The organism is Caballeronia sp. LjRoot29 (assembly GCF_964252755.1).
Classification (GTDB): domain Bacteria; phylum Pseudomonadota; class Gammaproteobacteria; order Burkholderiales; family Burkholderiaceae; genus Caballeronia.
On sequence record NZ_CAXUPU020000017.1, the window covers coordinates 1 to 57,671 of the forward strand.

The 57,671-nt window shown below is 58.2% G+C and carries 43 protein-coding genes and 4 pseudogenes (1 of these 47 running past the window's edge); 28 read left to right on the top strand and 19 right to left on the bottom strand.

The annotated features are described in order from the left end of the window. Positions 1 to 273: 273 nt before the first annotated feature. A complete protein-coding gene (locus ACSQ83_RS19000; RefSeq protein WP_436229195.1) occupies positions 274 to 1,833 on the bottom strand; it encodes an FAD-dependent monooxygenase in 1,560 nt (519 codons plus the stop codon). A gap of 704 nt (positions 1,834 to 2,537) precedes the next feature. On the opposite strand from ACSQ83_RS19000, the gene ACSQ83_RS19005 reads away from it, so the two are divergent. Continuing rightward, the gene (locus tag ACSQ83_RS19005; RefSeq protein WP_436229196.1) at positions 2,538 to 2,939 is read left to right on the top strand and encodes a hypothetical protein; all 402 of its coding nucleotides are present in this window, start codon (positions 2,538 to 2,540) and stop codon (positions 2,937 to 2,939) included. Positions 2,940 to 3,393: 454 nt separating this feature from the next. On the opposite strand, the gene ACSQ83_RS19010 is transcribed toward ACSQ83_RS19005, so the two are convergent. Continuing rightward, positions 3,394 to 4,065: a hypothetical protein gene (locus tag ACSQ83_RS19010; protein WP_436229197.1), complete on the bottom strand. Its 672-nt coding sequence runs from the start codon at positions 4,063 to 4,065 to the stop codon at positions 3,394 to 3,396. A gap of 124 nt (positions 4,066 to 4,189) precedes the next feature. Here ACSQ83_RS19010 and ACSQ83_RS19015 point away from each other — a divergent pair. Next, positions 4,190 to 5,625, top strand: a pseudogene (locus ACSQ83_RS19015) (IS1182 family transposase). 394 nt (positions 5,626 to 6,019) lie between these two features. On the opposite strand, the gene ACSQ83_RS19020 reads toward ACSQ83_RS19015, so the two are convergent. After that, entirely contained in the window at positions 6,020 to 6,415 is a 396-nt protein-coding gene (locus ACSQ83_RS19020) for an MOSC domain-containing protein (RefSeq protein ID WP_436229294.1), read from the bottom strand. Positions 6,416 to 6,550: 135 nt separating this feature from the next. Continuing rightward, positions 6,551 to 8,251 carry a phage integrase family protein gene (locus ACSQ83_RS19025; protein WP_436229198.1) on the bottom strand — a complete coding sequence of 567 codons (1,701 nt, stop codon included), beginning with the start codon at positions 8,249 to 8,251 and terminating at the stop codon, positions 6,551 to 6,553. 620 nt (positions 8,252 to 8,871) lie between these two features. On the opposite strand from ACSQ83_RS19025, the gene ACSQ83_RS19030 reads away from it, so the two are divergent. The 16 genes and pseudogenes from ACSQ83_RS19030 (at position 8,872) to ACSQ83_RS19105 (ending at position 26,632) form a co-directional block, all read left to right on the top strand. After that, entirely contained in the window at positions 8,872 to 10,023 is a 1,152-nt protein-coding gene (locus tag ACSQ83_RS19030; protein WP_436229199.1) for a branched-chain amino acid ABC transporter substrate-binding protein, read from the top strand. Between the two features lie 173 nt (positions 10,024 to 10,196). Then, a pseudogene (locus ACSQ83_RS19035) lies at positions 10,197 to 10,376 on the top strand (IS630 family transposase); the annotation flags it as partial. Between the two features lie 886 nt (positions 10,377 to 11,262). Then, positions 11,263 to 11,568 (top strand): non-heme iron oxygenase ferredoxin subunit, encoded by a 306-nt coding sequence (locus ACSQ83_RS19040; protein WP_436229200.1) that lies wholly within the window; start codon positions 11,263 to 11,265, stop codon positions 11,566 to 11,568. Positions 11,569 to 11,604: 36 nt separating this feature from the next. Next, positions 11,605 to 12,831: an NAD(P)/FAD-dependent oxidoreductase gene (locus ACSQ83_RS19045; protein ID WP_436229201.1), complete on the top strand. Its 1,227-nt coding sequence runs from the start codon at positions 11,605 to 11,607 to the stop codon at positions 12,829 to 12,831. Positions 12,832 to 12,849: 18 nt separating this feature from the next. Further along, complete coding sequence (locus tag ACSQ83_RS19050) at positions 12,850 to 14,142, top strand: aromatic ring-hydroxylating dioxygenase subunit alpha (RefSeq protein ID WP_436229202.1); 1,293 nt, start codon at positions 12,850 to 12,852, stop codon at positions 14,140 to 14,142. Next, complete coding sequence (locus ACSQ83_RS19055; protein ID WP_436229203.1) at positions 14,143 to 14,652, top strand: aromatic-ring-hydroxylating dioxygenase subunit beta; 510 nt, start codon at positions 14,143 to 14,145, stop codon at positions 14,650 to 14,652. It abuts the gene before it with no gap. A 52-nt stretch (positions 14,653 to 14,704) separates the two neighbouring features. Then, complete coding sequence (locus ACSQ83_RS19060) at positions 14,705 to 17,119, top strand: xanthine dehydrogenase family protein molybdopterin-binding subunit (RefSeq protein WP_436229204.1); 2,415 nt, start codon at positions 14,705 to 14,707, stop codon at positions 17,117 to 17,119. Beyond that, the gene (locus ACSQ83_RS19065) at positions 17,116 to 17,955 is read left to right on the top strand and encodes an FAD binding domain-containing protein (RefSeq protein WP_436229205.1); all 840 of its coding nucleotides are present in this window, start codon (positions 17,116 to 17,118) and stop codon (positions 17,953 to 17,955) included. The genes ACSQ83_RS19060 and ACSQ83_RS19065 overlap by 4 nt, the downstream gene beginning before the upstream one ends. A gap of 21 nt (positions 17,956 to 17,976) precedes the next feature. After that, positions 17,977 to 19,191 carry a xanthine dehydrogenase family Fe-S subunit gene (locus ACSQ83_RS19070; RefSeq protein ID WP_436229206.1) on the top strand — a complete coding sequence of 405 codons (1,215 nt, stop codon included), beginning with the start codon at positions 17,977 to 17,979 and terminating at the stop codon, positions 19,189 to 19,191. 99 nt (positions 19,192 to 19,290) lie between these two features. Further along, positions 19,291 to 20,256 carry an amidohydrolase family protein gene (locus tag ACSQ83_RS19075; protein ID WP_436229207.1) on the top strand — a complete coding sequence of 322 codons (966 nt, stop codon included), beginning with the start codon at positions 19,291 to 19,293 and terminating at the stop codon, positions 20,254 to 20,256. 58 nt (positions 20,257 to 20,314) lie between these two features. Next, on the top strand, positions 20,315 to 21,067 hold the full coding sequence (locus tag ACSQ83_RS19080) for a maleate cis-trans isomerase family protein (protein ID WP_436229208.1): 753 nt from the start codon (positions 20,315 to 20,317) through the stop codon (positions 21,065 to 21,067). A 31-nt stretch (positions 21,068 to 21,098) separates the two neighbouring features. Next, positions 21,099 to 21,953 (top strand): alpha/beta fold hydrolase, encoded by an 855-nt coding sequence (locus tag ACSQ83_RS19085; protein WP_436229209.1) that lies wholly within the window; start codon positions 21,099 to 21,101, stop codon positions 21,951 to 21,953. A gap of 56 nt (positions 21,954 to 22,009) precedes the next feature. Further along, positions 22,010 to 23,044, top strand: coding sequence for a 2,5-dihydroxypyridine 5,6-dioxygenase (locus tag ACSQ83_RS19090; protein WP_436229210.1), 1,035 nt, complete (start codon positions 22,010 to 22,012; stop codon positions 23,042 to 23,044). Between the two features lie 9 nt (positions 23,045 to 23,053). Beyond that, positions 23,054 to 23,677, top strand: coding sequence for an N-carbamoylsarcosine amidohydrolase (locus ACSQ83_RS19095; protein ID WP_436229211.1), 624 nt, complete (start codon positions 23,054 to 23,056; stop codon positions 23,675 to 23,677). A 181-nt stretch (positions 23,678 to 23,858) separates the two neighbouring features. Further along, positions 23,859 to 25,454 carry an MFS transporter gene (locus tag ACSQ83_RS19100; RefSeq protein WP_436229212.1) on the top strand — a complete coding sequence of 532 codons (1,596 nt, stop codon included), beginning with the start codon at positions 23,859 to 23,861 and terminating at the stop codon, positions 25,452 to 25,454. Between the two features lie 86 nt (positions 25,455 to 25,540). Further along, positions 25,541 to 26,632 (top strand): porin, encoded by a 1,092-nt coding sequence (locus tag ACSQ83_RS19105; RefSeq protein ID WP_436229213.1) that lies wholly within the window; start codon positions 25,541 to 25,543, stop codon positions 26,630 to 26,632. A gap of 33 nt (positions 26,633 to 26,665) precedes the next feature. On the opposite strand, the gene ACSQ83_RS19110 is transcribed toward ACSQ83_RS19105, so the two are convergent. Further along, positions 26,666 to 27,445 (bottom strand): MarR family winged helix-turn-helix transcriptional regulator, encoded by a 780-nt coding sequence (locus ACSQ83_RS19110; RefSeq protein ID WP_436229214.1) that lies wholly within the window; start codon positions 27,443 to 27,445, stop codon positions 26,666 to 26,668. 169 nt (positions 27,446 to 27,614) lie between these two features. Here ACSQ83_RS19110 and ACSQ83_RS19115 point away from each other — a divergent pair, with 169 nt between their 5' ends. The 4 genes and pseudogenes from ACSQ83_RS19115 to ACSQ83_RS19130 all read left to right on the top strand — a co-directional run bounded on the left by ACSQ83_RS19115 (position 27,615) and on the right by ACSQ83_RS19130 (position 32,688). Further along, positions 27,615 to 28,889, top strand: a complete 1,275-nt coding sequence (locus ACSQ83_RS19115; RefSeq protein WP_436229215.1) for an MFS transporter — start codon at positions 27,615 to 27,617, stop codon at positions 28,887 to 28,889. A gap of 95 nt (positions 28,890 to 28,984) precedes the next feature. Then, positions 28,985 to 29,203: pseudogene (locus ACSQ83_RS19120) on the top strand (XdhC family protein); the annotation flags it as partial. A 187-nt stretch (positions 29,204 to 29,390) separates the two neighbouring features. Then, a complete protein-coding gene (locus ACSQ83_RS19125; RefSeq protein WP_436229216.1) occupies positions 29,391 to 30,851 on the top strand; it encodes an ISKra4 family transposase in 1,461 nt (486 codons plus the stop codon). 1,213 nt (positions 30,852 to 32,064) lie between these two features. Further along, positions 32,065 to 32,688 (top strand): type IV toxin-antitoxin system AbiEi family antitoxin domain-containing protein, encoded by a 624-nt coding sequence (locus tag ACSQ83_RS19130; protein WP_436229295.1) that lies wholly within the window; start codon positions 32,065 to 32,067, stop codon positions 32,686 to 32,688. A gap of 493 nt (positions 32,689 to 33,181) precedes the next feature. On the opposite strand, the gene ampC is transcribed toward ACSQ83_RS19130, so the two are convergent. Then, positions 33,182 to 34,366 (bottom strand): class C beta-lactamase, encoded by a 1,185-nt coding sequence (gene ampC / locus ACSQ83_RS19135; protein WP_436229217.1) that lies wholly within the window; start codon positions 34,364 to 34,366, stop codon positions 33,182 to 33,184. 102 nt (positions 34,367 to 34,468) lie between these two features. After that, positions 34,469 to 34,873 carry a cupin domain-containing protein gene (locus ACSQ83_RS19140; RefSeq protein WP_436229218.1) on the bottom strand — a complete coding sequence of 135 codons (405 nt, stop codon included), beginning with the start codon at positions 34,871 to 34,873 and terminating at the stop codon, positions 34,469 to 34,471. A gap of 184 nt (positions 34,874 to 35,057) precedes the next feature. On the opposite strand from ACSQ83_RS19140, the gene ACSQ83_RS19145 reads away from it, so the two are divergent. Next, positions 35,058 to 35,978, top strand: a complete 921-nt coding sequence (locus ACSQ83_RS19145; protein WP_436229219.1) for a LysR substrate-binding domain-containing protein — start codon at positions 35,058 to 35,060, stop codon at positions 35,976 to 35,978. A 40-nt stretch (positions 35,979 to 36,018) separates the two neighbouring features. Further along, positions 36,019 to 37,345 (top strand): annotated as a pseudogene (gene deoA / locus ACSQ83_RS19150) (thymidine phosphorylase). Here deoA and ACSQ83_RS19155 read toward each other — a convergent pair. Beyond that, on the bottom strand, positions 37,342 to 37,998 hold the full coding sequence (locus ACSQ83_RS19155; RefSeq protein WP_414954427.1) for a TetR/AcrR family transcriptional regulator: 657 nt from the start codon (positions 37,996 to 37,998) through the stop codon (positions 37,342 to 37,344). The pseudogene deoA and the gene ACSQ83_RS19155 overlap by 4 nt on opposite strands. A gap of 252 nt (positions 37,999 to 38,250) precedes the next feature. Here ACSQ83_RS19155 and ACSQ83_RS19160 point away from each other — a divergent pair, with 252 nt between their 5' ends. Continuing rightward, positions 38,251 to 38,649 carry a DUF3331 domain-containing protein gene (locus ACSQ83_RS19160; RefSeq protein WP_436229220.1) on the top strand — a complete coding sequence of 133 codons (399 nt, stop codon included), beginning with the start codon at positions 38,251 to 38,253 and terminating at the stop codon, positions 38,647 to 38,649. A gap of 13 nt (positions 38,650 to 38,662) precedes the next feature. Here ACSQ83_RS19160 and ACSQ83_RS19165 read toward each other — a convergent pair whose 3' ends face one another. Beyond that, positions 38,663 to 40,306 carry a tannase/feruloyl esterase family alpha/beta hydrolase gene (locus tag ACSQ83_RS19165; protein ID WP_436229221.1) on the bottom strand — a complete coding sequence of 548 codons (1,644 nt, stop codon included), beginning with the start codon at positions 40,304 to 40,306 and terminating at the stop codon, positions 38,663 to 38,665. Between the two features lie 288 nt (positions 40,307 to 40,594). Then, entirely contained in the window at positions 40,595 to 41,455 is an 861-nt protein-coding gene (locus tag ACSQ83_RS19170; RefSeq protein ID WP_436229296.1) for a LysR family transcriptional regulator, read from the bottom strand. 128 nt (positions 41,456 to 41,583) lie between these two features. Between ACSQ83_RS19170 and ACSQ83_RS19175 the strand changes: the two genes are divergently transcribed. Beyond that, the gene (locus tag ACSQ83_RS19175; RefSeq protein WP_436229222.1) at positions 41,584 to 42,969 is read left to right on the top strand and encodes a DHA2 family efflux MFS transporter permease subunit; all 1,386 of its coding nucleotides are present in this window, start codon (positions 41,584 to 41,586) and stop codon (positions 42,967 to 42,969) included. A gap of 69 nt (positions 42,970 to 43,038) precedes the next feature. Continuing rightward, a complete protein-coding gene (locus tag ACSQ83_RS19180; protein ID WP_436229223.1) occupies positions 43,039 to 44,043 on the top strand; it encodes an aldo/keto reductase in 1,005 nt (334 codons plus the stop codon). 11 nt (positions 44,044 to 44,054) lie between these two features. Here ACSQ83_RS19180 and ACSQ83_RS19185 read toward each other — a convergent pair whose 3' ends face one another. The 3 genes from ACSQ83_RS19185 to ACSQ83_RS19195 form a co-directional block, all read right to left on the bottom strand. Then, positions 44,055 to 44,714, bottom strand: a complete 660-nt coding sequence (locus tag ACSQ83_RS19185; protein ID WP_436229224.1) for an NAD-dependent epimerase/dehydratase family protein — start codon at positions 44,712 to 44,714, stop codon at positions 44,055 to 44,057. After that, a complete protein-coding gene (locus ACSQ83_RS19190; RefSeq protein WP_436229225.1) occupies positions 44,711 to 45,640 on the bottom strand; it encodes an SDR family oxidoreductase in 930 nt (309 codons plus the stop codon). Before ACSQ83_RS19190 ends, ACSQ83_RS19185 begins: the two co-directional genes overlap by 4 nt. 95 nt (positions 45,641 to 45,735) lie before the next feature. Beyond that, positions 45,736 to 46,320: a TetR/AcrR family transcriptional regulator gene (locus tag ACSQ83_RS19195; RefSeq protein ID WP_436229226.1), complete on the bottom strand. Its 585-nt coding sequence runs from the start codon at positions 46,318 to 46,320 to the stop codon at positions 45,736 to 45,738. Between the two features lie 233 nt (positions 46,321 to 46,553). Here ACSQ83_RS19195 and ACSQ83_RS19200 point away from each other — a divergent pair, with 233 nt between their 5' ends. Next, positions 46,554 to 47,621 carry an AI-2E family transporter gene (locus ACSQ83_RS19200; RefSeq protein ID WP_436229297.1) on the top strand — a complete coding sequence of 356 codons (1,068 nt, stop codon included), beginning with the start codon at positions 46,554 to 46,556 and terminating at the stop codon, positions 47,619 to 47,621. An 80-nt stretch (positions 47,622 to 47,701) separates the two neighbouring features. Here ACSQ83_RS19200 and ACSQ83_RS19205 read toward each other — a convergent pair whose 3' ends face one another. The 6 genes from ACSQ83_RS19205 to ACSQ83_RS19230 all read right to left on the bottom strand — a co-directional run. Beyond that, on the bottom strand, positions 47,702 to 49,222 hold the full coding sequence (locus ACSQ83_RS19205) for a SpoVR family protein (protein ID WP_436229227.1): 1,521 nt from the start codon (positions 49,220 to 49,222) through the stop codon (positions 47,702 to 47,704). Positions 49,223 to 49,350: 128 nt separating this feature from the next. After that, a complete protein-coding gene (locus tag ACSQ83_RS19210; RefSeq protein WP_299704364.1) occupies positions 49,351 to 50,616 on the bottom strand; it encodes a YeaH/YhbH family protein in 1,266 nt (421 codons plus the stop codon). A 268-nt stretch (positions 50,617 to 50,884) separates the two neighbouring features. Beyond that, complete coding sequence (locus tag ACSQ83_RS19215; RefSeq protein WP_299704361.1) at positions 50,885 to 52,807, bottom strand: PrkA family serine protein kinase; 1,923 nt, start codon at positions 52,805 to 52,807, stop codon at positions 50,885 to 50,887. A gap of 773 nt (positions 52,808 to 53,580) precedes the next feature. Next, positions 53,581 to 54,342 carry a 2-keto-4-pentenoate hydratase gene (locus ACSQ83_RS19220; protein WP_436229228.1) on the bottom strand — a complete coding sequence of 254 codons (762 nt, stop codon included), beginning with the start codon at positions 54,340 to 54,342 and terminating at the stop codon, positions 53,581 to 53,583. Between the two features lie 399 nt (positions 54,343 to 54,741). After that, positions 54,742 to 56,523 carry a methyl-accepting chemotaxis protein gene (locus ACSQ83_RS19225; protein WP_436229229.1) on the bottom strand — a complete coding sequence of 594 codons (1,782 nt, stop codon included), beginning with the start codon at positions 56,521 to 56,523 and terminating at the stop codon, positions 54,742 to 54,744. Positions 56,524 to 56,982: 459 nt separating this feature from the next. After that, positions 56,983 to 57,671: the 3' portion of a LacI family DNA-binding transcriptional regulator gene (locus ACSQ83_RS19230; protein ID WP_436229230.1), read on the bottom strand. Its footprint extends 409 nt past the window's final position; the window shows 689 of its 1,098 coding nt (coding positions 410–1,098); the start codon falls outside the window, past its right edge — the gene reads right to left on this strand; the stop codon is at positions 56,983 to 56,985.

Sequence of the window (57,671 nt, forward strand, 5' to 3'; positions counted from 1 at the left end):
CGTGAAACCGATCTGCTGGCATCGGGCCATAAATTTACTCACCTCGCGTGGGTAGGCGCGGGGGGTGTTCGTAATCCATGTCTTCGCGCCTCTCGGCCGGTCATCGGCCTTTGCGGTTGTTGGCGAGCTCGTCGCAGTCTCCGCGATGCAGGCTTCAGGGGCCTTAATTGAACTGGCGCTATCGGCCATGAAGGGACATCTGCTCGGACGATCGAAACGACATTCGAACGGCTGATGTATCAGGTAAAGCGGCCATGCCGATGACGCTATCGATTAAGCGGATCCGACCGCATCTCTGGATCCGCCGAACCATCTCGTCAAGGCTACGGCAAATTCTTTGACGCAAGGAGTTGCTTCACTCACCCAAGCGACAAATCCGTCAGGACGCAGCAGTACAGCGCTCAACCCCAGCCGTTCCTTGGCATCGCTCGCGACATAGGTAACCTGCTCTCGCCAACCGCTTGCAAGCGCCTGAAGCGACGCGCTCGAGTCGAACTGCAGGAGCAGGCCCTTGCCATCGCGCAACTGGCTACCGATCTTAGTTCCGTCAATTAGCTCGAAATCAGGCGCGCTGCGGCCGGCCAGTGGATGGTCGCAGCCAAGGTCATAGCGCAGCGATACGCCCCACACACGCTCAGCGAAATAGGTTGCGCCATCGCGGGTCTCGATCAAATCACGGATGACTGCTGAAAGCGCGCGCGTGCTCTGCGTGGGGCGCATAAGTGCAACCTGCGCGCGCGACCAGTCGAGAACGTCTGCTCCCACCGGATGCCGCTCCCGCTCATAGCTGTCGAGGAGATCGCTCGGCGCGTCGCCGCGGATAGTCGATGCCAGCTTCCAGCCCAGGTTCATCGCGTCTCCCAGACCCAGATTGAGCCCTTGACCGCCCAATGGAGAATGGATGTGCGCAGCATCGCCCGCTAGCAGCACGCGCCCTTTGCGGTAGGTCGTCGTCTGGAAAGCGCGATCCGTCCAAGTGGTAGCGAGCTGAAGTTTCGTCAGGGTGATATCCGTGCCGGACAACCGGCGCAACACCGCTTGCACGTGCTCTAGCGTGATTGGGTGGATCCGGTGAAAGATGCCGCCATCGAATTCCACCATCGCGATGGTGCCGGGCTGCGCATAGGTGAACATACCGGTCGGCGTGTGGTGCCGACCGGGTCGAAGTGCCTCGGGGTCAGCCAATTCGACTTCGACGGAATACCCGGTGAATTCGGGATCGGTGCCAACGAATTCGAACGCTGCCGCCTTGCGTATTGCGCTGCGGCCACCATCGCAACCGACAAGCCACTGTCCGACAAAAGTTTGGCCGCCCGCATGGACGCTCACCTCGTCGTCTGAAGCATGAATTGCGTCGACGCTTAAGCCGCGCCGGATCTTAACGCCCATCGCAATAGCGCGGTTGGCCAAGACGGTTTCGAGTGTTTCTACTGCGATCGCCATGCTGGTGCCGGCCGGGCTTGGCAGGCGATACGGCCACTTTGAGGTGTCGATATTGTCGCGATAGAACTGGATGCCAGCGAAGTGGCCGGCCGCTCGGCGCTGCTGTCCCATCCAATGCGGGGTGCTCGCTGTCTTGCCTGCGGCATCGCTTTCACGCTGCATCGCGACTACCTCGTCCAGCAGTCCTCGGCGATGTAGCGCGTCAAGGGTAAGCGCCGAGAGTCCGCGCATGCCGAATGGAAGGCGCTTTAAAGTGGAATGCGGGCTTTCGGCTTGCTCCAGCACCAGGACCGAGATATCAGACAGGCGCAACTCGGAAGCGAGAAACAGGCCGACGGGACCGGCCCCGGCAATTACAACGTCGTAGATATCTGAATGATGTGTGCGCATAAACTGCTCCTATGTCGAAGTCCGACCGGAGCGTTTCTCGGTTGAGATCCACACGGACGAACGTTCAGACGCCAATGCAGCGTCAAATGTTCGTCGTGGGAATCTTGTGCGCGAGGCCAAAGACCAGAGCTTTCGTTACCGAAAGGACTTGGGCTTACCAAACCAAGTCTGCCTTTTCCGACACAGCTTTATAGCATCGTGACAATAAGACGGCAACAGGGGCGGCAGGCAATTCTGGTTGATCGGGCTTATCAAAAGTTTGCGGATCATACGGCGGACTGAGAATGCCAAGGTCTGGGTTGCCGCGATCAACGGCATTGATCCGCCGCAACCACTGGCTGGACGCCGGACGGATCCGAGAACCGAATGGCCTTTGTATATCGCAAGCGAACATCGGATGCGTTCGATGACGATCGACCCGCAAGGGTCAAGTTCGGAACCTAACTTCGCGTGGAGCGCTCGTTCGAGCCGTCATCGATGGCGTCGCATCGAACGCGGCGGCCCGAATTTCGGTCACGGTTGAAACGGCGGTCGTCCATTCACGGTGTAGTATTTCACCATGTCCAGGTTACTACCGCGCGTTGACAGTGTGCGGATCTAACGCATCCATGACAAGGGCGGCAAACTGGTTAAAAGACTGGAAGCTGCTCCGGCGATATCTATAGTGCTCCTGCCGTTAAAACGGCATTAATCGGAAATACGTCATGTCAGCTGAGTGGAAGCTCCGCTTCCGGCTGTTTATCCAGCGTTTCTGGCAGCCGACCAGTGCATGCATGACCTGCATGCCGGGGAGTTGGGGCAATATTATGAGCCTTGGCCACTGGACGATTGCATTCCACACAGGTCTGCTCACCGGACTCCTGGCTGTCTTTTTGACTTTCACGCCCGCGGCGAAGCTCTACACGAATCGATACGGCAATTCGCTGGTCGTCGGCATCCTGACAACGGTAGGCGACGCCTTTTCCCATGCGAGTCACTACCGCATTCCCTACGTCGAGCACATCGTAACGGGTGTTATTGCAGGTCTCTTTGCGCTGGCTGCCTCGTATCTCTTCGAAGACCACGCGCGACGTCTTCGGACGGCATGGGTTCGGGTTTTCGGATAAGTTTTCCGTTGACTCTCTGCGCCTCTCGTCAAGGCGAAAGGGGCTCTCCGGTTTGGCCGCGCATCATTGCCGGGAAACCTTTCAATGTCCGATATCGATCGCCACGACCGTTACATGTGGGTCGAGGTTGTGTCAAATTCAAAAACACTAGGTTTCAGGCGGTCGATTCACCCTACCCGGAGGGTTACGACCCCTATTGAGCGTTCTTACAAGCCGACTTTATAGCTAGGTCGTAGCGCCACGCGTTTTGACAAAGTGCCGGTCGACTCTACGTAACGCAGATCCGTTGACCCGATCTCTTTTCGCCGATTCGACGTCGGACCGGGTCCGGCCAATTTCAGCCATTCGACAAGGCTATCTAAATTGCCGACAATGTAGCGCCTGTCGATTGCATCTTGCGCCCGTTTGCGCGAAGCTATCGTGTCGCAGTCAATATGATGACGTCCGGCCTGAGTCAGTCTTCGATTGGCAGTCCAGCGATCAACGCGATTCCGTTCGCCGCCTGCTCACCTACCGCATTAGACACCTCTTCGATCGAACGCCAGTTCGTAATTGGCCAATATAGCCACGTGTCCTCTTGGATCGTGAAACTCGCATCGCCGACTTCGACGACGCCGTCAAGGTTATCGGCACCATCGACAAAATTTAAAAGTATGCGAGCGGTGTCCGATCTACTTCTGACGCTTGTAATGTGAATAGTTACTGGCACACCGGTCGGATTGATCTTAATCCCGAGGTGGGCGGCTCGCATATAAAATGCCGACATCATCGAATTCCGGACCCACGGGGTCACCAGGTTCCCGTTCGCATCGATTTTCGGCGGTTGAATTCCGTCTGAAATCGCTTGTTTCGTCTGGACGCCTCCAGAATGCTGCGCGTCAATCTTTGGGATCGTTGTTAAGCATCCCGCGAGCAATGTGCACGTTAGTCCGAGAACGCAGGCCAGTCTTTTGTTCTTCATTGGTATGCCGTAGGTTGAACTGTCCATCGTGAACTTCGATTGCTCGACGATTGTATTAACGGCCGCCAATGCACTTTCTTGAGGTTCTTTTCCCGTTGACTTGGCAGGCAGGACAACGCTTGAACGCTGAATTTGGAAGATTGAGGCGCGAACCGTGTCGCGCACCCTCTCACTTGTCGAAGTTACCAAAGACCGCTGTCTGGAAAGTTGACCGTCTCTTGTGGGTCGAGGCTGTGTGAAAACGCATTTATCACCTAAACTGAATCAACGCGTGTAGGTTAGGTGACTCATGAAGCGATTCGTCGAAAGCACCGCACGTCATCAATTCGCACTGCTACCTGAATCCCTCGACGACTATGTCGATGCGGACAATCCAGTACGTGTGATTGACGTATTCGTCGATGAACTCAACCTGGTGAGCTTGGGCTTTGCGCGTGCGGCGCCGGCGACCACCGGTCGACCCCGTATCACCCGGCGACCCTTCTCAAGATTTATATCTATGGGTACTTGAACCGGCTCCAATCGAGCCGCCGTCTTGAGCGCGAAACGCAGCGCAACCTCGAACTGATTTGGCTAACGGGCCGGCTAGCGCCCGACTTAAAAACCATCGCGGACTTTCGCAAAGACAATGGCGATGCGATCCGCAAAGTCTGCCGAGAGTTCGTAGTTCTTTGCCGACAGTTGAGGTTCTTCTCTGATGCGAGCGTTGCCATTGATGGCAGCAAGTTCAAAGCGGTCAACAACCGCGACAAGAACTTCACGGACCGCAAGCTCCAGGCGCGCATGGAGCAACTCGAGCAAAGTATCGCTCGATATATGGATGAATTAGACCGAGCTGATCGCGAGCCAACGAGCCTGCCTGAGGGACGAGTCCCGCACTTGCAAGAGAAGATTTTGAAAGTCAAAGCACAGATGCAGAAACTCGCCGAGATCGAGAAGCAGATGCGCGCAGCTCCAGCCGGTCAGATATCGCTCACTGACCCCGATGCTAGCTCAATGGCAACAAGCGGTCGAGGCACAGGAATGGTGGGATACAACGTCCAGACCGCGGTGGACCTTAAGCACCACATGATAGTTTCCCACGAGGTCGTCAACGTCGGACACGACCACGCGCAGCTAGCCCCAATGGCTAAGCTTGCGCGAACTGCAACTGAGGAAGAGCAATTGACCGTATTCGCTGATCGCGGCTACTACACAAGCGAACAAATATTGCAGTGTGAGCAGGACGGCATCAAGCCCCTTGTTCCCAAACCACTGACTTCAAATAGCAAGGCTGACGGCCGCTTTGACAAACGCGACTTCGCCTACGTTGAATCGGACGATGAGTATCGTTGTCCAGCTGGCGAGCGAGCCATCCATCGCTTCACAACGGTCGAGCATGGTCTGACGCTTCATGCTTACTGGCCATCCGCCTGTCCAAAATGCGTGTTGAAATCGCGGTGCACGCCGAGTCCATACCGAAGGGGTAAGCGGTGGGAGCATGAAAAGGTGTTGGAAGACATGCAACGTCGACTCGACCAGACACCGCATGCAGCCCGGCTGCGTCGACAAACCGTCGAGCATCTATTCGGAATGCTAAAAGCATGGATGGGCTCAACACACTTCCTGACCGAGACGTTGCCACGCGTCCGAACTGAAAGGAGCCTACACGTATTAGCGTATAACTTGAAAAGAGCGGTAAATATCTTGGGCACGACGGCGCTAATCCAAGCGATGAAGGCATAAGTTAGCTTGTCATGCGAAGCCGATATTGAACATGGCGGACGTCGTCGATTCCACCTTCGCCTTCCTCGTGTCCACTCGCCAGGGCTGGACGTTTTCACACAGCCTCGGTCGATCACGGCCAGTCGAGGGGAGCTTTTACTCGCGGCGCACCTGAAAAATTAACTAACGGTCTGCCGAACTTGCTTCATGACCCCAAGACTTAGCATATGTCAGGAGCTCTTAATCTGTCATCAGAGATGACGGCAAAGCTATCAGCGCTTGAAGAAGAATATGCTCGAGCAGGGCATTCACCTCTTTGGCCGCTGAGAAATTCAACATCGCCCAGATCAGTTCGACGTTGCTAGCCTAGATGGGTGAGCACGCATACGATTCTCCTTATTTTTCGGCTGCGGGATCACTCATCAATGCGCACCATTGCGTCGCCTACGCTAATGCGGCCCCGCGCGATTACCCGAGCGGTTATACCGCCAAAACCACGCGTCGCGTTATAGCCGCCTACGCCAAGGGTTTCCTCGAGGCGGGAGCAGGGATGACATTCGCCGGTCATCTCGAGCACCGCATCGCCGATGCGGAACTTCCGATCTTTCAACGCCAATAGGTTGATGCCGCGCGTAACCAGATTGCGACGCAGGAGCACCGGTGCGAGCGTTTCCACTCCAAGGTGACTTGCGATAGCCGCGAGACTTTCGGCCTGAATGAGCGTGACTTGCCGTATTCCTGCATCGCGACTGTAATGATCACCTTCCATGCCGACATGCGGATCCAGGATGGCTTCGTCGACGGGGCACATGGCCAAGCGGCGCTCAGGCCGCACGCCGATCCATATAAGCACTCCGGATCTGACGGGCGCATTGAAAAGCCGAATGAGCGAGGATTGTGGGTTGAGCGGCATGAAAAGTTTAGGAGTTGAATCGAGCGAAGTGTACTAAGCCGCCATAAATGCATTCCGGAACCGTCGAGCCCTTTCAACTTCATCACTGTGCAAATAGGTGGATGTCGTCGATATAGACGCATGACGCAGATTATCCCGAACCGAGGTCAGTTGCGCACCGCGCATGAGCGCGTGGGTCGCGTGCGTGTGTCGCATCCAGTGCGGGCCAGCCAGCCGCAGCTTCACCGCGAATGCCGGTTTCTCCGTCTCGATGAGGGTCGCCGTTGTCTCGAAGAACCGCTTCAGAACCGTCCAAAGCCGCACCGTGCTTAAGCCTTTAGCGTCGACATCGTTGAGGTCGGAAATGAGTGCTGTCGCGGGTGCCCAGCGTTCTGGTGAGACGGGCAGACCACGCTCAACCAGGTAGCGTTCTAACGCAGCGCGAGCCAGCGGAGGCAGCGCCACTTTCCCCGCTTTTTGGCCTTTGCCGACGAGTTCAACCCAATGATCTCCCTGCGCATCGGTGCGGATATCTTTCAGCGTGACGTTCACGAGCTCGCTTGCGCGCAACCCCGTGGCATATCCAAAATCCAGCACAAAGCGCAGCCGTTGTGCGGCCGGTGCTTTCCAGCCATACGACCATTCGAGCCCATCTGCAATTGTCCTGAGCAACGTCCACTCGCTTTCGGTGAATGCGTGCGATGCATCGAGCGCGGCGCGCTCCGTACCTTTGCCCTTCACACCAGAAAACGGATTCGCCAGCACATAACGCTGTTCGATCAACCAGCGATAGAGCGCGCCCAGAACCATCAAAGAATAGGCCACCGAGCGTGGTGCGAGATTGCCCGTGAACGGTCGCCATTGCGAGGAGGTTCGCACGCGCGTCGGTCCCACCCAGCGGTCGCGGGGCGTAGGCCGGCGAAGGAATGCACGGTAGGCAATCGCGTCTTCCGTGGTCAGAGAGGAAAGTGCGCGCCCGCGTTCAACAATCGCCCACAAAATCAGTCGCTCTGCCTCCTTGCGATAGCTACGCCGCGTCGACGGCGATTCATGCAGCGACAACCACGTCTGGACCGCATCGTAATCGTTGTTGGCATCGAGCGCACAGCTTTCCCGCGGTGCTCTGAACAGGCCGCAGGATCCGTCGATCTCATGGGGCAGGCGCACGTTTTCCCAAGGGACAACGATAGGGGACCCCGTTGACTTGATCAACGCGCGAGCGCGTTCGGTGAGTGCCGGGTGAGCAGCAAAAAACGCCTCGATCTGCTGCGCGCTGGTTTGCCCGAGCTTGGGGATGACGGTCCACCATTGCTTGCGACGCGGAATGCGCAGTGTCAGTTCGGCGAGCGTCTTGATGCCGTGAGCGTGAAGTGCGTGCACAGCGCGTGGTGGCAGCCAGCGCTCGATTTCGTCGGCGATCGACGGCGTCGCCACTGTTGCGACGCGCAGCGCCTCAATGGCCTTGGCCACATGCCGGGCGTGTTTGACTCGTTCGCCGGTCCGCAGAGCAAAGAGTTTAGCGAGGTCGTCGCGATGACGGGTGAGGGCACAGCGGATGAGCTGGCGTCGAATTCCGCTGATCACGCTACGAGCGGAAGCACCGGGTGTGTGCAAATGGGGAAGATATCGAACGACCGCATCACGTGTGGGGACGCCTTGATACCACGACCTCAAGGCAGCGAGGGCGTCTTCGTCGGGCAAATCACTCGATTGCCTGATTAATTGGGGTCCGAGCAAAGTCTCATGCGTTTCCATGAGTGTGAGTTTAGCGCAAAAAAAAGGGCTATTAGGATAAGGGTAGTTATCTTAATAGCGGCGTATTTAGCGGAATTATTCGAGTGCAAACGCCGCTCATACAACTAAATCTGTGTCTATGTTTCAACTAATTTTGTGTTCATCTGGCGCGTTCGAAGCTGCGGTGCCCGAGCGCAGGCGCCCACACAAAGACAGAGTAGGACAACAGCGACGAATATATCGAAACTTCGGCACAGAACCGGTGACCGCGCCCAGCTACCCGACAAAACCGGACGAACACGTTCTATTTGTTCCGGAGTCCGGATGCAAAAAAGGGCGTTGAGACCTTTCAATTTGTGAGTTACGAATGATAGGGAACATCCTTGTTGCAAAGCAAATTCTTTCCGGATACAACGTCATATGTCAGTGTGCTGAGCATTTCAGTTCACGCTTCGCTTGCGAAAAGCGGACCGTGTTTCTGTACTTTCTGGGCCAATCGTTCGTATGGGGAGTTTACCCATATGATCAGTGTACTGATTGAGAATTTGCAACGAAACCAAACATCCGTGATTGGCGGATTCCGATCGGTTGATCAATTGTTATATGTAGCATTACTTCATAATGTTATTTAGGGGATTGCTATGAATTCGCGCATTTTCGCCTGGCGGTCATCGGTTGCGCTGAGCGCCCTCTCGCTGCTAGGAGCCACGGTTTGCAACGCTCAGGAGACCGTCGTGAAAGTTGGTGTTGCAGCGCCAATGACAGGCGGTAACGCTGTGTACGGCAAGGACATCGAAGCCGGGGTGAAAATGGCCGTTGCGGAGGCAAATTCACACAAACCGGTCATAGGCGGTGTGCCAATTCGCTTCGAGGTTGAGTCGCAGGATGATCAGGCGGATCCCCGTCTGGGTGTCCAGGCCGCCCAGCAACTCGTCGATGACGGCGTGGCATTTGTGGTTGGTCATTTCAATTCAGGTACAACGTTGCCGGCGTCGCAGATCTACGCCAAGGCTGGAATCCCTATGTTGACTCCATCGGCCACGAATCCCATGATCACGGAGGCGGGGCTGAGCACGGTTTTCCGCGTCATCGCGACGGATGCTCAAAACGCCGGCGCAGCAGGCGCCTACGCGGTGAAAGTCTCGAACGCCAAGCGGATTGCCGTTCTCGACGACCGGACAGCATTTGGACAGGGTGAGGCCGACGAGTTCGTCAAGGCCGTTACCGCGAGCGGTGGGACGATCGTCGACCGGGAATTTACCAACGATAAAGCAGTCGACTTCAGCGCCCAGCTCACGCATATAAAAAGTCTGAACGCAGACCTGGTCTTTTGCGGTGTGCTTGATGCGCAGGGGGCGATGGTTGTCAAGCGCATGAAGCAGTTGGGGATGAAGGCGCAATTTGTGGGCGGAGGAGGCGTCATGGATGCCGACTTCATCAAGTTGGCAGGACCCGCGGGGGACGGCGCCATGGCGTGGGAATATGGGCATCCCATTGACACCCTTGCGCTGGGCAAAGCCTTCCAGACCAATTTCAAGAAAACGTACGGCGTCGATATGTTGTCGTACGCTCCGTTTGCGTACGACGCCGCCACGCTCACGATAAAGGCCATGCAGAAGGCTAATTCTGTCAAGCCGTCGGTCTTCAACACGTCAATCAAATCCACCGACTTCCAAGGCGTCACCGGAGAAATTCAGTTCGAGAAAAATGGCGACCTGAGGAATGCAAGCTCCACTTTATATCGCGTGAAGGACGACACGTGGGTGCCAATGACAAGCAGGGCAGGGACGTAGGGTATCCGCATTGGAAGCGAGATTCGGGACTTGCCCTGTTCGACTCTCGCTAGTGTTCGGTTCCGTTTCGTTTCGTCGTTAACTAATCTATAAACCGATCGATATTCACGTGGCATGCTGGTAGCAACGGAACGGGAGATGCCAACATGCCCAGGTGACGGCCGAAGGCCGAACTGCTGTTGAGCGAGAATGAGCGCTCGCAACTGACGTCGATAGCGCGTTCTCGCTCGATTCCGGCTGCGATAGTGACGCGTGCTCGCATCGTACTGGCAGCGGCAGCTGGAGAACCCGACAGCGGCATCGCCCTGCGTCTGCAACTTACGCGTGCCACGGCACACAAACACAGCTGTCGATCAGCCTTCAGCTACCGGCACGTCAGCGTATGTCGGTTCGATTACGCCGATCAACGGTGGAATGCTCTCATTGCGTCTGTTCCAGAGCTACAAAGTGAACGGCAAATATCAGTTCATGCCTGCGTTCTCCGTCGGGGCGCAGGACGTCTATACAGCTTCCACCATGGACGCAACTTCGGTAATGGCAAGCCGAAATACCATACTGCCGAGCTCATGGCTCATTACAACGTCTCGAAGCGAACTGATTTCTCTCTTCAGGTTGTCTATCAGAAGGTGGTGGGAACAAGAAGGGTACGGTGCTCGACAGCGCCTGCATTCCGGGGGCTGCGGTGTTTCATCTAATTCGAACCAAGTCGCGGTTTGTCTCGCAGTTCGTCACAAGTTTTAAGCGCAATTAGGCTGTCAGGCCGCGTTGATTGAAACTGCCACGTCAGTGGCCAGGCGAGGACTTGGAGGCCGCAGTCCCGGCGCTAGTCTGACGCGGAGACTCCGGTCGACGACGACCAAACCAGTTCTGCCGTCGTCGGCGCATTCAGTCTGATGACCGTTCGCTTTGTGCTATTGCACATTACTGTGTTGCTCGCATGAGGGAAAGGTCATGGCTCAGTACGCTTCAGGACGCGACCGCGCAGGCTGATCGCTAATGTTGCGGGACGTGGACGGGACGATTCGGGAATGGCCGGCCTAGCTAGAGCTGTCGATCAACTTTTCAACACTCCAGCTCGGGATTTCCGATGCTGACGTTACGGGCCGCGCAGGCCGCCAAATTTGACCGCGTGCATCTTACTTATTTAAGGGTAAACGATAGTTTTGACCTTATTGATTCCAGGTGAATTGCTGTTACCATTAAATCATCAGCATACTGATCAAATTACCGGGCCAAGCAATGACGCTCAAATTCGCAGCAAACCTTGATGATCTGAACGCGGATGAACCTTATGCCGCGACGATCGAGAACGAACAGATCGCCCTGTACCTGGTGGACGGTGAGGTCTATGCAACGCATAACGTGTGCACGCACCAGTTCGCGTTGCTCAGCGACGGTTTTCTGGAAGACGGATGCATTGAGTGTCCGCTTCATCAGGGGAAATTCGATGTCAAGACCGGTGCCGCGCTTTGCGCACCCGTGACCGCGCCGATCACGACCTACAGGGTTCAGATAGAAAAGGGCGCCGTGATGGTCGAGTTTTGAGCGGCCGGCCTTTTGACTTACGCCAGGAATTTAAAAGTGGAAACCATCTTGATCATCGGCGCGGGGCAAGCCGGCGGCCGCGCAGCCGAAACGCTGCGGGCGCAAGGTTTTAACGGCAAGGTAGTGCTCGCCGGTGACGAACAGCACCGCCCGTACGAGCGTCCGGCATTGTCGAAGACCACGCTGACAGCGCTGGACGATAACGACTGCTTCAACGCGTGGCTGCATTCGAGCGACTTCTACGAGACGAGCAATATCGACTGGATCGCGGATAGCGTTGAACTCCTCGACGTGATGCACCGCACGGCGACGTTTCGAAGTGGGCGAAGCATCAGCTTCGACAAGTGTCTGATCACGACAGGTGGGCGCGCGCGCCGGCTTCCCGGAACGCCCGACAGCCGTCATGTGTTCACGCTGCGCACGCTGCAGGACGCAATGAGAGTACGAGAGCGCATGCTTGGTGCGCGTTCGGTGGCGGTCATTGGTGGTGGTTTCCTCGGGCTCGAGTTCGCGGCCAGTGCCAGGGCGCGCGGAATCGACGTCACTGTGGTGGAAGCTGCTGAGCAGTTGCTGGGACGCGCGCTGCCGCGCGAATTCTCTGAGCGTCTGCGCGCCAAGCACGAACAAAACGGGGTCAGGTTCACGCTCGGCGCCAAGCTGTTTGCCTTGGCGGAAGAGGCGTCCGGGGTCACTCTCACATTCGCGGAGAATAAGTCGGAGCGCTTTGATTTCGTCGTGGTTGCCATTGGGCAGGAGCCCAATGAAACGCTCGCCAGAGCGTCCGGTCTTGAGACTGGCAACGGCATCCACGTTGATGCGCGCTGCCAGACTTCGGCCGCCGGTTTTTATGCAGCAGGCGATTGTGCGAATTTTCCGTTTGGCGCGTCCGGCCGGCGTCTGCGTCTGGAGTCATGGCAGAACGCGCAGGACCAGGCGATTGTGGCTGCCCGCAACATGTTGGGAGAGTCGCTCGAGTACCGGCCAAGTCCCTGGTTCTGGACAGACCAGTACGACTGGAACGTACAGATGCTGGGGATGCTCGATGCTCCAGTGGATCAATGGATCGAGCGTCGCACGTCCATCGACAAGACCTTGCTCATGGGCTTGCGGGATAGCGCGATTGTGTACGCACTCGCGGTAAATAACGGAGGTGAGCTGCGGGCAATTCGTCGTCTGGTTGAGCAGGCGAACCAGGTCGATCCGACGGCGCTCGCGGACCCGAACGTCAAGTTGCGACAACTTGAACGGCAAGCTCACTCATAACGTATCCAGGAGAGCATTTTGTATTCGTCAGAGACAGTCATTGGCCTCGGTACGCCGAGCGTCAAAAATAAGCCCATTGAACAACTGGTTTGGCCGCAAGAGGGCCTTCACGCTATCCCGGACTGGGTCTATACGAGCGATGAAGTCTACGCCCGCGAGGTAGAACGGATTTTTCACGGCCCTACCTGGAACTTTGTTGCACTCGAGGCCGAGGTGCCGAATAGCGGAGACTACAAGCGCTCTTATGTGGGGCCGACACCGGTGGTCGTGTCGCGCGCGGAAGACGGTTCCATCCACGTGTTCGAGAATCGCTGCGCCCACCGGGGCGCCGAATTCTGCCGCCACACGCGCGGCAACAATACCGAATTTGTTTGCCCGTATCACCAATGGTCCTATGATCTGAAAGGGAACCTGCAAGGTATTCCCTTCAAACGCGGTGTGAACAAGCTCGGCGGGATGCCGCGCGACTTCCGCAACGAGGATCACGGTCTCAAGAAGCTTGCTATCACCACGCGCAATGGGGTGGTCTTCGCCTCGTTCACGCACGACATGGAGCCGATTGAAGATTACCTGACCCCCGAAATCCTGAAAGATTTTGACACGGTCTTTAACGGCAAGAAGCTGCGCATTCTCGGGTTTTACAAGAACGAGTTGCCGTGCAACTGGAAGATGTATCACGAGAATCTGAAGGACCCCTACCACGCCACCCTGCTGCACTCGTTTCTTGTGGTGTTCGGCTTGCTGGTTGCAGGAAACCGCTCGGCGATGGTGGCCGACAGCAAGCGCGGCGTGCACGGGACGATGGCATCGGCGAAAAGCGAATCCCTTTATGCCGCGGTGGATGCCGACAAGAAGAAGGAGATGCGCTCGTTCCATGAGGGCATGGTCCTGCAGGACGAACGCTTCCTTGAGTACGTCAAGGAATTTGATTCCGAGTGGTCGGTGACCATGCAGACGATCTGGCCAAACCTGATTGTCCAGCGCGAAATGAACACCTTGGGCGTACGGCATATTGTCCCGAACGGCCCGAACAGCATGATCATGCTCTGGACGATGTTCGGCTACGAAGACGACACCGAAGAGACCACGCGCCATCGGCTGCGCCAGGGCAACCTGATGGGACCAGCGGGTTTCCTGGGTCTGGAGGATAACGAAGCAATGAAGTTTGTTCAGGAAGGGGTTCGCCGCTCCGTCACGGACCGCAGCGTTCTCAAGCTTGACAGCGAGAAGATCGGAACCGCGGATAGCCTGATCTCTGAAGCGGCCATTCGTGCAATGTACAAGCACTATCGTGAAGTAATGGGGTTCTAAATGCTGCCAGGATTTGACAAGAAACCGATTGCACACGACAAGGCGCTTGCAGCGCGCGCGGCCGTGGAGGATTTTCACGCTGAATATTGCGCTGTGCTCGACGGTGGCGACATTGAGCAGTGGCCAGAATTTTTCACGGAAAACTGCGTTTACCGCGTGACCGAGTATGAAAATGCTGCCCATGGCTTTCCGGCCGGTTTGATATACGCGGAAGGCCGGAACATGCTCCGCGACCGTGCAGTAGCCATTTCAAGAACGCAGATGTTCGCGCCCAGGCAGATGCTGCATTTCGTCACCAATGTCCGCATTCTGGATGTGACCGATGAAGAGATCGTGGCGCAGAGCAACTACATGCTGATGCAGACGCTGGTTGAAGGGGCGACCACGTTGCATCAGGCCGGCCGGCTTTTTGATCGTTTTGCGCGCAATGGTGCTGAAATTCTTCTCAAGGAACGACAGGCTGTTTATGACACTGCCATGATCGCAAACGATCTGGCCTATCCTGTTTGAATGGACGTGATCAGAGCATGTTATTGGCGGGCTACGGACTTGGGAGAGGCATATGAACAGCACTGAACCGACGCAAGCGCCCATTGAAAGCGGCGGCGTCGGCGCCCGTGTCAGGCGTCGGGAAGACGAGCGACATTTGCATGGGAAAGGGCGATTTGTCGCCGACTATACGTTTCCTGACCTGCAGGAAGTCGCGTTCTTGCGCAGTCCGCTCGCGCACGCGCGTATCGAGCACATCGGCAAGCCGGAGCGCTTCCCCGGCCAGGTTATTGTGCGGGAAGACATGCATACCGCCACGGACATTGTGGCCGATTCCAGCCTGGCGTCGTACAAGCCTTCTGCCCATCCCCCGCTTGCTTCGGGGAAGGTCCGGTTTGTCGGCGAACCCGTCGCCATGTGTTTTGCGAGTTCCCGCGCCGAGGCTGAGGACATCGCGGAAGAGGTCGAGCTGGACCTGCATGAGCTGCCCGCATTTGCGAGTGCCTTTGCGGCGCGTGAGCGCACCGATGTCCGTGTGCATGAGCACTGGACCGACAATCTCTTCCTCGACCTCAAGGCGGATATCAACTTTGACGAACGCGCGAAGGATGCTCCGATTGTGGTGAAGCAGAAGGTCGATCTGGCGCGCCAGTGTATGGTCCCAATGGAAGGCAAGGCGGTGCTGGCCTACTGGGATCATACCCAGGCACAACTGGTCGTGATTACGTCGACCCAAGTGCCGCACATGATCCGCACGGTGCTGTCTCAATGCCTGGGAATCGACCATGCTCAGGTCCGCGTGATTTCGCCCGATGTTGGCGGCGCGTTCGGATACAAATGCGTCCTCCAGCAAGAAGAGCTTTGCATTGCGTGGCTCGCGCTCACGTACAAGCGGCCTTTTCGATTTATCGAAGACCGTCGTGAGCATCTGATCGCAGGCGCCAACACGCGTCAGCATCATTACGAACTGACGGCCTATGCAGACCAGAACGGGCGACTCCTGGCGCTGGACTGCGACCTGTTGATCGACGGCGGCGCCTATTCAGCCTGGCCTTTTACGATAGGACTGGAAACAGGACAGGCGCTTGGCAATCTTCCTGGTCCCTACGATTTCAGCGGTTATCGCTGCCGTACGCAGTGTGCCGCGACCAACAAGCCGGGCTTTCTGCCCTATCGCGGCGTGGCCCGAACGGGTGTCTGTTTCGCAATCGAGCTGACTATGGATGCCATTGCGCGGGCGGTTGGCCGCGAGGCTTGGGAAGTCCGCTACGACAATCTGGTTCGCGGCGCGGACATGCCATACACGAACGTCGTCAAGAAGCACTACGACAGCGGCGATTTCCAGGAGAGCCTGAAGCGCGCAGCCGATCAACTCGATGTTGCCAAATGGCGCCGGCGCCAGAAAAAGGGCGAGCCCGACGGCCGGTTGATCGGTATCGGCTTTGCGACCTTCACCGAGCAGTCGGCGCACGGAACGGCGGTGTTCGCATCGTGGGGGTTGCCCGTCGTTCCCGGTTACGACCTGGCAACCGTGCGCATTACCGCGGACGGCGGTCTCGAAGTACGCGCCGGTATTCATTCCCATGGGCAGGGCATGGAAACCACGTTGGCGCAGATCGCGAACGAGGTGCTTGGCGTTCCCATCCAGAAGATCAAGGTAATTCACGGCGACACGGCGCTCACACCCTATTCAACGGGCACGTACGCATCGCGCAGCATTGTCATGGCCGGCGGCGCGGTGGCTGCAACATGTCGCGAGCTGGTGCCGCGGCTGATCAAAATTGGCGCACATATCCTTGGTGAAATGGAGGACGCAGTCCGGTTCGAGGCTGGCGAGGTTGTCGGTGCAACGGGACGGGTCTCTTTGGCGGATATCGGCCACGCCTGGTACTTGCGGCCTGAACGTTTGCCTAAGGGCGTCGACTTAACGGGGCTCGAGGCAACTCACGGTTTCAAGCCGAAGGTCGATACCGGCGCGTTCAGCTATGCAACGCATGCGGCCGCCGTCGCGGTCGATACAAAAACCGGTCACGTCGAGATCCTGGAATACGTAATTGTTGAGGATTGCGGACGAATGATCAACCCGATGGTTGTCGAAGGTCAGACGATTGGCGGCACGGCACAGGGCATTGGTACTGCCTTCTATGAAGAGACACTGTACGACGAGAACGCCCAGCCTCTGACCTCCACGCTCGCAGACTACATGTTGCCGGGGCCGACGGAGCTTCCGCCGATGACGATTATCCATATGGAGACGTTGTCGCCGCATACCGAGTTTGGGGCGAAGGGTGTGGGGGAAGGGGGCGCGATTGCTCCTCCGGCGGCGCTTTTCAATGCGGTGAACGACGCACTGAGTCCCTTGGGAGCACTCGTCTCCGAGACACCTCTCACGCCGCGGCGCTTGCTCACGGCCATTGAAACGGCAAAGGCCGCTGCACGAGCCAAGGCAGCGGCAGCTGCAGAACCTGTTCACGAGGTCATTCGATGAAAGCCGCCGCTTTTGATTACGTCAGGGCCACGACACTGCCGCAAGCGCTCAGCGAGCTCGGCGATTCGGCCGGGGGTGTCAAACCAATCGCAGGTAGCCAGTCCATGGGGCCGATGCTCAATCTCCGGCTCGCAAGGCCGTCGAAAGTGATCGATGTATCGCGTGTCGATGAACTGACCACTGTGACCGTTTCAGGTGACCTGGTTCGCGTGGGTGCCGCCATTACTCATGCGGAAATCGAGGATGGCAAGTACGAGCTCTTGCGCAACGGTTTTATGCAGTATGTCGCCTCGGGTATTGCCTATCGAGCGATTCGCAATAGAGGCACCATCGGCGGCAGCTTGGCGCACGCCGATCCTGCAGCGGACTGGCCCCTGGCGCTTGCCACGCTCGACGCCAGGATCGAGCTCGCTAAGGCAAGCGGTACACGCCGCGTGCTTGCCAGCGAGTTCATGCTGGGCGCATTTACGACGCTGCTGGAAGAGGGCGAGATCATCTCGGCGGTTCTGTTGCCAAAAATGGGTCTGACCTTGCGGTGGGGCTATTACAAGCTGTGCCGCAAGACGGGTGAGTTCCCTCACGCAAGCGCGGCCGCCGCATTTGACGCGCAAACCGGTTTGGCCCGTGTGGTGCTTGGAGCGCTTGACGGTCCCCCGGCAGCGCTGGAAGCACTCGCGCAGTCAATCGCGCAACACGGCCCCAGCGCAGCGACTGCGGAAGCGATTGCGGCGGGCGTGGCGAACGCGATGCCAAATGCAGACGCTATCGACCGATCCATGCACGTAGCGACTGTCGAGCGCTGTCTTGCGCAAGCCTTCGGTTCATCCGGGCGTTAACAGGAATCAACAGGAATTTGCATGTCCGTCATTGAACTTACCATTAACAACCGGGCAATCCGTGGCGATGTCGCGGCGCGCACGCATCTGGGCGATTTTCTTCGCGACAATCAGAACCTGACCGGCACTCACCTTGGATGCGAGCACGGCGTTTGCGGCGCGTGCACGGTCCTGGTAGACGGTGAACCGGTGCGCTCCTGCATCACGTTCGCAGTCGCCTGTGATCATCGGAAGGTTCGTACGATCGAAGGCTTCGACGACGATGAACTAATGAAGCGGCTGCGCCGGTCTTTCTCGTTTCATCACGGGCTGCAATGCGGCTACTGTACGCCGGGCATGCTGATTACCGCGCGCGATATCGTGCGGCGCTTTCCTGACGCTGACGAGGCGCGCATTCGACTCGAGCTCTCAGGAAACCTGTGCCGATGTACGGGGTACGTCGGTATCGTCAACGCGATCAAAGCCGTGCTTGTCGAGCTGAAGGAGAATCCGATAGCGGACGCTCCGCCGGCCCCAGTACGACAGGCGGCAGCACCGGTTGCCCAGCCGCAGGCAGCAGTCGAGTTTCAGACCTTCGCGGCTAATGCCACTACCCCTTCGAATGCACCTGCGCGCGCATCGCAGCATGATGCGGCGTCGCCGGTTTCAAACGTCCAGCCGACGGGTGCACGCAAGGGCTGGACCGCGATCGACGACAGCTTTGTCGTGCCGTTTCCGCTCGAGAAGGTCTGGGCGTTCATGGGCGACCTGCCATCTGTTACCGCGTGTCTTCCGGGCGCCGAATTGATCGAGCACGACTCGGAAAAGGTGAAGGGGAAGATCGCCATCAAGTTTGGTCCGATGTCAGCGAATTTCGCCGGCGCGGCGCGCCTTGAACGCGATGACGCCGGGCACCGTGCAGTGATGCGTGGGGCCGGGCAGGACAACATCAGCCGCTCGAAAGCAAATGGCGACGTGACCTACGCGTTGAGCGATGAGGCGAAGGGGACGCAGACGCGTGTTGCAGTCACGCTCGAATATATGTTGCAGGGACCCCTGGCTCAGTTCTCGCGCTCGGGCCTGGTTAAAGACTTCGTTCGCCGGATGATTGCTGACTTTGGCGCTCGGATCACAGCGCAACTTGGCGGCGGCGAGATATCCGACTCCGGCGCATTGTCCACAAAGTTCAACGTCGGCAGCCTGGTGTGGAGTGTCGTCTGGGGCCGCATAAAACGGCTCTTTGGCCGGGGTGAATAAATGTTGTCGCGACAATAGTGGCCGACGCGGTTTTCGTTCGCCGAGCACGCTATGTCGCGCCCTTAGTATCAGTATGCTGATGAAAAATTGGAGTGTCACGTGAGTAATCGAATCCGCAAGATCGCACTGGAAGAACACTTCTCGACGCCCGGCTTCCAGGGCTATTCAAAAAGCTTTACCCAGCACATCGCGGCTGACGTACTGGCCGATCTCGCCGCGCGCCTGACTGATTTCGATGAACAGCGAATCGTCGAGATGAACCGTGCTGGGATCGATTACACCATCCTGTCCCAGACAGGGCCGAGCGTGCAAGGTGAGACCGATCCGGCCGTGGCAATCGTCCGCGCCAGGGAAAGCAATGACTTCCTGGCGAAACAGATTGCACGTCACCCGACGCGCTTCGGCGGTTTTGCCACGCTGCCCATGCACACACCCTCGGGCGCAGTGGACGAACTGACCCGCACGGTTCGTGAGCACGGTTTCAAAGGCGCGCTGGTCAATGGGCACACCCTGGGAACGTACTACGACGACCGCGCGTACGACGTTTTCTGGGAGCGGATGCAGGAACTCGATGTGCCGCTGTATCTGCATCCTACGGATGCCTATGTAATGCCAAAGGTGTTCGACGGTCATCCCGAGTTGACGGGCGCCGCATGGGGGTGGGGCGTGGAGACGGGCAGCCATGCGTTGCGGCTCCTCTTCGGCGGGGTCTTCGACCGCTTCCCCGGGCTGAAGGTCATCCTGGGCCATATGGGCGAAGGCTTGCCGTATCTGCGCTGGCGATTTGATAGCCGTTTCGCTGTTTATTCGCACGGAATTCGTCTTGAGCGCGCGCCGTCAGAGTACATCGGAACGAACATCACGATCACCACGTCCGGCGTGTGCTCGGCGCCTTCGTTGCTTGGCGCGATTGGCGAAATGGGTGCTGAGGCGGTGATGTTCTCAGTGGACTACCCGTACGAATCGACCGCGACTGCTGCCGACTTTATCGAGCAGGCGCCGCTCGACGACCAGGTCAGACACCTTGTATGCCACGGTAACGCTGAACGCATCTTCAAGCTGTGATGCCGGGCCTGCTGCCACGAGCACCCGTACGTAACGTCAAATTGATCTGGAGTTAGCAATGACAAAGCAATATCGAATTGGTCAGATTGTGCCGAGTTCGAACACGACAATGGAGACGGAGATTCCGGCGATGCTGCTCGCCCGCCAGATGATCCGTCCCGAGCGTTTTACGTTCCATTCCAGCCGCATGCGCATGAAGAAAGTGGTCAAGGAAGAGCTGGCTGCAATGGATGCGGAGTCGGACCGCTGTGCGCTCGAGCTGAGCGATGCGCGCGTGGATGTGCTGGGCTACGCGTGTCTGGTCGCGATCATGGCGATGGGGCATGGTTATCACCGCGTATCGCAGAAGCGCCTGCACGAGCGCACCGTCGAGAATGGCGGGACGGCACCGGTCATCACCAGCGCCGGCGCCCTCGTCGATGCGCTGAAGGTCATTGGCGCGAAGCGGATCGTGGTCGTTGCGCCCTACATGAAGTCGCTGACTGAACTGGTGGTCGACTATGTCCGCAATGAAGGATACGAGGTGCTCGATTACCGTGCGCTCGAGATTCCCGACAATCTCGATGTGGGCCGCCACGACCCGAGGCTCTTGCCTGGCATTGTGACCCAGATGGACACATCGCAGGCCGATGCGATCGTGCTCTCGGCCTGCGTGCAGATGCCGTCGCTGGCGGCGGTGGCCAAGGTCGAGGCGATGACGGGCAAGCCGGTCATCACCGCCGCGATTGCGACCACTTACGCGATGCTCAAGCAGCTCGATCTGGAAGCGGTCGTGCCGGGTGCCGGTGCGCTGCTGTCGGGTGCTTACTAACGTGCCGACCTTTGATCAATCCGGGACCCGTATGAGCGCAGCATCGACCTTCCTCCATGGCGGCAACGTCCCCGCGAACGGGATCCGCCAGCACTACCTGCGCTACGGCGGCGCCACGGGTGCGCGGGCCGAGCGTGACCCCGTGATCATCGTGCCGGGCATCACCAGTCCCGCGGTAACGTGGGGTTTCGTTGGCGAGCACTTTGGCACGACATTCGACACCTACGTGCTCGACATACGCGGCCGGGGCCTGTCCTCGGCATCGGACACGCTCGACTACAACCTGGACGCGCAGGCCGCGGACCTAGTCGCGTTCGCCCAGGCGCTGGGGCTGACACGCTACAGCGTGGTGGGCCATTCAATGGGTGCACGCATTGGCGTACGCGCCGCCCGTACGCAGCCTGAGGGTCTGGCGCGGCTGGTCATGGTCGACCCGCCGGTGTCGGGCCCGGGGCGCCGTTCGTATCCGTCGCAGTTGCCCTGGTACGTCGACTCGATGCGCCTGGCGCGTGAAGGAACGGATGCGGAAGGCATGCGCACGTTCTGTCCCACCTGGACCGATGAGCAAAGGCAACTGCGTGCGGAGTGGCTGCACACCTGCGACGAGCGCGCGGTGATCGCGAGCTTCGAAGGCTTTCATACCGACGATGTGCATGTTGACTTGCCGCATGTCGGCGTGCCCGTCATGTTGATGACCGCCGGACGCGGCGATGTAGTTCGCCCCGAGGACATCGAGGAGATCCGCACGCTGGTGCCGCAGATGGTGCACTCGTACGTATCCGATGCTGGACACATGATGCCGTGGGACGACGAAGCCGGCTTCTATCGCGCGTTCGGCGAGTTCCTCGGCGCACCGTTTCCGGCGCCGGCTGCCTCCCGGGTCTGAGCCCGCACGAACTGGCGAAGCACTTCGCCTGATGCACCTTTTTTAAGGAGACCTCTATGCCAGTCAGCGACTACCAGATGATTGAAGCGTGGAAGCAGGTGTTAACGCTTTCACGGCTCGAGGCGGGCCAGACCGTCACGATTCTCACGAGTGCCGGGACCCACCCGCAAACGCTCTCGACCGCGCTGATCGCCACGCAGTCGATGGGCGCGATCGTCAACCGGCTAGACCTGCCTCCGGTGAACGGCGAGAAGGCACTCAGCCGTGATCCGCTCGCGTACCTTGGCACGACGCCGCTCACGGGGAACCCTGCAGCGATCGCCGCACTCAAGGCGAGCGACCTAGTGCTGGACTTGATGACGCTGCTGTTCTCGCCCGAGCAGCTCGACATCCTGAAGACCGGCACCAAGATTCTGCTCGCGGTCGAGCCGCCCGAGGTGCTCACGCGGCTTGTGCCAAGTCTGGCCGATAGAGAGCGGGTATTGGCTGCCCAGGCGCGTATCAATCGTGCCCGCGAGATGCACATCATCTCGGCCGCCGGGACGGACTTTCACTGCCCGATAGGCGAATTCGAGGCGACTGCGGAATACGGTTTCGTCGACGAGCCGGGCCGGTGGGATCACTGGCCAAGCGGCTTTGCACTGACGTTCCCGGACGAAGGTCGTGCCTATGGGCGCATCGTGATCGACCGCGGCGACATCCTGCTGCCGCAGAAGAGCTACGTTCAGGACCGTATTGAACTGACCGTCGAGAATGGTTTTGCCACCCGGATCGAGGGCGGTATGGATGCGGACCTGCTCAAAGAGTACATGGCCACCTTCATGGACCCCGAGGCGTACGCGATCTCGCACATCGGTTGGGGTCTGCAGCCTCGTGCGCACTGGTCGACGCTGGGTTTATACGATCGCGAGGCGACCATCGGCATGGATGCACGCGCCTTCGAGGGCAACTTCCTGTTCTCGCTGGGACCGAACAATGAAGCGGGCGGCAAGCGCACGACGACCTGTCACATCGATATCCCGCTGCGACATTGCGACGTGTTCCTCGATGGTGAAGCGATGGTGCGCAATGGCCGCGTGCTGGATAAATAAGGAATCCGTATGTCCAATGAACTTGATACCTACCAGCGTCAGAGCTTCGGCTCGACGCTCGAGCCTAAGGCGCCGGTGGGTCTGCTCATCGTTGATTTCGTCAATGGCTTTGCAGACCCCGAAGTGTTTGGCGGGGGCAATATCGCGCCGGCCATCGAGCGCACCGTGCCGCTGCTGGCACACGCGCGTGAGCGCGGTTGGCCTGTCGCGCACACGCGCATTGTGTTCGCCGACGATGATGCGGACGAGAACATCTTCACGCTGAAGGTGCCGGGTCTGCTCACGCTCAAGGAGCATGCGCACAACAGCGCCATCGTGCCGCAACTTACGCCGCGCGAGGGCGAACTGGTGGTGCGCAAGACGGTGCCCTCGGCGTTCTTTGGCACGTCGCTCGCCGCGTGGCTTGCGCAGCGCGGCGTGCAGACGCTGGTGATTGCCGGTGCAGTGACCAGCGGCTGTGTGCGCTCAAGCGTGGTTGATGCGATGCAGTACGGCTTCCGCCCGTTCGTGCTCTCCGACTGCGTGGGCGACCGCGCTATTGCTCCTCACGACGCCACCCTGTTCGACATGGCGCAAAAATACGCGGCCGTGATGACCCAGGACGAAGCACTGGAAGTACTCGGAGATTTGTAGAAAAAGCATAGGGAGAGGGGTGGAGGGGCACCTTGGGAAAGCATGCCTGATTGCCCTCGATTACGCCTCTCCAGCGGCAGCGTGCGGTGCGTCGGGGTCCGCCAACGCCCCGGCACCGTCGCGCGGAATCTAACTATAACTAAGTCGCAGTGGCACATTAGCCGTGCGTCATGGAGTGAGAATGGACATTTCGACGTCTGAGCCGTCGAGGCGCGGTGTTACGCGGCACGAACTTACGCTTATCGTTGCGTCGTCATTCGGCGCCTTGCTCGAATGGTACGATTTTTATATCTACGCCGCTCTCGCCGGCACATTCAGTACGTTGTTCTTTCCGAGCGGCAATGACACCACGGCCTTTCTGGCCAGCCTCGCAACGTTCGGTGCGGGGTTTCTCGTACGACCGCTTGGCGCGTTGTTCTTTGGCCGGCTAGGTGACCGGATCGGCCGGAAATATACCTTTATGGCAACCATCGTTCTGATGGGCGTCGCGACCGTTGGTGTCGGGCTCCTGCCTTCGTTCGCAAAAATTGGCATGCTGGCGCCGCTGCTGCTGGTCTGCCTTCGGCTGTTGCAAGGTTTTGCGCTAGGTGGTGAAACGGGCGGAGCGGCAACTTACCTGGCCGAACATTCCCCGGCTGGTCGCCGTGGCTTCTATACGAGCTCGCTGCAAACCACCGCAACGCTTGGATTGCTGACATCCATCGCAGTTGTTAGTGCGAGCCGCGCGCTAATGGACGATGCATCGTTTCAGAGTTGGGGGTGGCGTGTGCCTTTCCTGGTCTCGCTGGTGTTGTTGGTGATCTCCGTTTACCTGCGTACCAAACTAGCGGAATCACCGACATTCCAGAGCATGAAGCACGCGGGAACGCTGTCGAAATCGCCAATTAGCGAGAGTTTCGGCAAGTGGGAAAACCTGAAATACGTGCTCATCATGCTGTTCAGCACGGCTTCCGGCGTGGGCGTCGTGTTCGGGACCGGGCACTTCTACTCGATGTATTTCCTCCAGAACACGCTAAAAGTCGCACCCAATACGGTGAACCTCTATCTGGCTATTGCGCTGGTATGTGTTTTTCCGTTCTACCTGATCTTCGGCTGGCTTTCGGACCGCATCGGCCGCAAATGGATCATGATGGCGGCCTGCCTGCTGCTCGCGGCAACGACGCAGCCCATCTTTCACGCGCTGACCCACTACGCAAATCCAAAGCTTGAAGCTTTTCAGAATAGCTCGCCCGTCATCGTTCACGCGGACGACTGCCACTTCTCGCTTTTCTCGGCACCAAAAACCGATTGTGACCGTATCCGTTCTTTCCTGAGCGCATCAGGCGTCTCGTACCAGCAAACGCCACTGCAAGCAGGGGAGTCGGCCACTACCAGCATTGGCGGCGCTACGGTGCATGGCAGCGACCGGCACGACATGGAGAAGGCATTGCTCGCAGCAGGCTGGGTGCAGCATGCTGACCCGGCGCAGATCAATGCTCCTATGGTCGTCTTCCTGATGTGGCTGCTGATCGTGTACTTGGCGATGGTCTACGGCCCGATGGCGGCGTTCATGGTCGAATTATTTCCTGCGCGAATCCGCTACACGTCGCTGTCGCTTCCATTCCATCTCGGGTCCGGCTGGTTTGGCGGAATGCTGCCGTTCGTTGTCTCAGCAATGGCAGTCGCGAACGGGAACGTTTACTTCGGCCTCTGGTACCCGATTGTGATTGCAAGCATCTCTCTCATCGTCGGCGTGCTCTTCGTTCCCGAAACGTTCCGCCGGGACATCTCGCAGTAGTCAAGGTATCCACCTGTCGCGAAGCATCTTCCCATGCAACCGCGCCTGGGGAGGGCTTCGCCTAACTTCATATATAGGGTTTAGCGATGAAAGCACCATGGGCCGTTGCTGCGACGGCATGTTCGTTCGCGGCTGCCATTCCGGCAAATGCGCAGTCTTCAGTACAGCTCTGGGGAGCACTGGATGCCGGGGTCACAATGGTCACCAACCAAAAGGGTGGTCACAACTACGCGATGGACAACGGCATCGCGATGCCGAACCTGTGGGGTCTGCGCGGCACCGAGGATCTTGGCGGCGGTAACAAGGCAATTTTTGAATTGACCGACCAGTTCAATCTTGGAACCGGCGCAATCTTCCCCACGAACGGTGGCGGTCTCTTTAGCCGCAACGCGTATGTGGGGCTATCCAATGACCAATACGGAAAATTGACGTTCGGCGAGCAGTACGATTTCATGATCGACGCATTGCTGCGTTTTGATAACTCCGTCTACATTGCAGGGCTGTATGGCTTTCGCGAGGGTCCGTTCTCGGGCTTGGGCATCCCCGGAAATCCCTCTGGAAACGCGAATTTTGACCGTATGTCTGGCACTGCTATCTCCAACTCGGTGAAATACACGACGCCAACGTACGATGGATTCTCTGCCGGCGCGCTGTACAGCTTCGGCGGCGTGCCCGGCGCAATCGCGCAGAACGACGGTAAGAGCGTTGGAGCAAATTACGCAAATGGCCCGTTTTCGGCCGGCTTGGCATACACGTACCAACGGTACGCACAACTCGCTAACGGGATGGCGGGGATCAGAAATTTCGGCGCCGGCGGGGAGTACAAGTTTGGGCTGGCGGCAGTCAGTGTGCTGTACACGAACACGAAAAACACCGCGAATAATGCAACCATTAACGTGTACCAGGTCGGAACCCGATATCAGTTCACGCCTGCTCTGTCAGTCGGCGGAGATTACGAGCTGATGAAAGGTAACGCTGTGCTTGCGAGTGACAAGGCAAACCAGTTCTCGCTCGGCGTTCGTTATTCGCTTTCCAAAGGCACGGTCGTGTATACGGAAGCCGTGTACCAGAAAGTGAGTGGTGACAACAACCCGCAGGCTTGGATCATGGCGGTATCGAGCGCGTCGAGCAACGACAAGCAATTGCTTATGCGCTTGGGGATATTGCATCGGTTCTGAGCGAGCAGGTTGTCGGCACGAGGTGCCGGTCACTCAGTCGAAGTGCTTGAGCAGTGTGCGGCCGTACTGGTTATTACCCTCGACCAGTTGCATCATCATGCGGACGAATTCAATTCGCTCGTTTGGATTCAGCGGTGCAAGAAACTGTACCTGTGCTTCGCGCATGCTTTCATACATATCGTTCATCACGCGGCGGCCCTTACTACTGATATTCGCAATTTTTTGACGTCCATCAATGGGGCTGGGCTCTCGCTTGACGAGCCCACGTTCCTCAAGACGCCGCAGAACGTCGGCCATCGTAGTGCGGTCGACTCCCACTTCAGCGCACAGTGACGTCTGGTCGAGTCCGGGACGCTCGCTCAGGGTCGTCAGCAACCCGTACTGAACCGGAGTGATTGCGAAGTCCTTGCAGCTTTCAAAAAACAGCGCGAGGTGGATCTGATTGAGGCGCCGGATCAGGAAGCCTGGTCGCTGCCACAAGTGACCGGTCTCTATCGTCGATCCTGAAACGGCGGTCTTTTTTTCGACAACTGTGCCCATATTCATCCTTTCTGAAAGGTCATTCTTCGGAACAAGTGTAACCGCTGTCTGCCGATGGCTTCTTATAGCTGTCGCATCGCGCGGAAAGGAGAGATCAAAATCTGTTTGCCTGCTGTCCCAAGTGACGAATAGAGGGAAAACCACTGTTGCATTCGGATTTTTTTCGAGATAAAACGTATCTGTCAGTACACTGATGTTTTCCTGGCACGTCGTCAGGCTTGCACCGTCGGCAGATATTTTCCTAATTTTAAAAGTTAACTTAAGAAACGTCACGCAAAGGATTTCGGCTTTTATATTGTCAGTATGCTGAATAAATGAAATATGTTCAGTGTGCTGATGATGAAAGTTGGTAGTTTTGCCAGACGTAAACTTCTACATGTTTGGAGCCAGAATGAGCGCAACCCCTACCCAATCGAATGAGGCTGTCCCGAGAGGGCAGTCGATGTCGTGGAACGACATCAAGACCCTGACACTGGCCTCGCTGGGCGGTGCGCTCGAATACTACGATTTCATCGTCGCCGTGTTCTTCACGAAACTGCTCGCCACAGTGTTCTTTCCTCCGCATACACCGGAATGGCTCGCACAGTTGGAAGTGTTCTGTATCTTCGCCGCCGGCTATCTTGTGCGCCCAATTGGGGGCATCTTCTTCGCCCACTTCGGTGACCGGATCGGGCGCAAGAAGATGTTTGCGCTGAGCCTGTTCCTGATGGCGTTCCCGACCCTTCTGATCGGTCTTCTTCCGAGCTATGCGACGCTCGGCATGGTCGCGCCGCTACTGTTCCTGCTGTGCCGGATGCTCCAGGGCCTGTCGGTGGGTGGTGAAGTGCCGGGCGCCTGGATCTTCTGCTCTGAGCACGTGCGGCGTGACCGCGTGGGGCTTGCGTGCGGTTTGCTGATGTCGGGCCTGTGCACCGGGATTCTGCTCGGTGCGCTAAGTGCGAAGTTCCTGATGGGCAATCTCGACGCTGAGAGCCTCAAAAGCTGGGGCTGGCGGGTGCCGTTCATCGCCGGCGGTATTTTCGGCCTGATCTCCGTCTACCTGCGCCGCTATTTGCAGGAAACCCCGGTCTTCGAGGCACTCAGAGCCAAGCGTGTAGTTGACTCGCGCATGCCTCTGTCGGTTGTGCTCAAGGAGCACCGCGGCGCAATTGGCGTATCGTTTTTGGCCACGTGGGTTTTCTCGGGCATCTTCGTGCTGTATTTCCTCTACACGCCGACGTTCCTGCAGTCGCAGTTTCACTATGAGGCGAAAGCTGTCTTCACCAACAACTCCTGGTCGATCTTGGGGCTGATCATCGGCAGCACGGTCGCAGGCTGGGCCGCAGACAGGATTGGCGGTGGCAAGGCTTACGCGCTGGGTAGCCTTGCCATGCTGGCGGTAACGGGCGCCTTCTACTTCGCACTGACTTCCGGAAGTAGCGCGGTGTGGCCGCTCTATATCACAGGCGGCTTCCTGATCGGTACTATCACGCTCGGGCCGTACATCATTGTGAAAAGCTTCCCGCCTGAAGTCCGCTTCACGGGCTTTGCCCTGTCGTACAACACTGCTTACGCCATCTTTGGCGGGACTGCGCCCGTAGTGGCCTCATACATGGTGGGCCGCCAGGGCATCCTCATGGCGCCCGCCTGGTATATCGCCGCACTCTGTGTGCTCGGCGTCATCATCGGCCTCACCTGGCGCGCCCCGGTCCACGCCGACGTCGCGTTGCGACATTGAGATAGGGGCGGCATGGGCAGAGAGCGTTTCCACAGTGTTTTCTGAATGACACTCCGTCTTTGTCGCACCCCGGGACTCCCACGCAAGCCTTGATCATGGACAGCGTAGACCTTGAAGTGTTGAAGAGCAGTGCGCAGTGGATTGAAGCAGGAGGTCGCGCGCTGCTTGTCACTGTGGTCAAAACCTGGGGATCATCGCCGCGGCCAGAGGGGGCGATGCTGTCTGTCCGTGAGGACGGACAGGTAGTCGGTTCGGTGTCAGGTGGGTGTATCGAAGACGATCTGATTGATCGTGTGCGCCGGCGTGGTAGAGAGTGAACCAAACCGTGGGAGGCCATTTCCGTCGACACGACGGCCGCCATAGACGGCAAGACGGCGGCGTACCCGATGGGATATGCCGCTTGAAATCTGCGAAGTTTCCACCGAGAAGAGCCCAGCAAGGCCCCGCGGCACGCTCGCTGTATCAGCACGCTGGCGACGTTGCCAACTGATTGGAGTTGCTATGCGACTGATCATCGAGGCCCGCTTGGAGGCGGGGGAAACGAGTGAGACTAAAGCGACGACCGTTGCTGTGGTGGAACGAAAGGACCGGAGCGTCGCCGACCTGGGACTTACACTTGCCGAAGGCCGCGCCTTGCTCGCTGAGGTTCAATCGTTGCTGGTGTCAGAGCAGACTGCTGGGTGGATGGAAAGCCAATTGGCTTGCGATCGTTGTGGCTCGACGCTGGCGCACAAGGATGCCCGGTCGATCGTGGTGCGAACCGTGTTTGGCAAAGTCGACGTGCCGAGTCCGAGGCTTTGGGCGTGCAACTGCGCGGCAAAGCAAGGTCAACCGCGCCGCTCAGTGAGTCCGCTGTGTAAGGCCGTTCGCCAGCGGGTGACGCCGGAATTGGAGTACCTCCAGGCCAAGTGGGCCGCCCATCTACCTTACCGTCAGGCCACTGAGCTGCTTCGAGAGGTCCTTCCGCTGGACAAAGGGATTTCCTTCGGCAGTACTCGCCGTCGAATCCTCGCCGTCGGTAGCGCGCTGGACGCGCAGATCGAGCGCGATATCGCGTCTGGACCAAAAGCGCTCAGCGAAGAGCAGGTCCGCGAATCGACCACCGTAGGCTGCGTGAGCGTCGACTCGGCTTGGCTGAGCTTCAGCAGCAGCCCCAAGACCCGCAAAGCGGCGCGCGACCTTGCGGAGCTGAAATCGCCTTGGGCGCAGAACTTGCCGCGGGATCGACATGTCAACATCGTTGCGGGCCGTGCAACTCTTGCTGATCGCACCCCGCGTCTCTACGCGTACGTGCATAAGCTGGTGCCATCGGCGCCCGCGCGGCTGGACCAATTTCTCTTTGCAAGCGGCGTGGCTCCAGACGAGCGAGTCACCGTGATCAGCGATGACGCTGGCGAATTTGGCAAGGCTGTGGACGGCAGCCAGCTCGCCAGGGGAAGGATCCTGGACTGGTTTCACATCGCGATCAAGTTCAAGGCTGCCAAGAACTCGGTGTTAGGAAGCCAGACGATTGAGCCCGAAGAGCGAATCGCTGTGGAGACAGAGATCGATCACGCCAAGTGGCTGGTTTGGCATGGAAAGGGCCGACAATCCGTTTTCCGCATCAAAGCCCTGGACGCCACGCTGCTGGCAAGGGAAGGCTATGAGCACTCGACGTTGTACTGGAACCTGCGCCGCCTGTACTTCTACATCGAGCACAACACCGGTACGCTGGTGAACTATGGAATGCGCTATCACAAGGGGCTACCGATCAGCAGCAGCATTGCAGAGTCCGCGGTGAACCTGGTGGTCAGCCATCGCATGGCGAAGAAGCAACAAATGCGATGGACGGACGAGGGAGCGCATTGTCTGGCACAGGTCAGAGTTGCTGTTCTCAACGAAGAATTTTCGGTTAAGAAACTTGCCGTGTTGTCCAAGACTTCTGCAGCTCAAAACTCGCCGAATGCGCGCCGAGCGGCGTGAATTGAACTCCCACGGTTTGGTTCACTCTCACGCACTGCGCGCGGCCAACGCAGCGTATGCCCAGGAGCTCGATGCCCTTCGGCGCCAACTCGGCACGGCGCCTAAGACCGCTTCAAGGGCGACGATGCGGCGCGCCGATGCCGTCAGAAAGGGAAATTCAGCGGTTCGCAAGACGCGCGTATTGAAGGATCCGGCAGGATGAGTGAGGGCACCCTGATGCGTTACGATGAGTGCGCGTCGCCAGCAAGTCAGGGCAGTAATAATGCGTGAAGGCGGACAATCTGATGGATCTCGGCGAGTTGCGTTCTGAACTATGCAGCGCTCTTTCTCGAAGTGTTCGATTGCGTCCATTTCCTTGTATGACTCATGCGCACTGACGGAAGACTTCAGACGTAGTTGCAAGGATTTTATAAAGCCAGATACGCGAGCCAAAACGTAGAACGATTTAAACGACCAAACATGAGCAAATCGTCGCAGAAGAAAGATACCGTCCGCCCATCGCGCGATGGGCACGAATATCACGAAGCGTGGACGGCCCGAATGGCGATGCAGCTGCTGGCCGGCAAAGACGGGATGATTGGCATCGCAGTGGAAGGGATGGAGCCTGGGGACGAAGCCTCTGCAGCACAAGAGGCGGTAGACGTTGCTGACCTAACGCTTTACTACGGCAAATCCGCGAGCTTCGATGCCGCGGATGCCGTATCGATTGTGCAATTCAAGTACTCGCCTATTCGGCAAGATGTTGAATTCCGGGCGAGCGATGCGAAGAAGACCGTGACGAAATTTGCTATCGCCTATTCCAAGTCGATCGAGAAGTATGGCGCTAGTGAAGTTGAATCAAAACTCCGGTTTGAATTAGTCACCAATCGCCCGATATTCAAGGCTCTCGTTGAGGCGATAGAGGGTCTTGCAAACGGCGTGCGGCTATCTGAAGAAGTCGAGGAACAGGCTAGACAACTAAAGGTCGCCACCGGGCTCGGCGGTCAAGTGCTAGCTTCTTTCATGAGGAAGCTGGTGATCGTCGGTAGCTCGGACAGCCTCACAACGACGAAAAGCGATTTGGCCATGCGGCTCGTCGACTGGACGGCCGGCTCGGATCTGCGCGCAAAAGCACTGCTTGGATCGATGCGGCAGATGGTGCGCGACAAGGCAGGCGGGAAGGGCGCCGGACAGAACGTGATCCGACTGACGGACGTCCTTGCTACTTTGGAAATTGCACAACCCGAAGATCTGCTTCCGTGCCTATCTGCTCAAGGGAGATTTCCTGACAACGGAGGGAATCCTCAAATATCTGAGTCGGCACAGTCCGGGGCTCCATGTCGGCGGAAAGACCGCTCTCGATTGGCAAGGCGTGCGCCACAATATCGCGTTCCGGCCTCGGATCACGTTATGGGGAATACAGGCTTATCGCTTTCCACGGTGGGTCGAACAGCATATGCCTCATACGTATCAGACGACGCGGCTGTTTGATGACAAGTTCTCGCTGTCAGAAAATGTGAGACCTCCGCCTCTGAAAAGTCCGTCTGTTCTGGTTTCTATACCCGAGCTTGCGCTCCTTGAACTCGCCAGCGACATTGGCAAGCGAGGCGAAAAGGGACAATCTTTGGGGGAGGCGGTGGATCTAGCTGATTCGCTCCGTAATCTACGTACCGATCGCCTCATCGGACTTCTTCGGCGCTGCACGCGAGTCAAGGTGGTCAAGCTTGTACGCGACCTCGGCGAGAGCAGTGGACATGATTGGGGCCGCGACTTACAGGACATCGTGGATGCATTGAGTTCGGACCGGCGCTGGTCGAGGCTGGGAAAGGTCGGGCGACGGCTTACCCTGAAGCCGTGACGTTCCCTCAGAAAAAAGCTCACGCATCGACATGCGTGATCGTCCCATTGGTGTTCATCGCCCACGCTCCACACGTGCTTGCCTGGCAATGAAACTACGCCCAAACCCGACATTTCTATTTAGCGGAAACGCGACATCTGAACTTGGGACCTACACATCAAATGTTGATAATTTATGTTATGTCAAATACAAAATCGACATCCTTAAACATGCCTTTTGACGCCGCAACCCCACAACTTCTCGCCTCGAACAGTCGAACCGTGCCGTAAGCAGCACGGTCCTCACAGCGTCCTCGAGCCCGCGGCTTCCCACGGTTTTAGTCGAAGTGAATATATCGCGTGATCCTGTCGTATCTAGCCGATCGAAAACATCTGCTGGACGGAAGCGCGGCTTTGGAGTTCCCAGCTCCAAGACGACTCCACAGTCGCTCACACGTTCCGCCCACGCTCCAAGCCGCTGAACAATCATCCAACCAACCTACGCAGAAAGTCGCTCAGTTCTTAGACCTTATCTGCCCGCCAAGCCGCGTCAGTATCTGATACGCAGCAGTCACCCGTTGAGCGATGGGGTAATTCTTATTAGCGAGCATGACAATCCCCAATCTCCGCGCAGGAACAAAAGCGACGTAAGTTGCAAAACCATTAGTCGACCCAGTCTTGTTGATTAACGCATTCGCTTGCGGCTGCAGCGGAGGGTTAATTGCAGTCGCTTTCGTCGCTTGATAAGCCATGGCGTCGGAATTACCCGCCAGCAGCGTTTTCAGTTCCACGGGATACGGATACTGTTCCCATATCAGGTCCTGTGTGATTTCACCCGCCTTGAAATATCCGGTATGCGTGTCGTTGATCGCGCGCTGCAGATCGCTGTCAATCTTAATCATCTGCATGTTGGCAGCCACAAATCGAATCATGTCTGGCGCACTGGCTTTGATTCCATATGCTTCCGAAGAAAGAGCGCCCACACTCAGCCTGATCGGAGCGCCCTGCTTCGTGTAGCCTTGCGCATAGTCCTTCATCTCCGCCGGCACATTGATATAGCTGTGCGTTATTCCGAGCATAGGGAATAATTTCTTTTCGATAGCTTCATCGAAAGGCTCATTCATGCTCTTCGCGGCGATCATGCCCAGCATGCCAATACTCGGGTTCGAATACACCCTGTAGCTGCTGGGAGCGTAAGACGGTTTCCACTGCCGGAAATAATCCATCAGTTGATCGTCATTGTGAACAGCATCCGGCACCTGCAACGGCAAGCCGCCGGCGGTGTGCGTGCCCAGATTCAGCAAACTGACGCTATCAAAGTGGCTACCGCGCAGAGACGGCAAATATTTGCTGGTGCTGTCAGTCAACGCAAGGTTGCCCTTGACCTGAGCGTAAGAAGCCAACGTCGCCGTAAACGTCTTGCTAGCTGACCCAATCTCGAAAAGAGTTTTATCGGTAATCGGTTGCCGGGTTTTCAGTGATGCCACACCGTAGTTATAAACGTAACTCTCGCCATTGACGATCACTGCGACCGCCATGCCTGGAATCTGATTTTCCTGCATTAGCGGACGTATCACGCCGTCCATCACAGCAGCGATCTCTTTTCGTTTGTGACTACTTTCCCCGTATGTACTGGAAGCAATAAAGCAGGACAACACCAAAGTTGAAATCAAAAGGCGTTTGAAAAAACAGCGACGCATGCAATCTCCTTGTTAATAGCTTGGATACAGGGCGAAAATTATCTCGACCTTTCACATTGAAAATTGGATATTTTGAGCACCGCGTGAGCCAGGCATTAGCGCTTACCTAGGAAAACTGACGTTAAACGGCTTCCCGGGCGTGGACACCCAGGTTGCAATAACTGTCGCGCCTTGGAACCCAGCCTTGGTGACGTGAATCGCATTAGCCGGGATCTGGAAGCTTCCTCCCGCGCGAATGACTTTCGTCGGTTGGCCTTGTACCTGCAAGATTATCTCGCCTTTCACGACGTAGCAGACCTCGGGTCCCGTCGCCATGTGGCGCGGTTTTTCGGCTCCAGGCGGAAACTCGGACATTCCCATTCCCATCTCGCGATTTGTCCCGTTCACATTGACTCTTTCCAGCACCTGCGTCTCCTTCGCAGAGGGCGCCGCATAGGCGGTCGTCGCAGATTGCATTGCAATCAACAAGGCGCCAAGAACCCTGGGAGCAGAAAGACGCAATTTCACAAGTGTTCCTTCAGTTCAAAATCGAAACCACAACGACTGCAGCGGATCCAGAAAGGGTCATTGACCCCTGCTCTGCCGAGTAGATTCATGGGCGGAAATAACCAGTGCCGAGCAGAATATCGTCTCTTTGCGAGTCCTCTACAAGCGAGCATAATTTCTGTTTGGGTAAAGAAAAACTAATGTCATGTCCTCTATTCGTCCTCATCTTCCGTTGAACGCCTTGCGCGCATTCGAATCGTCGGCACGGCACCTCAGCTTCACGCGCGCTGCGCTCGAACTCAACGTGACGCAGGCTGCCGTCAGCCAGCAAGTTCGAATGCTCGAAGAGCGGCTCGGAACCACGCTGTTCAAACGTCTACCGCGTGGACTCGGCATGACCGACGAAAGCCGCGCCCTCCTCCCCGTCCTGAGCGACGCATTCGGTCGCATCGAGGGCGTGCTCAAGCAATTCGAGGGTGGGCATTTTCACGAAGTGCTGACGGTCGGCGTGGTCGGGACTTTCGCGGTCGGCTGGTTGCTGTCACGGCTCAAATCGTTTCGCGAGACACATCCCTTCGTGGAGTTGCGGCTCTTGACCCATAACAATCTGGTCGACCTCGCAGCCGAGGGACTGGATTTTGCAATCCGCTTTGGCGATGGAACCTGGCCTGCGACACACAACGTCATGTTGCTCGACGCTCCGCTGACCGTGCTTTGCGCACCCGACATTGCAAGAAGGCTTGCCACGCCGTGTGATCTTGCTAAGGAGACCTTGCTTCGTTCGTATCGCACCGACGAGTGGACTGGCTGGTTCAGCGCGGCCGGGCTCGATCCATGGTCGGTCAATGGTCCGGTTTTTGACTCGTCGCGCCTGATGGTGGAGGCCGCCGTACAAGGCGCCGGGATCGCACTGGCACCGCCTGCGATGTTTGCCCGTGAACTCCAGGCAGAATTGCTCGTTCGCCCTTTCGATACCGAAGTCAGAACGGGCAGCTACTGGCTATCATGGCTGAAATCGAAGCGCATGTCGCCCGCCACTGAATTGTTCCGTCACTGGATTGTCGCGGAAGCCGCCGATGGAACGACGGCCGAAAGTACGAGTACGAAAGAATCCCCGGCAATTTGACTGACCATTCGACCGTGACCCTCCTCCGAAGGAACCAGCCATGTTCTTGCCACAGGAAATCGTTCGTAAAAAGCGCGATGGACAAGCGCTCTCGCAGGAGGACGTCGCCGGTTTCGTGCGTGGCATTACCGAGGGCAGCGTAACCGAGGGGCAAGTCGCTGCCTTCGCGATGGCCGTGTATTTCAACGACATGAGCATCGACGAACGCGTGGCGCTCACGCTCGCACAGCGCGATTCGGGACAAGTGCTGCAATGGCGTTCGTTCGATCTGCCGGGTCCCGTTCTCGACAAGCATTCGACGGGTGGCGTCGGCGACCTGACGTCGTTGCTGCTCGGTCCTATGGTCGCGGCCTGCGGCGGCTTCGTGCCAATGATCTCCGGCCGCGGCCTCGGTCACACCGGCGGCACACTCGACAAGCTCGCCGCGATTCCCGGCTACAACATCGCGCCCGACGTCGATGTATTTCAGCGCATCGTGCGAGACACCGGCGTCGCGATCATCGGTCAAACGGCGCAATTGGCGCCTGCCGATCAGCGAATCTACGCCATCCGCGACATCACCGCGACGGTCGAATCGGTCGCCATGATCACTGCATCGATCCTCTCGAAGAAGCTCGCAGCGGGTCTCGAAGGCCTGACGATGGACATCAAGGTGGGATCAGGTGCGTTCATGCCGACCTACGAGAAATCGGTTGAACTGGCGAGAAGTATCGTCGATGTGGGTAACGGCGCCGGGTTGAAGACAACCGCCGCGCTGACCGATATGAACCAGCCGTTGGCGTGCTGCGCGGGCAACGCGCTGGAGATCCGGTGCGCGCTTGACTACCTGGCGGGGCGCGTTCGACCGGCGCGTCTACATGACGTCACGCTCGCGTTGGCCGCACAGATGCTCGTGCTCGGCGGTCTCGCCAATGATCTCGCTCAGGCTCGGGTAAAACTGAATGCGGTACTCGACTCGGGCGCTGCCGCGGAACGATTCGCGCGGATGATCAGCGCATTAGGCGGCCCGAGTGACTTGCTCGAAGTGCCCGATCGTCACTTGGGACATGCGCCAGTTGTCTTGCCCGTTGCCGCGCTGCGTGCGGGGCGTGTTGCGCATATCGAGCCGGGCAATGGGTCTGACCGTCGTTGGCCTGGGTGGCGGACGGCGCCGCCCCGAGGACAAAATTGATTATCAGGTCGGTTTGACGGAACTCGTCGAGCTTGGACAGCATGTCGATGCCGGCCAGCCGCTTGCGGTTGTGCACGCTCGGGACGTGGCGGCCGCACAAAGCGCCGCGAGCGAAATTCAGGCCGCGTATTCGTTCGCGGAGAACGGTCTGGCCGTGCCGCCGACCGTGTATTGCCTCATGGACCAGCCGCTTTAAAGCATGCTCAGCGCGGTGGCCAGTACCGTCTCTTTGAACTTCACCGGGTCTTTCGGCAGCGGTGAAAATACCGCCAGCAGGTGACTGTACGACACCGTCTTGCCAACGCCATTAGTTAGCATCGCGAACAATACATCCGGGTCGTTGGGCGGCAGTTCACCTGAATCGATTGCATCGGCGAGAAGGGGGACAAACACATCGTGGTAAGGACGCAGAAGACGGTCCATCAGTACATCCAGCCGCTCTCCCTGCTCGGTTGCCGTTGTCGAAAAAAATATCCCGACATCCGGATCGCTGAACACCTTGTCGATAAAAAGCGCCAGCGCCCGCTCGACGCGCTGACGTTTCGTCAGATCAGAAGTACGTAGCTTCCCCGTAGCTTCGATCATGGGTGTGGCATGCAGCGCTATCTGCTCGACAACTGCGATCCACAACGCCTCTTTCGAGCCAAAGTGATGCGAAATGAGCGCTGGATCCACACCCGAGTCCCGTGCGATTTCACGCACACTCGTCGACTCAAACCCGCGCTTGACGAACGCCTGCCGCGCGCTTTTGAGCAATGCGTCGGAGCCGGCGATCTCGCTGCAAGCGGGGCGTCCGCGCGAGCGTTTCTCCTTGCCGGCTTGCATTGGGCGTGAGGTTGAAGCTGTCATGATTCGATCCGAATTCTAAAGCTGTAAGGTGGGCCCGAAGTGTAACCGACGCAACGTGCCCTGCTTCTGCATCGATTCACGCGGCGTTTGACATCGACCGCCTGAGTGCCTACTATCTCACTAATTCATCACTCGTTGAATAATATTCCGTAACAGACGCTTCGCGCAATCGCCATTCAGCATGACGCGGTTGCCTCGTCGTGAGGCCGGGGATGCCCGGCTGTCCGGAATTTCTTGTAAAGGAAAGGTGAGATGCTCAAGCAACATGCCAGTGCATGGTCTCAAACCGTCGCGTTACTCGACAACACACGCGCCCAGCAAGCCGCCGATGAAGCCACACGAATTGCCCGGCGGCGCCCGGCAAAAACCATCTGGGCCGATCACGCAGCATTGACGGTCAGCGTAATCGAACTTCCCACTCCACGCACTGCCACGGTCTCATGGTGCGACCCCCTTTCAGGCTATTACGGGCATCAGACATGGCGCGTCGCATTGGCCAAGCAAGGTGGCGAATGCGTGGTCAGCGGCAAGTCCATCAAGCGGGGTGATTTCATCTATCGGCCGGCAACTTGTCAGCCACCGCCTGGCAATGCGGGCGCAATGATCATCGCGTCAGAGCTGGTGCCGCAAGGCACGAGCAGTCACTCATAACGTAAGCGTCCGCTCACGGGTTCTCGCATCGAAAACTCGCGGCGTTGTTGATGTTGCCCTTACCCATGTACCTCGGGTAACCGGGATAACGGCACAGCGGCCGGGTCCGGCCATTGGTCGCGCTCGCTATGTCGGTCCCGACCAGCGTCTCCGGCGCGATGTTCATCGTGACCCACCGGTCGAGCGCGCCCAGTTCGTCCCACGCGGGAATGAACACGCCGTTGCCATGCTGGAATCCCGGCACCATGTAAAGCCGCATGAAGGAATCGACAATACTCTGACCGTACTTCTCAACCAGCGATTCGTAGAAAGCGATGGTCTGGTTCGGGCTGATGACCTCATCGGCGAGACCGTGCATGGTGATCAGCTTGCCGCCGTGCCCAAAGAACGCTGACATGTCCGGGTTCATCGCCCCGACCGTCGCCGACAAATCGATCAGGCGAGACTTGTAGGTTTCCGGATTGTTGATGTCGAAACCGAGCGTGTTGAAGCGCAGGTCATGCGAGACGAAGTACTTCATGTAACTGTCGCCTTGCGCGAACAGATAGCCGTTGGCGTCGAAGCTTAACGGCTGCGTGAGCGCCGATGAATTGCCGAGTCCCAGACCGCTCGAAAAATCCACGCCCTGGAACACGTTGTAGCCGTAGTACTTCGTGACCCCATAGGCAAGTTCATACGGCAGCGTAAAACCATCGCGCAGAACCTCGAGCGTCGCAAGCTGCGCCTCGGACAAGCAACTGTCCCGTAAGGTTGGCCGTTGCCCGTTTGCGCATCGCAGTTGCGCGATGATTTGCGGTTCGCGTTCGCGGCAGGCCGCAACGTCCGAGACGATGCCGTCCACCACGCCGTCCAGCCCGTCGCATTCGTGCAGCACGGTTTCCACCACGCGTTTTTGCTGCACCGGTCCCACAAAACCACCGGGCGTCCCATACGCCGCCTGCCCTACTTTTACGCCCATCAGCCGCACGCCCGAAAAGTTGATCGCCGGTGCGTTGGCGATCACGCCGTCGTAGTCGTCGGGATATCTTTCGATCACCGTGAACGCTTCGCGGCCGCCGGTCGAGCCGCCGGCAAAGTAGGTTTGCTCGGGCTTGCGCCCATAGCCCATGATGATCAGCGCGAGCGCGACGTCATGCGTTTTCTTGAGATGACCGTATCCGAAGTTAATCACTGCTTCGTCGTTCATCGCGAAATCGGCGCGACCGGAATTCCCGACATGGCCGGAATCCGACCCGAAGGTCGCGTAGCCGTTGGCCAGCGGCGAAGCGTAAGGCGCAAAAGCCGTAGGCTCAGTGCCGCTCACGATCACGCCGTTATAACCACCGCCGCCCATCTGCAAAGCGCGACCGTTCCAGCGAGCCGGTAAATTCACTTCGAAGCGGATATCGGGCGTGGTGTCGAGTTGGGCCTTGATGACGCCGACCAGCCGGCAGTACTCGCCATTGCGGTTTTTCGGCGCGGCGGCCGCCACCACTGACGCGCTCAGGATGGTGGCGCCCCGGGTAGGCAAACCGATCACCGATGCCGGCACCGACTGGCCTTCCAGTTCGGCGCAATGCTTGACGACGTACGACGCGGCGCTCGCGTGGGTGCTGCACGCGAACAAGGCGGCAAAGAGAAGGAATGCACGCAGAAAAGGGGTTGTAGCTTGGGGCATCGCCTAATGAGTGAATTGCTGCGGTGCCTGACTGCAATCAGCTGCTATGCCAGGATTGGAGCGAAAAGCGGACAGCGCGTTCTTTACGGCACATTTGCCGCACAATTTCGCCGCACAATATATAAGAAGCGTCTTATTCGCAGAAATCCGATTGCCCTGGTTCGTTGCGTTTGCACAACCGGACGGCACGGTTTGCGCTTCGGCACTGCAGCGCAATTGATCCGATGAAACCCGCCCGCTTGTGTCAGCCGTTGCTGCACGCGCCATGCCAGGCCGGGCAACAGCCCCTTATTCGCCCGCCCATTCGCCCCTCAGATCGCTGTTCTGCAGAATTTCCAGCAATGTTTCGGCCGGGCGGCTCAAATGCTTCGCGCCCAACGCGATGAATTCGACCATCGGTAATTCGGGCAGCGCCGCGCGATTCACCGGCGGCGAAAGTCCTCTGCCCGCGAGGGAATGAGACCGCACGGTGAGCCCCAGCCCACCGCGCGCGGCGGCAATGCACCCCGCATACGAACTGCTCGTGCAGACCATTTGCCAGCGCGCGCCGACCGCGGCCAGCGAGTCTAGAACCACGGCGCGCGTGACGCTCGGCTCGGCGACGAGAATCAGCGGCAGCGGTTGCTCGAGGTCCACCTCGGTCCCCGTGAGCCCAAGCCATTCGAGTTGTCCAGAAAACAGCGGAATGCCGCGTGGATCTCCAATGCGCCGTTTGCCGATCAGCAAATCGATCGACCCTGCATCCAGCAACTCGTAGAGCCGCCCCGTCATGCCGATAGTGATTTCCAGTTCGACATCGGGATGGGTCCGGCGAAATGCCGCCAGCACGCTGGGTAAAGGGCCGAGTGCGAGATCGTCGGAGGAACCCAGGCGCACGCGGCCCCTGAGGCGCGGCGAGCGGAACTGCAACTCGGCGTGGGTCATCGCGTCCAGGATCATACGCGCGTGGACCAGCATGGCTTCGCCGTCCGCGGTGAGCGCGAGCGAATGGGTATCGCGTACGAGCAGCCGGCGTCCGACGTGTTCCTCCAGCCGCCGGATGTGCTCGCTCACGCTGGATTGCGTGAGACGGAGCTGGCGCCCGGCATCGGTAAAACTATGCGACGCGGCCACCGTCGCGAACGTGTTCAGCCAAACTGGATTGAGCATCATGCATTGTGATCGCTTTTCTCGATGATAGTCAACGCGGCCAGCGGGGTTCCCGATTACCAATTGGCGCCTTAAAATCGTCATATCGCGCGAACCCCACGCGACATACATGGTTTCCGCTGTAATCGATGACTTCTAAAAACTCCCACACGGCGCTCTTGTGGATCGTGGCGGTCGGCTTTTTCATGCAAGCGCTCGACACGACCATCGTCAACACTGCCCTGCCCTCCATTGCGCACAGCCTCCACGCGCAACCGCTCGCGATGCAGCCAATCGTGGTCGCGTACACGCTGACCATGGCGCTCCTCACGCCCGCATCCGGCTGGCTCGCCGACCGCTTCGGCACTCGCCGCGTCTACTTCGTCGCCATCCTGTTATTTGTCATCGGCTCAATGTGCTGCGCCCACGCGCAGTCACTGAATCAACTGATCATGGCGCGTGTGATCCAGGGAATCGGCGGCTCCATGCTGCTGCCGATCGGCCGGCTCGCCGTGCTGCGCAGCGTGACGGGCGATGCGTACGTTTCCGCGCTGGCGGTCATTTCAATTGCGGGCCAGGTAGGCCCGATCCTCGGACCGACGCTCGGCGGATGGTTCGTCGAATCATTCACATGGCACTGGATTTTCCTGATCAACGTGCCCATCGGCGCAGTGGGATTGTTTGCCGTGCACCGCTTTCTTCCCAACGATGCCATCACCGAGGCCGCGCCTTTTGACTTTATCGGCTGCGCGTTGCTGTCACTTTGCATGGTCGCGTTTTCAATGGCGCTCGACAGCCCCGCGCAAACCCACAAACTGCTGGTATCGGGCGGACTGTTCGTGTTGTCCGCGGTCGCGGCGCTTGCTTACGTTCCCTACGCCAAACGCCGGCGCGATCCGCTCTTCAAACTGTCCTTGTTCAGCGAACCGAACTTCAGCGTGGGCTTGATCGGCAACTTGTTATGCCGGATCGGATCGAGCGCGGTGCCGTTCCTCCTGCCGTTGCTGATGCAACTGCAACTCGGTTATACGCCGCTGCATTCGGGCTTGATGATGTTGCCCGCCGCGTTCGCCGGCACGGTTGCGAAGGGCTGGATTTCGCCGCTGGTGAAGCGTTATGGCTACGATAATTTCCTGCTGTGGAACACCATTCTGGTCGGGGCGTCGATAGTCGGCTTCGCTTCATTTTCGGTGAGCACGCCGCTTGCCATCGAGATCGCGATCCTCGCCGTATTCGGTGCATGCAATTCCATGCAGTTCGCCGCGATGAACAGCGTCACACTAAAGGGCCTGTCGATCAAGGACGCCGGCAGCGGCAACAGCCTCTTTTCGATGGTGCAGATGCTGGCCATTGGCCTCGGGGTGTCGATTGGCGGTGGCCTGGTGTCGGTATTTTCAGCGGACCTCGGCTCGGCGGCGCTCGCGTTTCGAATCGCGTTTGTCTGCGTGGGCCTCGTGACGCTGGCATCGGCTATTGTGTTCCGCTTCCTAGACGCCGTGCCTCCGCGCGCGGCGCCGCAGGCCGCAACCTTGTAGGCGCACGCATGCAGGCGCGCGCCTGAACGTTTAAGCTGAAGCACACTCAACACGCCCAAGGAGTTCGCCATGCAGTATCGTAGATTTGGCCGTACCGGCCTGAACGTCTCGCGTTTGTGCCTTGGCACAATGACCTTCGGTTTGCAGACTGAAGAGGATGTATCGCGCAGCATCCTGGATCGTGCGGCTGAAGCGGGTGTCAATTTTATCGACACCGCCGACGTCTATCCGCTCGGCAGCACGGAAGACGTGGCCGGGCGTACGGAGGAGATAGTCGGGCGCTGGCTGAAAGACACTCCCACGCGCCGCAGCCAGTTCATCCTGGCCACGAAAGCGGTCGGCAAGATGGGACCTGCGGCGTGGGACCAGGGCGCGTCGCGCAAGCATTTGCTGGACGCTATCGATGCATCGCTCAAACGGCTCAATACCGATTACGTCGACCTTTACCAACTGCATTCCGACGATCAAAACACGCCGCTCGATGAAACCCTGGAAGCGCTCGACACCATCGTGCGCCAAGGCAAGGCGCGTTACGTGGGAGTATCGAATTTCCTGGCGTACCGGCTCGCCACTGCGCTGGGCCGCTCGGATTTCTTGCGCGTGGCGCGCTTCGTTTCCGTCCAGCCGCGATACAACCTGCTGTTCCGGCAGATCGAGCGTGAATTGCTGCCGCTTGCCACCGATGAGCATCTCGCCGTGATCCCGTACAACCCGCTCGCGGGCGGTTTGCTGACAGGAAAACATAAGCACGATGCCGCACCATCAGAAGGCCGTTTTACGGCGATGGTCGGCAAAGCCGGCGCGACGTATCAACAGCGTTATTGGCATGAGCGCGAGTTTGAAACCATCGAAAAGTTGAAGAAGATTGTTGGCGCTACCGGTGAGTCGTTGACGAAGACGTCGGTGGCGTGGGTGCTGGCGAACCCGGCGATTACATCGGCGATTATTGGTGCGAGCCGGCCCGACCAGCTCACGGATACGCTGGCTGCAGTGGATCTTGTGCTGAACGACGAACTCAAGGCGCAGCTGGACGACGCGACGGTGGAGTACCGCTGGGGCGATGCCGCGCGGTAAGTAGTTCGCCGCTAGTACCTTGTAATGTCCCGCGTCTCCAGCACGCGGGACGCGCCACCTTCTTTGGCGACGGCGATCATCGCGCGGCCTAACTGGCTGGTCGTCGTTATCGCGTTCGGAAATGCGCGCCGCATAAGCGGAAACACGGGGCGCAGCAAAGAAATCGCCATCTGATATACAGCCGTCTTCGAGCGAATGCCGTCCATCGGCTGGATCATCCCGGGACGATACATATACGCAGCCTTGAACGGCATGCGTAGCAGCGCGTTTTCCGTGCGGCCTTTGACGCGCGCCCACATGCTGCGTCCGCGCTCGGTTGTATCCGTGCCTGCTCCCGTCACATACGAAAACGTCATGCCTGGATTGAGACGCGACAAGGTCTTGCCGACGGCGAACGTCAGATCGAAGGTGAGATGTGTGTAGTTGGCCTCGCTCATCCTGAACGACGACACGCCCAGGCAGAAAAAGCACGCATCGAAACCGCTGAGTTGCGATTCAGTCGAGGTGGGATCGAAGAGATCCTTATGCACGATCTCGGTGAGCTTTGGGTCCTGCTGACCCGCCGCATTGCGTCCCACCGTGACCACTCGTTCGATATCCTTATCAAGCAGGCATTCGCGCAATACGCCTTGCCCGACCATTCCTGTCGCGCCAAAAATAAGCACTTTCATGATTTTCCCGGCCAGGACGCGCCTGTCAGTTTCACCGATACATCCCACAGTTTAGCGGCAACCGCGGTGTCCTTTGCCTGGGGAGAGATGCGTGCCTCGGCGGGCGCGCCGGTCATCTCCTGGAAACCCTTTGGACCGTAATAAGCGGCTGGCTGTGCCTCGGGTGAGGTGGCGGCCAGCAGCGTGGGCAACGCGCCTTCTGCCGCGCTATGGCTCAGGAACGGCATCATCGCGCGGCTGAGCATTGCTAATACGCCCGCATTGCCCGGCCCGTTTGCAATGAGATCCGTCCGTGCAAAACCCGGATGTGCCGCGTTGCTCATGAGGCCCCAGCCGCTTGCGTCGCTGCGGCGTTGCAATTCCAGTGCAAACATCAGCATGGCGAGCTTGGACTGTTCGTATGCCGGCCACGCTTTATACGCGCGCTCGCCTTGCAGGTTATCGAAAGCAATTTTTCCTCGCCGATGCGCAATGCTGCTCAGGTTCACCACGCGCGGCGCGGCGCTCTTCTGCAACAAGGGCAGCAATTGCGCGGTCAGCGCGAAGTGACCGAGATAGTTGGTGCCGAACTGACGCTCGAAGCCATCGGTGGTTGTTTCGTGCTTGGGCAACATCATCACGCCGGCGTTGTTCACGAGCAGATCAATCGCCGAGCCTTGGTCAAGCAGGTGTTGCGTCGCTTTAGAGATCGACGCGAGGCTTGCGAGATCGATGGCTTCAAAACGGATTTGGGCATTCGGTACTTCGCGGCGAATGCGTTCAAGCGCGATTCGCCCTTTCGCGTCGCTGCGCCCGGTCAGTATCACTTCGGCGCCGGCCCGGGCCAGTTCAAGCGATGTCTCGTAACCTAACCCGCCGGTCGCGCCAGTCACCAACGCGCGTTTGCCCGATTGCGAGGGAATGTTGGCCGTGGTCCATGTGCTCATGTGCTCGTCCTCCAAGTGTTTTTGCGTGAGTAATCAGTCATTAAAACGGGCAAAAAAACGAACGACGAAATGTGCCCGCTTGATCCATCCGTCATTCAACTACGTGCGTTACGGGCGATACCGTTCCAGAACACGTCGAATCCAATCTTCCGGTACCGACCGGCATCTGCCGGACAAACCGTCATGAAGGCCATGGTGGTTTCGGCCATCGACTTCATGCTGGCCGCAATAAACGCGACCGGATAATCCTCCAACACGCCTGTATCGATACTGTGTTGTGCAAGCGCCTCAATCTCGGCAAACGGTTCATAACCGACTGCCTTCGACTCTTCAGTGACCGTATCCGCCACCGATAACTGATCGAGCACATTCAGGCGCTGCGGATTGGCGACACCCCAGTCCACGAATGCGTCCCACAGATATTCCAACCGGTCGCGCACCGGTCCCGTGCGCGGAAACCGGGTCATCAGGGCGTCGGCGAGATCAAGCTTGATCGAGCGGTATAGCGCGTTCACCAGCTCGTCCTTCGTGCGGAAGTACGTGAACAAAGTGCCTTCCGCGACGCCAGCCTGCTTCGAAATGGCCGATGTCGGCGCAGCCGCCAGCCCGCGCTGGGCAAAAACCTGTTCCGCGGCGAGCAGCAGCGCGTTGTGTTTGTCGTCGCTTTTGGGTCGGGCCATCTTGCTTGATCGAATCAATGTGATTAATGAGTGAATACTCAATTATACTTTTTTTGAGATGAGAGGTGGGCAGCAGCAGGCACCTGGCCCTTGGCGCTAAAAAATAAGCTTACAAAACCGGCGAGATGGACCAAAACTTGCTCATGCTAGCATCCGGCAATTGCATCAGTCAGGGTGACCAGGCGTTGAAACTCGCGCTCATTGCCTGGACTCCGTTTCACTTCAGGGATCTCATGAATAACAGCACGGTTCATCAAAACTTCTTCCACCTCTTGCTGTTCGTGGTCACGGTCGCGCTCTGCTGGATCTTGCTGCCGTTCTTTGGCGCGATCTTCTGGGGAACGATTCTCGCCATCCTGTTCCAGCCGTTGCAGCGTTATCTCGCCGCGAAATTCGGCAAGCGGCGCAATCTGGCGGCGTTCGCCACGCTGGGTTTGACGATCGTGATCGTGATCCTGCCGCTCAGCTTCGTCGCGGCCACGCTCGTCCAGGAAATCGGTCTCGCATACGCCCAGGTCAAGGCGGGTCAGCCCAATTTCACGACCTACTTCCAGCAGGCCATTCACGCGCTGCCGAACTCGGTGCAGACACTGCTTGGCCGTTTTGGTCTCACCGATATCCCGAGCATTCAACAACGCCTGACCAGCGGCGCGGCTGCGATCAGCCAGTTCGTGGCTTCGCAGGCGTTGAGCATTGGCCAGAACACGTTCCAGTTCGTGATCAGCTTCGGCGTGATGCTGTATCTCGTGTTTTTCCTGCTACGCGATGGTGGCGAGATCGGCCGGCGTATTCGCCGCGCCCTGCCCCTGGACGATGAACCGAAGCAGCACCTGATCGCCAAGTTCACCACGGTCGTCCGTGCAACGGTGAAGGGCAATATCGCCGTGGCGGCCGTTCAGGGTTTTCTCGGCGGCATGATCTTCATGTTCCTGGGTATCCAGGGCTCCCTGCTGTGGGGTGTGCTCATGGCGTTTCTGTCGCTGTTGCCCGCCATTGGCGCTGCGCTGGTCTGGGCGCCGGCAGCCGCCTATTTCCTGCTTACCGGCGATATCTGGCGCGGCGTGATCTTGATCTTGTTCTGCGTGGTGGTGATCGGCTTGGTCGACAACGTGCTGCGCCCTATCCTGGTCGGCAAGGATACAAAGATGCCTGACTGGGTGGTCCTGATTTCCACGCTCGGCGGAATGGGATTGTTCGGGATCAACGGCTTCGTGATCGGACCGCTGATCGCCGCGCTGTTCATGGCAAGCTGGGATTTGTTCACGCAAGACGAAGAAGCCAGGAAAATCGATAAGGTTTAAGGTTTTCGTCCGGCTCAATAAAAAACCGGCTCGCTGAGTGAATCAGCTAGCCGGTTTTTTTATACCCTCAATAAACGAACTCAGCGTTTCTCCGCCCCGGTATATTTACAATCGAAGCGCTTTCTCACGGTTCCATTTTCATCGACGCTTTCAAGATACACGTCGAATTGCCACAGCCGCGCCATGTGCTTGAGAACCTCTTCGCTGTCATTGGTGAGGTGACGGTTATCGGTCATGAAATGGCGTAGCGTCAGGCTCCGATCGCCACGTGTATTCACCGAATACACCTGAATATTCGGCTCACGATGATGCATGTCGTACTGCCGCGACAAAGCCTGGCGAACGTAGCGGTACCCGCTGTCGTCGTGAATAGCCGACACTTCCAGCGAGTCGCGCATATCGTCGTCGAGAATCGAGAACAGACGCATTTCGCGAATCAGATGCGGCGACAAATACTGCGCAATAAAACTCTCGTCCTTGAAGTTGCGCATGGCGTAATGCAGCGCCTCAAGCCAGTCACTGCCGGCCAGCTCCGGAAACCATTCGCGGTCTTCATCGGTTGGGTGTTCACAGATGCGGCGAATATCGCTCATCATGGAGAAACCCAGCGCGTACGGATTGATACCGCTGTAATACTGCTTCGTCACCGGCGGTTGATAGACCACGTTGCTGTGCGAATGCAGGAACTCCATCATGAAACCATCTTCCAGACGGCCTTCCGCATACAGTGTGTTGAGCAGCGTGTAATGCCAGAACGTAGCCCATCCTTCATTCATGACTTGCGTCTGCCGCTGCGGATAAAAATACTGGCCGACCTTGCGGACAATGCGAATAACTTCCCGCTCCCACGGCTCGAGCAGCGGCGCATTTTTCTCCGCAAAATACAGCAGGTTTTCCTGCGGTTCCGGCGGATAACGGCTTTCAATTTCCTCGGTCGTCGTCGCCTTTTTGTTCGGCAGCGTGCGCCAGAGTTCATTCACCTGCGATTGCAAATACGCTTCACGTTCGCGCCGCGCGGCCATTTCCTTCGCCAGCGATAATTTCTGCGGCCGCTTATACCGGTCGACGCCGTAATTCATCAGCGCGTGACACGAGTCGAGCAGTTCCTCTACCCGGTCAATGCCATGACGCTCCTCGCATTCCGCAATGTAATTCTTCGCATAAACCAGGTAATCGACAATGGCATGCGCGTCCGTCCACAGCCGGAACAGGTAGTTGCCCTTGAAAAACGAGTTGTGCCCGTACGCCGCGTGCGCGATGACGAGCGCCTGCATCGTCATCGTGTTTTCTTCCATCAGGTACGCAATGCACGGATTCGAGTTGATGACGATCTCGTACGCGAGACCCATTTGCCCACGCCGATAACTCTTCTCGGTGGACAGGAAGTGCTTGCCGAACGACCAGTGCCGGTAGTTCACCGGCATGCCGACCGACGCGTACGCGTCCATCATTTGCTCGGCGCTGATGAGTTCGAGCTGGATCGGGTAGACGTCGAGCCCGTAACGCTGCGCGACACGGGCAATCTCGGTGTCGTATTCCTCGATCAGCTCGAAGGTCCAGTCCGATGGACACGGCAACGGCCTTTTTTCCGCCACGTTCATGGTGTCTCCTTCCGACGCCGGGCTTTTGCGAGGCTTCCTGGACTTTTGTGGCGCGCTGTCTTGTGCTTTCAGTTCTTCGCCAGGTTTGAGGTGATACCCACGTGCTTCGTTGTCCAAATGCCGTGTTGTCATGCAGCCGCCTGTTGTTTCTCAAACAATTCGCGAAAGACAGGATAAATATCCGCAGCCGATTCAACTTTCTTCATCGCGAGTTCAGGCGCGCTTTGTTTCAGATGAGCATATTCCACCCAGAGATTCTGCTCTTCAGGCGCCACCTGAATATAAGCAAAATAGCGCACCTTCGGCAAAATGTCCTCGGCGAGAAGCTTGCGGCACTTCGGCGAATCGTCAGTCCAGTTGTCGCCGTCCGACGCCTGCGCACCGTAGATATTCCACTCCGTGGGTGAATACCGTTCATCCATGATCTTCTTCATCAACTCGAGCGCGCTCGACACGACCGTGCCGCCGCTCTCGGTCGAATGAAAGAAAGTCTCTTCGTCCACTTCCTCGGCGCGCGTGTGATGCCGGATGAAAACGACTTCAATCTTTTCGTAATTCCGGTTAAGGAACAGATACAGAAGAATGAAGAACCGCTTCGACAGATCCTTGCGCTGCTCGTCCATGGACCCGGACACGTCCATCAGACAGAACATCACGGCCTTGCTGGAAGGCGTGGGCTGCTTGGTCCGGTTGACATACCGCAAGTCGAACGGGTCGATGAAAGGAATGCGCGTGATGCGCCCTTTCATGATCACGATATCGGCTTCCAGCCGCGCGATTTCCTCGGGATCGCCTTTCTCGTCCAGGAGCACTTCCAACTGACGCTCCATCTCGTGCAACTGACGCGATAACGGCGACCCGAGCGCGATCCGCCGTCCGAGCGCACTGCGCAGCGAACGGACGACATCGATATTGTTTGGCGTTCCTTCAGCCGAAAAGCCCGCCCGAACATTCTTCCATGTGGGCACGGCGGCTAATTGAGTTTTGACGAGACGCGGAAGCTCGAGGTCATCGAAGAAATACTGCATGAACTCTTCACGCGACAATTCAAACACGAAGTCGTCCTGCCCTTCGCCCTCGTTGCTCGCGGTCTTGCCACCGCCACCGCCGCCGCCATTCGGGCGCGCGATCTTGTCGCCACGAATGTATTCGGCATTACCCGGATGCACGAGCTCGCGCTTTCCGCCAGGGCCATGCCGGAACGACGGTTCGGCAATGTCCTTCTTCGGAATCGTGATGCTTTGCGTGCTCTGGATGTCTTTGATGCTTCGATCCCGAACGGCATCCGACACCGCCCGGCGAATATAGTTTTTGACACGACGCAAAAAGCGTTCGCGGTTGGCAATGCTCTTGTTCTTACCGGCTAACCTGCGGTCGATGATTTGATGCAGCACATCCAGTCTCCCGCGTAATTGGCGAGGAAGCGAAGCGCTGGCGGTCTGAACCGCACGCGGCGGCGCAAGACCGTAAGGCACTCGCCAAGATGTTCGCGTCCGCTGCAAGAGGCCAGCATCACGCGAACGTATGACTATAAAACTGACAACACAACTACGATTCAATCACGTTTTACGGGGCTTCGCTGAGAACTCATTCATCTCCCTGTCGAAAATCATTAAAAACGATCAAAAAACGCACTTGCACAGACAGCATTACAACGACGCATCAGGACGACTTACGCACCCGCAGATACCAGTCGCAGAGCAGGCGAACTTGCTTCGGCGTGTAGCCCTTCGCGACCATGCGGTTGACGAAATCTTCATGCTTGCGTTGTTCTTCCGCCGATCCCTTGGCATTGAACGAGATCACCGGCAGAAGTTCTTCGGTATTCGAGAACATCTTCTTCTCGATCACGACGCGCAACTTCTCGTAGCTGATCCACGCCGGATTCTTGCCGCCATTCGCAGCCCGCGCCCGCAACACGAAGTTCACGATCTCGTTGCGGAAGTCCTTCGGGTTGCTGATGCCAGCCGGCTTCTCGATCTTCTCGAGTTCCGCATTCAGCGAAGCGCGGTCAAAACTTTCGCCGGTATCGTGATCACGGAATTCCTGGTCCTGGATCCAGAAATCAGCATAAGTCACATAACGGTCGAAGATGTTTTGTCCATACTCCGAATATGACTCGAGGTACGCGGTCTGGATCTCCTTGCCAATGAACTCGGCATACCGCGACGCCAGCACGTCCTTGATGAACGACAGGTACTTCTGCTCCGTTTCCGGTGGGAACTGCTCGCGTTCAATCTGCTGTTCCAGCACGTACATCAGGTGCACCGGATTGGCCGCGACTTCCGTGGAATCGAAGTTGAATACGCGAGAAAGAATCTTGAATGCGAACCGGGTGGAAACGCCGTTCATGCCTTCATCGACGCCCGCAAAATCGCGGTATTCCTGGAACGATTTTGCCTTCGGGTCCGTGTCCTTCAGGTTGTCACCGTCATAGACCTGCATCTTCGAAAAGAGGCTGGAATTTTCCGGCTCATGCAGGCGCGTGAGCACCGCCATTTGCGCCATCATCTTCAACGTACCCGGCGCGCAAACAGCGTTCGTCAACGAAGAATTACGCAGCAGCTTCTCGTAGATCTTCATCTCTTCGCTATAGCGCAGGCAGTACGGCACCTTGACCACGAAGATACGATCGAGCAGTGCTTCGTTGTTCTTGTTATTGCGGAACGTCTTCCATTCCGACTCGTTCGAGTGAGCCAGGACCACGCCGTCGAACGGAATTGCACCGAAACCTTCCGTGCCCTTGAAGTTGCCTTCCTGGGTCGCAGTCAGCAGCGGATGCAGCACCTTGATCGGCGCCTTGAACATTTCGACGAACTCGAGCAAGCCCTGGTTCGCGAGACACAAACCGCCGGAATAGCTGTATGCGTCAGCGTCGTCTTGCGAGAAGGTTTCGAGTTTGCGGATGTCCACCTTGCCAACGAGTGACGAGATGTCCTGATTGTTCTCATCACCCGGTTCGGTCTTGGCTATACCGATCTGGCGCAGGATGGAAGGATAACGGCGAACGATGCGGAACTTGCGGATGTCGCCATTGAATTCGTGAAGGCGCTTGACGGCCCACGGGCTCAGGATGCTCTTGAGATACCGGCGCGGAATGCCGTATTGCTCTTCGAGGATTGGGCCATCTTCGTCGTAGTCGAACAGCCCAAGGGGTGATTCGTTGACAGGTGAACCCTTGATTGCATAGAACGGAACACGCTCGGCGAGTTGCTTCAAACGTTCGGCAATAGATGACTTGCCACCGCCCACCGGCCCCAGCAAATAAAGAATCTGTTTCTTCTCTTCAAGACCCTGAGCAGCATGCCTGAAGTACGACACCACTTGCTCGATCACTTCCTCCATTCCGTAGAACTCACGGAATGCCGGATACACCTTGATGACCTTGTTTGCAAACACACGCGATAAGCGCGGGTCGGTGCGAGTGTCGACGGACTCCGGTTCCCCGATTGCCGACAACATCCGTTCGCCCGCTGTTGCATACGTTGCAGGATCGTCTTTGCAGAGCGCGAGATACTCTTCGAGCGAGAATTCCTCCTCGCGGGTTTTTTCGAAGCGGGTCGCGAAACTGCTGTAGATATCCATGCTACCTCCTCGCCGAAGTCAGAAAGCAATGTGTGCGCGGCGCGCCTAATCAGAACAACATCGCTTCAGTTCATCCTAAACCTATTCGAATTTTTTTTCATGCAAATGCGTTGTTGATTTGCTTCGAAGTATTCCTAGCTTGGTGGAATATTTTCGTTCACCTACAATCAGTGTCCCGACTCGCGAAACGTTCTCCGTATTGGCTGCATAGCCTTGCTGTACAAGCCCCGGACCCATGCGGCATGCTGGCAGCCTAACCCCCTGACTGCTGCTGCCGGCGCTCAAGCGTTGCCCGCATTTATGCATTGAGCGCTTATGGTGCTGACGCGTTGCAGATAAGTGGCTGATATGCCGCATGTGTCCTGTAACCATGGTGCGCCACGCTGAGTTATCCCTGTGTTGTCCCCCGCTCATCCACATGCTCGTCCACAAGTTATCCACCGGTTATCCCACACCGGTCATCCGATATACGCGCCGTAGTGCCGGAACGATGCAACGCGTAATGCGTTTTTTTGACATCAGCATCTCCAATGTCATTCGGCAGCAGGCTAATGAACAGACTCGAACGTTATGCGCCTCTCTTACTAAACGACGCGCACCCACATCCGTTGACCGCTTATACCCCGGCAATATCCCGCCTATATACCCGTTCGGCAATCAGGGATTTAGACTCGAAAAAAAAGCACTCGGATGAGTGCTTTTTTAGATGTAACAAGCGCGCATGAATGTTTTCCGCACGCGCGGTCACCGTGTCCTGCAATGCTGCAACTAAGTCAATCCAGCGTCAGTTCAATATCGCCGATCCGGTCCACCCGGCCGCTGATCACCCCTGGCCCGTCGACCCGTCGCGCGCCAGTGTACGAGCCGGTGGTGATGGTCCAGAACGGCTGGACCGTGTGTCCGTGAGCACTGCAATGGTTGACGAACCACACCAGCAGTTCCCGTGGATCGCCGGCCGGATTGCCGATGCTCGGCGGCACGATCGAAACGCCATCGACGGACAGTTCAAGCAGCGGGGAAAGAAAATCGAAGTTAGGCGCAATCACGTCGTACGGCTCCATCTTGCCGACCACCAATGCCCCGTTGTTCTGCGAATCGGCAAGTTGTGCCAGCGTCGCAAGGTTCGGCCATTGCGCGAAGCGGCTATCGACCACCTCCAGCGCCACGGCCATGCTGCCGATCGCCGCAAACACTTCGCTGCGGCTGTAAGGTTCTTCACGCGGCGGTAACGCGGTCGAAAAACGGAACGCGATCTCCAGCTCAATCAGCGCGCGGAAAAATGAGGCGTGCGCGATGCGTGCCGGCGAAGTGTGGACAAGTTCTGCATCGATGGGCGCCGTGTTCGCCAGTGCGCCGGGCGCGCGGGCACCGACTTTCCATGCGCCAATCCGCGCGCCGGAAAGGGTCAGAACTTCGTGCTGGATGGCGTACGCCGCTTCGGCGTCGGCGGGGATATCGACTGACTCGAGGTCTTCTATCTGCGTGCGCTGGCGGCGGGCCTGAACGAGCTGTGCGGCAAGGGTGGATCCGGTCATGGCAAGCGTCCTGTGGTGGTGATCGAAACGCGTTCTAATCCCGTGAAGGTTGAACGAAGTCCGCCCAGTGTACGGGGAAGTCGGCATGGATCGCGAGTTCGGGTCAGGTCAGCCGGAGTTTTCTGAGATGGCGATTGCTTGTTGAGTGCGTCGCGGCGTTGGCGGGTTCCTGGGTTGACGAAGGGTTATGGCGGAGCCTGGTGGGAACGCTTCGATTGGACCCCTCTTGAAACTCGCTTGCAGGGACATACGCGCGGGCCGCCCGGATTTCCTATAGGCCGCGCGTTATCAGTGGTGTTTAGGGGCGGTAGTGAAAGCCGGGGTTAATCCAGCGACCGAAATGCGCCCCGCAGATCAGGTTTGCGGAACGCATTCAACTCAATCGACCTTCTCAACCGATCAGAAGGTTTGCCAATCACCGGTAGCCGCAGCCGCAGCTGCCGCCGACACCGCAGCCGGCCGTGGTGCGATTGGCCGTGCCACCGCCGGACGCGCTGCAACAGGCGCCTTGGCAGAAGATGCCATCGCCATCGCCGGCGCCGCGCGCCGTGGCGCCCCCTGAACCGCCACGCGCGACTTTGCTGTTGCCGATGATCCCGGCCGCGCAGCAGCATGGCTGACACCCGCCCCGGCCGCGCTGTCGTCATCGAGTTGAAATACCGCCACGGCCTGGCGCAGCTTCGCCGCCTGATCTTCCAGCGATTGCGCCGCTGCCGCCGCCTCCTCGACCAGTGCCGCGTTCTGCTGCGTCACCTCGTCCATCTGCGTGACGGCGCGCGCGACTTGCTCAATGCCGCTGCTCTGCTCCTGCGAGGCCGCCGCGATCTCACCCATGATGTCGGTGACCCGCTGCACCGCGCCGATAATCTCGTTCATCGTGCGGCCGGCTTCATCGACCAGCGAGGTGCCCGATTGCACGCGCTCGACCGAGGTATCGATAAGACCCTTGATTTCCTTCGCCGCCGCCGATGAACGTTGCGCGAGATTGCGCACTTCGCCGGCGACGACCGCGAAACCGCGCCCTTCTTCGCCTGCGCGCGCCGCTTCCACGGCCGCGTTCAGCGCCAGGATATTGGTCTGGAACGCAATCCCTTCGATGATCGTAATGATGTCCGCGATCTTCGCCGAGCTCTGGTTGATATCGCCCATGGTGTCGACCACTTGCGCCACCACGCGGCTGCCCTTGTTCGCGATCTCCGACGCGTTGGCCGCCAGCGAACTGGCCTGCCGGGCGTTATCGGCGTTCTGCTTCACCGTGCCGGTCAATTCGTCCATGCTCGACGCCGTTTCCTGCAACGCCGACGCCTGCTCTTCCGTACGCGACGACAAGTCGATATTGCCCGCCGCGATCTCCTTGGTCGCCGTCGCGATGGATTCGGTGCCCGAGCGTACGCTGCGAACCGTGCCGACGAGACTTGCCTGCATCCGTGCAAGACCCTGCATCAGCAGACCCATTTCGTCGCGCGAGGTGGCAACGACCTTGCCGCGCAGATCGCCGGCAGCAATCGCTTCGAAGTGTTCGAGCGCGGCGTCCAGCGGCCGGCCGATCGCGCGGCGCAAGGCAATCCACGAAAACACGGCGGCGGCCAGCCCGGCCAAGATCGCGATCATGCTCAGCGTGCGGAAAGCCGACGCGGCCGATTGCGCTGCGTCATAGCCTTGCCTGGCGCCGTCGAACTGGAACTTGCGCAGCACATCGTTGGCCGTCGACAACTCGCCGTAAGCGACCTGCATGGCTTTGGCCGTTTCTACGATCCGCGCCTGGTCATTCGCCCTGACGGCGTCATAGCCGCTGTCGATCACCTTTTGCAGCGCGAGGCGTTTGGCGTTGGAGGTATCTGCCAGTTGCTTTTCGGTCGGGTCTTGCGGCAGCTCGGTGTACTTTTTCCAGTAATCGTTGGCGCGGCCGCGCATCATGCCGCCGCGTTCGATGGTCGACGCGACTTCCGGCGTGCCGGCCAGAAACGCTGCGCGGTCGAATATGAGCCGTTCACGGGCCGTATAAAGCTCCGCGTTGCTGACGGCGTTAGCGCTCGGCATCTGGTTCTCGAACGTGTCGCGATACGACCGGTTCGACTGCGTCATCCCATAGAGCCCCAATCCGCCGATTGCCACCAGAAGCAGTCCGAGGAATGCCATCGTCAGACCGAGACGCGCCTTGATCGTTAAACTCATATTCATGATTTTCCCCGGAGCTGCTGATAAAAATGTCGGCCCGGCGTGGTTCTGGAATCGCCATTAAGAGCGGGGCCAGATTCGCCTGCTTGGACATCTTTTACGGCGTGCGCGCGGCGTACTTGAGAAAATTCATGAAATGTTATTTCATCTAATGATTTACCCTGAGAACTTTAGATGCGCTTTATTAAGCAAAGGATCGCATTAATGCGTTTGTTGTAAACGATTCAGTATGAATCGCGCCATCGTGCTTGATGACCACGAGGGAACCGGTTGAGGTTTGATTTGAAGAAAGAAGGAATAACGGGGAAGTGATAACGCTGGAGACGTGGAGATCAACCCGTCTCCCGAGATGTCTGTGCTTGCCGCGAATGGTTCGCGCGCATCGGCGCCCGCGTGCTGACAAACGAAACGGGGTTCCGCCGATGCCGGCAAAACCCCGAATGCGAGTGTCCTCTGCCTGCTTCAGGCCTTCTCGGTACTGCCTTGCCCGAGGGCTGCGGCATTCACCGCAGCAACAGCCCCGGCCGCCGCATCTTTCCGATACGCCAGCGGCATCACCTCCGGCACGACTGCCGTCGATTCACGCAGGATCATTCGCGGCGTGACAACGCGCCGCCGCGTGGTCGCCGGTACCTTGCCCGCGATCCGGTCGATCAGCGTCTGCGCCGCCAGCTCGCCGAGTTCGCGCACCGATTGCCCAACCGTCGATAACGCCGGATACGTGTATCGGCTCAATTCGATATCGTCGAAACCGATGATCGAACAGTCACGCGGCACGTTGATGCCCCGCTCCGCGGCTGCCCGCAACGCACCGACGCCCATCATGTCGTTGCACGCAAAAATACCGGTGGGTTTGAGGGTATCGAAGAGTTGCGATGCTGCCTCGTAACCTCCGGTCGCCGAAAATGCGCTCTGCTGAATGGCGTTCGGCTCGATCTCGATGCCGCGCTCCGCCATGGCACGGATAAATCCGTGGACGCGCATTGCGCTGACCGCCGTGGCAATCGGGCCCGTGATACAGCCGACGCGCGAGTGCCCAAGCTGCAGCAAGTGCCGCGTCGCCAGATAGCCGCCCTTCTCGTGATCGATCTGCACCAGATCCGCCGATACACCTTCAATATTCCGGTCCAGGATCACCAGCGGTTCACGCG

Coding starts and splice junctions, on each gene's coding strand:
- ACSQ83_RS19000 (WP_436229195.1), bottom strand. CDS start 1,833: ATGCGCACACATCATTCAGATATCTACGACGTTGTAATTGCCGGGGCC.
- ACSQ83_RS19005 (WP_436229196.1), top strand. CDS start 2,538: ATGTCAGCTGAGTGGAAGCTCCGCTTCCGGCTGTTTATCCAGCGTTTC.
- ACSQ83_RS19020 (WP_436229294.1), bottom strand. CDS start 6,415: ATGTGCCCCGTCGACGAAGCCATCCTGGATCCGCATGTCGGCATGGAA.
- ACSQ83_RS19025 (WP_436229198.1), bottom strand. CDS start 8,251: ATGGAAACGCATGAGACTTTGCTCGGACCCCAATTAATCAGGCAATCG.
- ACSQ83_RS19030 (WP_436229199.1), top strand. CDS start 8,872: ATGAATTCGCGCATTTTCGCCTGGCGGTCATCGGTTGCGCTGAGCGCC.
- ACSQ83_RS19040 (WP_436229200.1), top strand. CDS start 11,263: ATGACGCTCAAATTCGCAGCAAACCTTGATGATCTGAACGCGGATGAA.
- ACSQ83_RS19055 (WP_436229203.1), top strand. CDS start 14,143: ATGCTGCCAGGATTTGACAAGAAACCGATTGCACACGACAAGGCGCTT.
- ACSQ83_RS19060 (WP_436229204.1), top strand. CDS start 14,705: ATGAACAGCACTGAACCGACGCAAGCGCCCATTGAAAGCGGCGGCGTC.
- ACSQ83_RS19065 (WP_436229205.1), top strand. CDS start 17,116: ATGAAAGCCGCCGCTTTTGATTACGTCAGGGCCACGACACTGCCGCAA.
- ACSQ83_RS19070 (WP_436229206.1), top strand. CDS start 17,977: ATGTCCGTCATTGAACTTACCATTAACAACCGGGCAATCCGTGGCGAT.
- ACSQ83_RS19080 (WP_436229208.1), top strand. CDS start 20,315: ATGACAAAGCAATATCGAATTGGTCAGATTGTGCCGAGTTCGAACACG.
- ACSQ83_RS19085 (WP_436229209.1), top strand. CDS start 21,099: ATGAGCGCAGCATCGACCTTCCTCCATGGCGGCAACGTCCCCGCGAAC.
- ACSQ83_RS19090 (WP_436229210.1), top strand. CDS start 22,010: ATGCCAGTCAGCGACTACCAGATGATTGAAGCGTGGAAGCAGGTGTTA.
- ACSQ83_RS19095 (WP_436229211.1), top strand. CDS start 23,054: ATGTCCAATGAACTTGATACCTACCAGCGTCAGAGCTTCGGCTCGACG.
- ACSQ83_RS19100 (WP_436229212.1), top strand. CDS start 23,859: ATGGACATTTCGACGTCTGAGCCGTCGAGGCGCGGTGTTACGCGGCAC.
- ACSQ83_RS19105 (WP_436229213.1), top strand. CDS start 25,541: ATGAAAGCACCATGGGCCGTTGCTGCGACGGCATGTTCGTTCGCGGCT.
- ACSQ83_RS19115 (WP_436229215.1), top strand. CDS start 27,615: ATGTCGTGGAACGACATCAAGACCCTGACACTGGCCTCGCTGGGCGGT.
- ACSQ83_RS19125 (WP_436229216.1), top strand. CDS start 29,391: ATGCGACTGATCATCGAGGCCCGCTTGGAGGCGGGGGAAACGAGTGAG.
- ampC (WP_436229217.1), bottom strand. CDS start 34,366: ATGCGTCGCTGTTTTTTCAAACGCCTTTTGATTTCAACTTTGGTGTTG.
- ACSQ83_RS19145 (WP_436229219.1), top strand. CDS start 35,058: ATGTCCTCTATTCGTCCTCATCTTCCGTTGAACGCCTTGCGCGCATTC.
- ACSQ83_RS19155 (WP_414954427.1), bottom strand. CDS start 37,998: ATGACAGCTTCAACCTCACGCCCAATGCAAGCCGGCAAGGAGAAACGC.
- ACSQ83_RS19160 (WP_436229220.1), top strand. CDS start 38,251: ATGCTCAAGCAACATGCCAGTGCATGGTCTCAAACCGTCGCGTTACTC.
- ACSQ83_RS19165 (WP_436229221.1), bottom strand. CDS start 40,306: ATGCCCCAAGCTACAACCCCTTTTCTGCGTGCATTCCTTCTCTTTGCC.
- ACSQ83_RS19170 (WP_436229296.1), bottom strand. CDS start 41,455: ATGCTCAATCCAGTTTGGCTGAACACGTTCGCGACGGTGGCCGCGTCG.
- ACSQ83_RS19175 (WP_436229222.1), top strand. CDS start 41,584: ATGACTTCTAAAAACTCCCACACGGCGCTCTTGTGGATCGTGGCGGTC.
- ACSQ83_RS19180 (WP_436229223.1), top strand. CDS start 43,039: ATGCAGTATCGTAGATTTGGCCGTACCGGCCTGAACGTCTCGCGTTTG.
- ACSQ83_RS19185 (WP_436229224.1), bottom strand. CDS start 44,714: ATGAAAGTGCTTATTTTTGGCGCGACAGGAATGGTCGGGCAAGGCGTA.
- ACSQ83_RS19190 (WP_436229225.1), bottom strand. CDS start 45,640: ATGAGCACATGGACCACGGCCAACATTCCCTCGCAATCGGGCAAACGC.
- ACSQ83_RS19195 (WP_436229226.1), bottom strand. CDS start 46,320: ATGGCCCGACCCAAAAGCGACGACAAACACAACGCGCTGCTGCTCGCC.
- ACSQ83_RS19200 (WP_436229297.1), top strand. CDS start 46,554: ATGAATAACAGCACGGTTCATCAAAACTTCTTCCACCTCTTGCTGTTC.
- ACSQ83_RS19205 (WP_436229227.1), bottom strand. CDS start 49,222: ATGAACGTGGCGGAAAAAAGGCCGTTGCCGTGTCCATCGGACTGGACC.
- ACSQ83_RS19215 (WP_299704361.1), bottom strand. CDS start 52,807: ATGGATATCTACAGCAGTTTCGCGACCCGCTTCGAAAAAACCCGCGAG.
- ACSQ83_RS19220 (WP_436229228.1), bottom strand. CDS start 54,342: ATGACCGGATCCACCCTTGCCGCACAGCTCGTTCAGGCCCGCCGCCAG.
- ACSQ83_RS19225 (WP_436229229.1), bottom strand. CDS start 56,523: ATGAATATGAGTTTAACGATCAAGGCGCGTCTCGGTCTGACGATGGCA.